This window comes from Paraburkholderia sp., from assembly GCF_024281035.1.
In the GTDB taxonomy this organism is placed as follows: Bacteria; Pseudomonadota; Gammaproteobacteria; order Burkholderiales; family Burkholderiaceae; genus Paraburkholderia.
In genome coordinates this window covers 1-55,972 of sequence record NZ_JAMXLH010000012.1, presented here as the reverse complement: position 1 = coordinate 55,972, position 55,972 = coordinate 1, and the positions used below count along the sequence as shown (strand labels likewise).

Below are 55,972 nucleotides of genomic sequence, written 5' to 3'. Positions count from 1 at the left end.
GGCATCGGGCGCTTCCACCGAATTGGAAATCTTGTCGGTATCCACATCGAGCAGCGCCGTTCCAACTTCGATGCGCTCGCCTTCCCGGACCAGCCAGTCCTGCACCGTGCCTTCGCGCATCTCCAGCCCCCACTTGGGCATTACGATCGGGGTAATCGGGCCCATCAGTTCTTCCCTCCTTTCATCGTGCGGCGCGCCGCTTCCGCGATCTGCGCGGCGCTCGGGATATACAGGTCTTCGAGCGCGGGCGAGAACGGCACCGGCGTATGCGGCGGGCAAACCATCTCGATCCCGGCTTTAAGCGCGCCGAAGGCGCGTTGGGCGACCTGTGCCGATATATCGGTGGCGATGTTGCAGCGCGGGCTCGCCTCGTCCACCACCACCAGGCGGCCGGTGTTCTCGACCGTTTCCAGCACGGTGTCGATATCCAGCGGCGACAGCGAGCGCAAATCCACGATCTCGGCCTCGATGCCCTCCTTCGCGAGCACAGCGGCGGCCTCCAGCGCGCGATGAACCATCAGGCCGTACGTGACGATCGATACATGTTTGCCGTCGCGCACGATATTGGCCTCGCCGAACGGGACCGTGTACGAGCTTTCCGGCACCTCGCCTTCGAGGCCGTACAGGTTCTTGTGCTCGCAGAAGATCACCGGATCGTTATCGCGGATCGCCTGGATCAGCATCCCCTTCGTGTCATAAGGCGTGGATGGGCACACCACCTTGAGGCCGGGTATGTGCGTGAACAACGGTGTCAGCATCTGGCTGTGCTGGGCGGCGGCCCTGAAGCCCGCGCCGACCATCGCGCGGATCACCACCGGCGTTTCGGCCTTGCCGCCGAACATGTAGCGAAACTTCGCCGCCTGGTTGTAGATCTGGTCGAAGCACACACCCATGAAGTCGATGAACATCAGCTCGGCAATCGGCCGCATGCCGCACGCGGCCGCGCCGATGGCGGCCCCCACGTAGGCGGACTCGGAAAGCGGCGTGTCAAGCAGGCGGTCGCCGTGTTTGGCGTAGAGGCCCTTGGTCACGCCGAGCACGCCGCCCCACGCATCCATTTCGCCGCTCGCGCCCGCGCCGCCGACGATGTCCTCGCCCAGCATGATGACGCTCGGGTCGCGGGTCATTTCCTGGTCGATCGCTTCATTGATCGCCAGCTTCATGCTCAATTTTCTGGCCATGATTTCGTCTCCTGATTGAATGATTGAATCGGTCGTCGCACGATGATTTCAGTAGCTCACGTAGACGTCCGAGAGCAGATCCTCGGGCCCCGGCAGCGGCGCGGCCTTGGCCTCCACGACCGAATGCTCGATCAGCGCCGCGACCTCGCGATCGATCGCCTCCAGCGCGTCGCGCGAAATCACTTCCGCCCGCGTCACCACTTGCGCGAACTTCTTGATGCAATCCTTGTTGCTGCGAATGTCGTCGAGTTCGCCGGGCCCGCGATAAGTCTGCGCATCGCCCTCGAAATGGCCGTAGAAACGCACCGTCTTGCATTCGAGCAACGACGGGCCGCCACCCTCGCGCGCGCGCCGGATGACTTCGCCCGCGGCCTCGTGCACGGCGAAGAAGTCGGTGCCGTCCACCGTCACGCCAGGGATGCCGAAGCCTGCTGCGCGATCGACATAGCTGTCCACGGCGGTGCCGTAATCGCGCGCGGTCGATTCGGCATAGCCGTTGTTCTCGATCACGAAGATCACCGGCAAATTCCAGACTGCCGCGAGATTCAGGCTTTCAAGAACGGTGCCCTGATTCGACGCGCCATCGCCGCAGAAGGTGATGCCAACCTCGCCCTTGCCGCGGAATTTGGCGGCCAGCGCCGCGCCGCAGATCAACGGCGCACCGGCGCCGAGAATGCCGTTGGCGCCCATCATTCCCTTCGACAGGTCCGCGATATGCATCGAGCCGCCCTTGCCGTTGCACGAGCCTCCCTTGCGGCCATAGATCTCCTTCATCATCGCGACCGGGTCCACGCCTTTGGCGATGCAATGGCCGTGACCGCGGTGCGTGCTCGCAATACGGTCGCCGTCACCGAGGTGATGCAGGATGCCGACCCCGGTCGCCTCCTCGCCCGCATAGAGGTGCACAAAGCCGGGGATGTCACCGCGGCCGAAGTCGACGTGCAGCCGCTCTTCGAATTCGCGGATCGTGCGCATCTTGCGATAGACCGCGAGCAGCGTCTCCTTGTCGAGCGGCAGCTGAACCGGCCCTGCAGCGATGTCTGCTTCCATGTCTGTCTCCTTGTTTCAGGTTTGGGGGGTGAAAGTGCGGAACTCGGGAACGGGCAGGCCCGCGCCTGGGCCTGTACCGCTGCGCATCAGGTGCGCGCCGGCGGCGTAGCTCATGCAGGCCGCCACGTCGATGCTGGAAAAGGCGTTCTCGTGCAAGGTCACGAATACTTCGTCATGCTTGCCGAATGCCATCTCGCGCTCGCCGTCGAGCGCGACGATGCCCGCGTGCTGTTGCACGCGCTGCGGCACGGCATGCTCGAGGCGATGCCAGTACGCGATCGGCACCGGCTGCATGAGGCCGGGCGCGATCGGCGCCATCAACTCGAATGCGCAATGGCCCCGCTTGCCCAGCTCGATGGCGAGGCCGCCGCGTTCGTCGCGGCCGACCGGTTCGAGCAGGCCCGCGATGGCGGACAGACCGATTGCCTGCGGACTGGCGAATGACACATAGACCGCCGTCAACGTTTCGGTCTTCCACACGGCGCGTGCGCCGATGTATTGCTCGCGGGAGATGACCGCGTCCACCAGCGCGATGTCGCGCCGCACGGCTCCATTCGGCTCGCGAATCGTCACTTCCAGCCGCTTGTTGCTCGCGAGCGCGCACGATGCCGGGATGCGCCCGCTGGCGAACAGGCCCGTCGCCAGTCCGGTGATGGTGGGTTCGCGCATTTCGGGGAAGGCATTGTTGGTGCCCGTGGAAAGCCCGACGATCGGCACGTCGCCGCACTCGCGGACCACCGCGCGATGCGTCCCGTCACCGCCGAGCACCACGATGGCCGCGACGCCTGCCTCGCGCATCATTTGCGCGGCGCGCAGCGTGTCGTCCACGCTGCCGGTAACCGGCATGTCCAGATACTCGACCGCCGCGAGCGTGGCGTCAGGTCCTTGCGCGCGCATCAGATGCCGCTGCAGCATGACCCGCAGCCCCTCGCGGTCCGGCATCATCAGCACGCGGCCAACGCCGCCTGCGGCCAGCGCAGCGAGTAGCCGCAGCACGATATTCACGCGATCAGCGAGCTGCAGACTGTTCGCATTGGCGATGACCCGACGGATATCGCGCGCCGAAATGGGATTGGCGATGATGCCAACCAGCGGCGGACGAACCGGAGAAGGTTCGCGCATGCCTGTCTCCTGATGTATTTGTTTGGACAGGCGTATGTATTGCAACTGCTGTGCCAGCGGCGCGGCGCTCAAAATGGGCAGAAAGCCCAGGTGAATACCCCGAGAAAATGAGCCTGAAATGCAGCGTCGCAGCGTGCTGCCGTGACAGGTGTCACAGCAGCAGTTGCATCATGGTGGACAGGCGTATCGGCCGAACGTGAAGGACGTGAAGGACGTGAGGGACGCGATGGACGTGCGTTCAAGGCGGAAGATCGACAGGCGTATCGGCCGAGAACGCAACCGCCGCAAAGGACGCGACCGCCGCGCGATCAACGCGGCAGATCGCCTGTTCCCTCGCCTGTTCCGGTATCGCTGCGGTTTGGCGACTGAATGCCGTAGCGCGCCATGCGGCGGTACAGCGTCATGCGGCTAATGCCGATCTGGCGCGCGACGGCGCTCAGATTCCAGCCCGAGGCGCGCAGATACTGCATGAGCAGCATGCCCTCGGGCGGCAGCGTGTGCGGCTCCGGTGCATCGGCCGGATGCACCGCCTGGTCGGACGCTGTGGACGCCGTGAACGCTGCGGACGCAACTTCCTCGGCGGTCTCGCCCAGGCCTTCGGGCAGGTCGTCTGCTTCGATGTGGCCGTGGCTGCACACCGCGCGCGCATATTCGAGCGCATTGCGAAGCTCACGAAGATTGCCCGGCCAGCGATGCCGATGCAGCCGCTCCCGCGCCGCCTCCGAAATCGTGAAGCCTGGCCCGCCCTCCGGCACGGCGAGCAGCTTCTGCACGAGCCAGTCCAGATCGTCGCGCTCGCGCAGCGGCGGCAACACGAAACGCGCACCGTTGAGACGGTAATAGAGGTCCTCGCGAAACCGCCCGTTGCTGATCAGTTGATCGAGCGGATGGTGGGTGGCCGAAATCACGCGCACATCGACGCGCACCGGACGCGAAGCGCCAATCGCCAGCACCTCGCCTTCGGACAGCACCCGGAGCAGACGCGACTGCAACTCGCGCGGCATGTCGCCAATCTCGTCGAGAAACAGCGTGCCGCCGTTGGCCTCCTCAATCAGGCCGCGCCTCGGCCTCGAACCGGCACCCGAGAAACTGTTGGGAAGATGCCCGAACAACTCGCTCTCGATCAGCGTTTCGGGAATCGCCGCGCAATTGACCGCGACGAACGGGCCATTGCGGCGCGAACTGGCTCGATGCAGCGCCTTGGCCAGAAATTCCTTGCCGCTTCCTGTCTCGCCGTTGATGAGCAGATTGATCGGCGAATCGATCAGCCTCGCGGCACGCTGCAATTGCTGCTGCAATGCCGCATCGCCGCCGCATAGCGCCGCCAGTTCCGCCGGCAGCGGCGGCGTCGACACGCTGTCCTGCATCCGGGGGTGCAAGCGCAGCACGGGCGGCATCACGCTCAGATAGAGCTGTTTTCCGCTATGGGTCAAGCGCACGACGCGCTGCTCGCTGGGCCGCGAGTAGACGAAGCGGCCCAGGTCCTCCGGGCGCGCATCGAAAAACGCCTCGAACCGCATATCGAGCAGCGACTGCGCCGTCGCCTCGCCCCCGTACTCGGCCATCAGCATTTGCTGGGCGCGGCGGTTATGGCCGGAGATCCGGCCGTCGGCGTCGAGTGCGATCAGATACTCCGGATTGACGTCGAGGAACTCGGGTGCCGGACTCAGCTTGAGCATCCAGTCCTGCCGGTGCCGACGCAGAAAATAGGCGTCCTCGATCTGGTTGGCGTACATACGGACCAGTTGCAGCGCAAGCATCTGACTGTACTTGGCCTGCGGCGAACTCAGTGCGGAGATATCGAGAATCGCGTTGAGCCGGCCATACGAATCGAATAGCGGCGCCGCGGTGCAGGTCAACGGAATATGCGTCGCATCGAAATGATCGGACTGATGCACCGTCAACGCCTGACCGGTCGCGAGCGCAGTACCGACCGCACACGTGCCCGCACCGTTCTCGCTCCATTCGGCGCCCAGATAGAGGCCGGCGCGGCGCAGGGCTGCGTCCGAGTTGGCATCGCCGAGGTAGTCGACGGTGACGCCGTCCGCATCCGTCAACAGGACCACGTAGCCCATGCCCCCCACCTGGCCGTAGAGGGTTTCGAGGCCATGGCGGGCGATCCGCGTGAAATCGTCGATGCGCTGCTGGTGCTCGCGCAACCGAATCTGGGGCAGGATGCGCGCTTCCTGCATTCGGGCCGGATCAAGACCGTACTGGTGCACGCAACGCCGCCACGAACTCTCGATGATCGCATCGTGCGCGCGTGCGGCCGCCGCCGCCGACTCACTGGTGGTCGTCAGGACGACGGTTTCGATGTGCTCGCGTTGCCACTGGTCCATCGCTGTCTCCTGTGTTCCGGGCGCCTCGTGCCGCATGCGACGGTGCTGGCCGGCGAGCGAATTCGGCTCAGCGTATCGGGCAGCGCCTCTCGGAACATCATCCGCTATCGCGGTTGGGCTGTTTTAGTGCCAGCATCATCGTTTGTGAAACTGCTGCGCCGGGGTGCCGCTGGTTGCGCCTTTGCGCCACTGGTTGCGCCTTTCGTTGCGCCTTTCGTTGCGCCAGCCAGCGGGGCCGGTTGAATTCGCGGTTGAATTCAAATTCACCCATGCCGGCTTGATAATGTATCTGACACCTGCGGGATTGTGCAAACCGTGCCGAATTAAAGAAAATCGCGTCGCCGATGCCCGGCTTGCGACACACCGCTGCCGATACCGGATTCTGCCAACTCCGGCTGACCCGGAATGCCCTGGCTCAAAACCGGACGAGTCGAGCGGCACGCTTCAGGGATGCAACGCAACAAAGCTTACGGTTCTTGCAGATGGCAGGCGCTGTAATAAGCGCTATCAGGCCGTCGCCGAAAATTGCCTGCCGCGCGCTTCGGCGTCAGCACGGCGCGCCGCACAGGCAGTTCATTCCCCCGATTACTGCTTCCTGTCCGCAGGCCGACTGCCGCCAGCGAAAAAGGACTGCAATTCTTGTTTTGAATCAGACCACGAATCTGACAGGCTATTAAACTCGACTCGGCGATATTCTTTTGTTCGACGACATGAAGCTCCAGCACCGCAAACACCTGACCGCATGGCTTGGCCTGATCGCCATGTGGCTCGTCGTGTTTGCGCCGCTCGTCAGTCAGCTCCTCGTGTCCGGCGTTGCGCACGAACACCATACCTCCGTGCACCAGCAGATGGCCGCCGATTGCCCGATGCAGCAGCATGCCGGGGCCGGACATGACACGATGGCTGACCCGCTCAGCGCGTGTGGATACTGCGATTTGCTGGGCGCACACCCCGCCATGCCATCGATACCGCCGGTGGTACTGTCGCTACTGGTGCTCGCCGTGCTCGCAGCGGCGCCTGTTCTGTCTACCCGCTTCACGCCGCTCGGCGCGTTCCCATCCGGGCGCCCCAGAGCTCCTCCAGCCATTTCCTGATCGTCATTTTCCAGGCCGACCGTTCCGCCAGACACGCCGATTGAAGGCGTGCGGCTGTCGTTCGTCTATCGATTTCAGGAAACACGATAGTTACCTTCGTACTGCGAAGCGTATCCGTGCACTCATGGCGTTGATAACGCCACCTGGCTGTTAAAAAGGAGAATTCAAATGGTGACTCGAAGACACTTCGTCACTGTGCTCTGCGGACGTATATCGTCGGCTGCGAACGCGTACAGCGACGGCAAGGACATGCCGGGCGCCCACGGCACGTCGAAATCGCCAAACGCATCGCCCGCAACCAACGCCGCTTTTGATGCCTGGAAAGACTACGCGCGTGAGCTCGAGAAAAAATTGGCGGACGCGCGGGCCGACCTGACTGGCATGCGCGTGCTGAGGGACGCGGCGATACACGAGCTTGGTAAGGTTGATCCGAACAACCGCCTCATGATCCAGGCAAATCGCCAGAAGATCCTCGACGAGGGATACGCCAAGGCTTGATTTCGCTTTACTTGTAACCGGCTCACCAGTAAGGCCGCTCCTCGCGCGCCTTACTGGAAGGCTGGACGACATGATCCGGTCGAGGTTCACCGCGCAGTGGACGCAGGGTTGTCGCGGGTCGAGGCGCACGACATCTCGCTGACTGTGCAGCGCGAGCTAGTCGAAAACATCGGGAACCGAATATCACGACGCGTATAGATCAGGTGCACGAACCGGCGCTTATCGCGAGGGTAGCGAGATTCATGCTCGTGACCGGAATACGGCAGCGTCTCCGGTCAGCTCCGCAACGAGGTGCGCCCCGAGCCGCGGCCGCCCGTTCTAACGTCATCTTCCCGACGACGTTCAGTGCGACTCGACGAACTGAACGATCTCGCCGTTGTCCCGCTTGAGGTATAGATCATCGCCCTTGATGCGAACCTCGTTGCAGGAGTAAGGCATCTTGCTGCCTTTACTGCAGATCTTGCCGTCCTCGGCCTTCCAGTCGCCGTGATCGGCAAATCCCTTGCTCGACTTGAAGTCGTACCCACCACTATTGTCGTACTGGACATGCCATGTGCTGCTGTCGGCGAGCTTTATGTCGAATGTCTTGCCGGAGATGTGTTGCTGAACGTCGCCTGCGGCAGGTGTTGTCGCCCCGTCGGGGAACGCCATTCCCTGCGCAAAAGCAGTGGAAGCAGGGAGCAGGAGCAAGGTGATTAGCAGCTTGTTCATTTAACGCCTCCAGAGTGTTAAGGATGCGATATGCGGTGGGTAGTTTGACCCGCGCATCCTGTACTCAGGAATTTAGTCGCCCGGCCCAGGCGGCGTCATGCCTCAATTGGGGTATAACGCGTGCGTAGTCATCAGCATTCTTTCGATTTCCATTCATCGTTCAACCTGGAAACGAGAATGAAAGGCTCGCGTTCACAATCGAATGGCCTTGTAGTCGCTGCCGTGTAGCACAGCGCCGGTCGAGCGTGCAAACGAGGATTTTCGGCTGGATGCCGAACTGGCATCGTAAACAGGAAGCGCGCACTATCCAGATGACGCGGCGACCTATTCGCAGGGGTGGACCATGAGCCGAATCGATGCGGATACGCTTTCGACGTTGATCCATCTGATTTATGCGGCGTCGACGGATCCGGCGAAATGGCAACAATTCCTTGACCGGTTCGCAACCGTTGTCGATGCGGCTGGCACCGTGCTGTTCATGCACGACTTCGATGATTCGACAGTCGTTCGACAGGAGGGCGACATCGCACTGATGGAATACGTGCGCTTCGATCCCGCTTTTATCGAGTCATATTCGGCACATTACTCGCAGTGCAATGTCTGGGCACAGGCGGAGAACCGGATGCCGGCCGGTTGCGCGATCACGTCCGAGATGCTGGTGCCGTATTCATCGTTGCTACGCAGCGAATTCTATGGCGACTGGCTGCGGCCGCAGGACCTCGCGCACGCGCTCGGCGGCGTCGTATTGAAGACAGGCAACAAGGCGATCAAGTTCTCGGCGATCCGTTCCGCGCATGGCGGCGCGTTCGACGGCGCCGCGCTGCAGCTCTATGCGGCGCTGCTGCCGCACCTCCGCCAGGCATTCGAGATTCACAAGCAATTTGTCGCGCTACGCTCGACGAACGCGGGGCAGACGCACGCGCTTGATGCGATGCCGATTGCCGTGTGGATGTGTGGCGCCAATTGCAAGGTGCTGTCGGCCAACCGCGCGGCGCAAGGGATGACGAATACGCAACGCGGCCTGCGAATCGACAGCCTTGGCCGACTACGCGCGCAAATGCCCGAAGACGACGCGAAGCTCCAGATCGCCCTTGCGCGCGCAACCGGCTTGCACGGACGCGAGCGGCGCTCCGGCACGGCGCTTGGGCTGGGACGACTGAGTTCGGTCACGCGGATTTCGGCAATGGTCACGCCAGTGCACGAAGCGACAACCGGCATCGACGAGGAAACGGCGGCGATCGTGTTTGCGTCGGATCCGGACGACGGCCTGTGCACGCCCGAGGAATTGCTCTGCAAGATCTACGGCCTGACGCGCCATCAGGCTCGGCTTGCAGGCTGGCTGATGCGCGGCGAGGACCTGAAGGGATACGCACAAGCACACGAAGTCGCGTACGACACCGCCCGCTCGCACCTCAAGCAGGTGTTCGCAAAAACTGGCGTCAGGCGGCAGTCAGACCTGATCAGGATCCTGCTGTCGAGCGCGGCGCTGATCATCCAAACCGGTTTGCATGCATAGCGCGCCGTCACGGGTGAACTGATCGCGGGCGTGTGCTTACGGCTCAACCTAATGCTCTGTCGCACCGGCCGCCCGTGGTCAACACGCGGCGCCAAGCTATTGCCCCGGCGTCACAGCCGCAATCCGCCCGAACACGCCTTAAAAGTGGACCTGGTCCGCAAACCCCGCATCGAGTTAGAGTTAATGCAAAGACCGTTTCCAGCATCAAGCATTCGTTCCCATGCCTGTCTGCAGTTGCACTGGCTACCGCCGAACGCAATCGAAAACCTTTTCGGCGAGCGCAAGCGTAAGCGGCCATTAGCGGGCCGACTCTTCACCAGGCGCGTTGCCAGGACCATCAAAGGCTTCACGGCCCTTTGCGTCGACGGTGTGCGTTCCATGCTGGGTTGACGCGTCAAGCAACGAAATCGAAAAGAAGCTGCCCATGACCGCCGAAAGAATGATGAAGATAGATGCCGCATCAACCAGAAAACCGAAATACTTGAACACCATGAAGCAGATGGAGAGCGTCACCAGATTCAGGGTAAGGCCGATGATGGCAGAAGCCTTCGGCACGGTATACATAAAGACGGCGAATCGGGTTTCGCCGCGCGGTACGTACCAGATAATCAGCAATCCGAACGCCACGATGAAACCCATCTCGACCCAGATCAGCCAGGGTGGGCGCTGCAGAAAACGTCCCTCGAAAATCGCCTCGATGACCTGTGCCTGAATCTCGATGCCGGGCACCAGTTCGCCCAGCGCGGTCGTGCGCATGTCGGTCAGGCCAGTTCCCGTGAGGCCGACCAGGATCAGTTTGTTGTGGATACGATCCGCGTCGACCGTGCCTCGCAGGACGTCGCTCGCCGACACGTAGCGTTGTTCGGTGGACCGAATCGATGCGAAATGCAGCCAGATGTCGCCGTCGGGCTGTGTGGGAACCTGCACATCCGCGACGCCCACCGCCCGCACGCCCAACGCGTCGGCGTACACCTCGACGGCCGGGGAGCCGGTCGCCACGCGCAGGACCTCGATCGGCAGGCTCGGCACCAGCTTGTCGCCCAGGGCCATGACGAGCGGAATGCGCCTTACGGTGCCCTGCTCTTGCGCCACGTTGAGCATGGCCTGGCCGCGCGCCGCGCCCTGCAATTCCGGCAGGCTGGCCAGCACGTAGTTGAAGCTGTGCATGCTGGGCAGTGGATCGGCGCCGTGCACGAGGACCGGCGCGCTCAGCATGTCCGTGCTGGTCGTCGAGGTAGCGTGATCGAACGCCGCCGCGCCGAGGATGGACGGCGACGCGCGCAACGAGGTCGCGAGAATGCGCTCGTGACTCGGCAGCGCACGCAACTGCGTGGCGAGCGCCGCAGCCGAGGGCGGCAGATCGTCGGCCACCTTGCCGGGCGACGTTTGATCGGGTTCCGGCATATAGACGTCGATACCGATCGCGAGCGGCTTTTTCGCGTCAATCGCGTCGATGAGCGCTGCCAGCCGGTTGCGCGGCCAAGGCCATTGGCCGAACGATTCGAGGGTCTTGTCGTCGATCTCGACGATCGTCACCGGCTGCATCGTGGGAATGCGCGGAAAGCGACGCTGATAGTGGTCGAACAAAAGTTGGCGAGCCGAACCGAAGGTGTCCGGCAACGCGTCAGTGAGCGTATTAAGAAATAACGGGCGCGGTACGTTGCTGGGCCATTCGCTGCACAGGTCGAGCAGGACGAAGGTGAGCAGTACCGCGAGCGCCCAGGGGCGTCCCTTGCGTGCCCTCATCATGTTTTTGATGAAGGTGAATAACGAATCGCGGTAGCGTTTCATTTCGATCGACCAAGGCGGCAGGCGGGCGTGCAGTCGCGCATCGGCCGACTCACTGAATGGTAATGACTACGCGTCGGTTCAATTGATTCGGCACGCCGTCCGGCGTGTGCACGAGCGGTTCGCGCTTGCCTCGTCCCGCGACTTCTATCTGCCGGGCGGGAATGCCTTGCTTGACCAGAAACGACGCCACGCTCTGTGCGCGCCGCATCGAGAGCCTGTCGTTGAATTCCTGCGAGCCCGCCATATCGGTATGCCCGACGACCATGAGGCGCGGCGCTGGCCACGTCGCAAGCACCGCTTTCAGCGTTGCGACCACCGTCGCGGAATCGGGCGCCAACTGCGTGGCGGAGTCGAACACGAAGTTGATTGTGAACGTCCGCGGTCGCGGAGGCTGAGCGGCCAGCAGATTGCCATAATGAGCCTGCACATTGGACTTGTTGTCGGCCGTTTTCTCGATGGTGCCGTTTTTAGCGACCTCGGCACGCGCATAGGCCTCGTCGATCACCTGCGTATGCTTGCCGCTCGTGACGATCACCCCGCCAACGCTGCCATCCGGGTCCGGCAACAAAATAATCTTGTCGGGCGCCGCGCTGCATCCTGCGAGGATCGCGAGCATGGCAAACGCCGTGGCGCCGTTCAGGCGATGTCCTCCGTTTATCGTCTTCAACGATCGCGCTCCGTGCCTCCACCTACTTCAATGATGAATTCCGTGCCACGCACGCCCAGTGTGGTGGTGGGCGTGCTGTAACGCGCCGATTCCGGATTGGCCTTCGCCAGCTTGCCGTCGACTACCGCGAGCGAGCCGCGCTTGATCGAGATATCGAGTGCGCCCCCGTCGGTCGTCGTGTTGAAGGTGAATTTGTTGAGGTCGAGAAGGGAATTGGCGCCCTCCGTCAACAGTGTGTTGTCGCGCAGCGTGATTCCGACCGCCGATGCTGGACCGGTCACGACACGATCGTTGTTGTAAACCTCGCTGCCGATGGCGACGTTCTGCAGTTGTCCGGAACGTTCGACGTGCACGCTGCCTTTCAGGGTTTTAATCATGCCGATTGCATCGGCCGCATGCGCATCCGCATATGCGTCGATAACGGGCGGGCACCCGCAGGCGAGAAGCAAGACGCAACGGATGACGTGGCTACGCACTGGCGATACCGTGTAGTGGATTAAACATGACGTATTGACCGCAATCACGACTTCGTACTTTGGCGGAAGAGTTGTAACCCGATCTGTTACCTCGCTAACACAACGGCGAACCGGCCACGCGTTTTCCGCTTTGTTCCATTCAATGTGAATAGATTTCGGCAGATCTCGATGCCGGGATAGCGGGCCGCGCTTTCAGGTTTCGCGTGACGAACAACCATCGGACGGCCCGGAGGAGTAATCCCTCCGGTTCTAATTCCGCGCGCAACCGGCGACCGATAATCGATCGCCAAAGTTCGTTAAATGCGGAACGACGACATCGGCAAGCCGGGAAATATCGAATTTTATTTTTGGTCCCCGGCGTGCGGCTCGACTCAATAAGCGATGCTAAAACGCTTGCGCACGTTCGCAGGCTTTTCGATCTCGTCGAGCATCGCAATGGCGTAGTCCTCGTACGAGATCACACTGTTGCCCTTGTCGTCGGTGAAAAAGGCATCCCCGCCCAGGCGAAACTTGCCGGTGCGCAGGCCCGGGACGAAATGCGCGGCCGGGGTGAGGAAGGTCCAGTCCACGTCATGTACTGTGCGCAAGTCATCGAGGAACCGGGCGCCTGGAACGGCTTCGCTCTTGTAGGCTTCGGGAAAATCGGGCGTATCCACGAGACGCAGTCCCGGCTTGATTTCCAGCGAACCGGCGCCGCCCACCACAAGCACACGCCCGATGCCTGCGCCGCGCGCGACTTCCAGAACATTCGCCGCCGTGACACTGGCGAATTTCGCCGCGCTGACCAGCACGTCGTGGCCTTTGAGCTTTTCGCCCAGTGCCGCCGCGCCCGTCACGGCGTCACCCGCGACGAAGTTCGCGCCGAACGGAATGGCCGCGCTCGGCTTGCGTGCAACGACGGTAACCTGATGGCCGCGCGACTGTGCTTCGACCGCGATGCGTTGGCCGACGTTTCCGGTGCCGCCGATAATGGCAATGCGTGACATAGTGTTTTCCTCTCTGCGGGTATAACTGCGGCCGCTCTGTTCAAACTGATTGATAGACGGAAATTCTCTCGCAAGGGCAATGTTTGTCAAGGCAGGACGCGTTGGCGTGCACAGCGGCGCGGGCTTCTACAACCGCGACGAAGCGCACATATCAAACGTCGATACCCAGCGCAACGATGCGCCGATAAAGCGTCGCGCGCGCCATGCCGATCTGCGCGGCGGCTTTCGCCACGTGACCGTCCGCCGTACGCAACGCGTCGATCAGAAAGCGACGTTCGAAATCGCGCATCGCGTGTTCATACTGCTGCACGCCGCCGCATTCCGGCGACGCGCCACGCTGTGTATCGTGCGGTTCCGCCGCAACACCGCGCGTCCCGTCTTCGGCCCGATTACCGCGCCCGTCGCCAATGAAGCGCGCGAGCGAACGTGCGTCGATCCGCGCGTTCTCCGATAGCAGTACTGCGCGCTCGAGCGTATTGCGCAGCTCGCGCACGTTACCGGGCCAGCCATACGCGCACAGCACCGCGAGCGCATCGCGGTCGAGTTCGAGATGCACGGCTCCGCTTTCCACGGAAAGCTTGTCGAGGATCGCCCACGCGATCGCCTCGACGTCGGCAAGGCGCTCGCGCAGCGGCGGCACGCGAATCGTCAGTACGTTGATCCGATAGTAGAGATCCGCGCGAAATTTTCCTTGCGCCACCAGCGCGGGCAAATCCGCCGATGTCGCCGCGATAATGCGCACGTCGGTGCGCACGATGCGATTCGACCCGAGCGGCTCGAATTCCTGCTCCTGCAAGACGCGCAGCAATTTGCCCTGTAAAGCAAGAGGCATGTCGCCAATTTCGTCGAGAAACAGCGTACCGCCCTGCGCCAGCTCGAACTTGCCGATGCGCCCCTTGCGGTCCGCACCCGTGTACGCGCCGGCTTCAGCGCCGAAGAATTCCAGTTCCAGCAGCGTGTCGGGAATCGCGGCCACGTTCACCGTGACGAGCGGGCCATCCGCGCGTCCGGACGCGCCGTGAATGGCGTGGGCGAGCAGTTCCTTGCCCGTGCCCGTTTCCCCAAGCAGGAGCACCGGCGACGCAAGACGCGCGGCCCGGCGCGCCTGGCGCTTGACTTCGAGACTGGCGGCGCTGGTGCCGATCAGATTGGAAAAGCTGTATTTCGCACGACGCACCTGCGCGAGCGACTGGCGCGTGCTGATCAGTTCGGCACGCAGCCGCGCATATTGGCTAAAGAGCGGCGACAGCCCCTTGAGTTCGTTGAACAGCACGAAGCCAACCGCGCCGATCGTTTCACCGTTGTCGTCCTTGATCGGCAGGCGCGTGACAACGATCGGATCGCGATTGGTTTCGAGTATGTCGAGGAGAATCGGCTCGCCGCCCTTCACGACGTCTCGCATCAAGGTGTTCGGAATCACGCTTTCGCAATCGAGGCCAATCACTGCCTCCGGGTCGTCGAATCCGAATCGCGCCGCGTAGTCCTTGTTGATCCACACCACGCGCGCATCGCGGTCGACGATAACGGTGCCTTCGCTGAACTTGTCGAGCGATCGAAAGAGCGATTGCATCGCCAGTTTGCGCACGTGGTCGTAGTCGGCCAGCAGCGCGGTCGTTTTTATTTCCATTTGGTTCTTTTCAGCTGTCGTCGCTCACGGGTATGGCGCATTCAGGCGCATGGATTCTCGTTTTCGGGACCGATTATCCCAGAAGTGAGATTGCTCAGCAGCCTTGATCGTGCTGGTTTTTATGCGCCGGCTTGCGGAAAACGGCATGTTTTATCTCCTGGACCGTCCCAGTTCCGAGACGTGTGTTGACACAACCATCCTGGCATCGGGCACGCACGCCGACGCCGGCTTCCTCCGCGCCTTTTCCCGCAAGGCTCACAGGCCGCTGGCACATATCGTGCGTAATGGTGCGTTCGCGCCGGCTTCGGTGCGCAGTACAAGCAACACACGTGCACGAATAACTAAACGGAGACAAGATGTCCTTTGTGATCGTGATCGCCGCTTTGGCGTTCCTGATGCTCGTGGCCTATCGCGGCTACAGCGTCATTCTTTTCGCCCCCATTGCCGCACTCGGCGCTGTCCTGCTGATCGATCCCGCCGCCGTTGCGCCGGTTTTCTCCGGCATTTTCATGGACAGGATGGTGGGCTTCGTGAAGCTCTACTTTCCGGTGTTCCTGCTCGGCGCGGTATTCGGCAAGGTGATCGAGCTTTCCGGCTTCTCCGAAGCCATCGTGGCCGCCGCGATCCGCTACATCGGCCGTTCGCGTGCAAACGCCGTGATCGTCGCCGTGTGCGCGCTGCTCACGTATGGCGGCGTGTCGCTCTTCGTCGTGGTGTTCGCCGTCTATCCGTTTGCCGCCGAACTCTATCGCCAGAGCAACATCCCGAAGCGTCTGATGCCCGGCGCAATCGCGCTCGGCGCGTTTACGTTCACGATGGACTCGCTGCCCGGCACGCCGCAAATCCAGAACATCATTCCCACCACGTTCTTCAAGACCACCGCGTGGGCCGCACCCTGGCTCGGCGTGATCGGCTCGGTCTTCATCATCGTGGTGGGTCTTTCGTACCTCGAATGGCGCCGCCGCAGCGCAATGGCGAAGGGTGAAGGCTACGGCACATCGCTCGTGAACGAGCCGGATCGCGTGGAAACCGGCAATCTGCCGCATCCCGCGTTGGCAATCGCACCGCTCGTACTCGTCGGCGTCGCCAACTTCCTGCTCACGAAGTGGATTCCGCAGTGGTATGGCGACAGCTTCACCGTCGCGCCCGAAGTGCTGCCCGGCATGCATGCGCCCGTGACGGTAAGCGTGAAAAGCGTCGTTGCAATCTGGGCGGTGCAAGGCGCGCTGCTGCTCGGCATTCTCCTCGTCATCGTGACGGCGTTTCAGCGCGTGAGAACGCGCTTCGCGCTCGGCACGAAAGCCGCCGTGGGCGGTGCGCTGCTCGCAACGCTCAACACGGCATCCGAGTATGGCTTCGGCGGTGTGATCTCGGCGCTGCCGGGTTTCATCGTCATCGGCAACGCGCTCAAGGCCATTCCGAATCCCCTCGTGAACGCAGCCGTGTCGGTTTCGGCGCTCGCGGGTATCACCGGCTCTGCGTCGGGCGGCATGAGCATCGCACTCGCCGCCATGTCGGACACGTTCATCAAGACGGCTCAGGTCATGCACATCCCGATGGAAGTTCTCCACCGCGTCGTCGCCATGGCGAGCGGCGGCATGGATACGCTGCCGCACAACGGCGCGGTCATCACGCTGCTCGCCGTCACGGGCCTCACGCACCGGGAGTCGTATCGCGACATTTTCGCGGTGACCATCATCAAGACGCTCGCCGTCTTTGTCGTCATCACCGTGTTCTACCTGACCGGTATCGTCTAACCCGCATTCGCACAGGCTGACTCATGCAACTTCCCCACGCGCTCGCCCTCGCCGGAAAAACGGCCGTCGTCACCGGATCGACCAGCGGCATCGGACTCGGCATCGCGACGGCGCTCGCACGCGCGGGCGCCAATATCGTGCTGAACGGTTTCGGCGACCCGGCGGCTGCACTCGCGCAGATCGAAGCCACCGGCGTGCGCGTCGCGCATCACAATGCGGACATGAGCCGCCCAGAGGATATCGAAGCGCTTGTGATCTTCGCGGTAACCACGTTCGGCAGTCTCGACATCCTCGTCAACAATGCAGGCATTCAATATGTCGAAACGATCGAGCATTTTCCGGTCGAGCGATGGGATCAAATCATCGCGATCAATCTGAGCGCGACATTTCACGCGACGCGCACAGCGCTCCCCCTCATGCGCGACGCAGGCTGGGGACGCGTGATCAATATCGCATCGGTGCATGGACTCGTCGGCTCGGTTGGCAAGTCCGCGTATGTCGCGGCCAAACATGGCGTGATCGGGCTCACCAAGGTCGCCGCGCTGGAGACGGCACGTAGCGGCGTGACGGTCAATGCGATCTGTCCGGGCTGGGTGCTTACGCCGCTGGTTCAGAAACAGATCGACGATCTTGCCCATCGAGAGACGATTTCCACCGAAGACGCCACGCTTAAGCTGCTCGGCGAAAAGCAACCTTCGGCGCGCTTTGCCAGCGTCGAGCAGATTGGCGGCGTGGCGGTATTTCTGTGCTCGGAGGCGGCCAGCGAAATGCGTGGGGCGGAGATCAAGGTGGACGGAGGCTGGTCCGCGCAATAAGTCTCTAACGCTGAGTTCACGCCAGCAACGACTTAACGCGTCAACGTGACAACGCCTCCCGGAGTCGCTTCACCCGTAAGCTCTGGGACGGATACAGTCCTGAGGCAAGCACGGCCTCGATCGTATCGATGCGACTGCGCCAGTACGAAAGCGGAAACGGCGTTCGACCCAATTGCAGTATTCGCGCGATGACGTGTTCGAGGTGTTGAAGGTCTTTTTCGATTTGATGGTAATTCACTTTTTCCCCGGCTTTCTTTGTGCTCGTTATATTTCCCGGCGCATGGAAACGAACAGTGAAGGCGTGTTCTGCGGAACGACTGTGCATATGCAGTAGTTGCCGCACAGGGCTGCTGGCGTGGCAGCACATTCCCCCGTTTGCCTGGATCCGGGAGGCACAGGCATCTTTGCAGGCGATGGCGCACGCGGCAATGAATGGGGCGGTGGCGGAGGTGAAATCTGTCCGTACGTCTCAAATACTTGTTGTGCTGTCTCGTGTTGTCTCGTGCTGTCTCGCGCGCACTTCACACGCGTGCGCGCGAACGATGCTCAACGCATCAGCGCCATCCAGTAACGCCAGTCAGCCGAAACGCCGCTTTCCGTTTGCGCCGATTCGCCGCGCAGCGCCAGCATGCGTACCGCACGTGGCGAAAGGCCGATTGCGCGACGGAATGCGCGCGTGAAGTTTGCGGCGTCGGAAAACCCGTGCGCGGCCGCAATATCCGCAATCGACAGGCCGCGATTCGACGGATCGACCAGTATCTCGCGGCAACGCCGCAAACGCCGTTCGCGCAAGTATGTCGCGAAGCCGCCTTCCTGCTCGAAGAGCCGGTATAGCGTGGCGCGCGACATGCCGAACGCGTTGGCGACCTGCTCGGCACTCAAGTGCGGATCGGTCAGGCGTTTCTCCACGTAACGGCAAATCGACACGAATGCACACTGCTGAACGGCAGGCATGTTTTCCGGACTGATGCTCGAATTGAGCACGGACGCTGCGAGCTGCAACGTTGCCGGCAGGACCGCCCGGGCGTTCGCCGGTGTCATCTCGGGGGCATGCCGGTAAAGCCCGCCCAGATGCTCGCGCAGCAGCGCCACTGTGGGAGAGGCGCCGCGTATCACCCGCATGCTCTGCTGGTCGGGCGCGTTGAGCAACGGTGCGAGCAGACGCCGAGGCACCGCCAGATTGATGAATTCGCCTCGCGTGACTTCGGTGGCAAGCGGCTGGGCGGCATCCACGATGAACATGTCACCCGGCTGCGTGCAGGCCTCCGAGCCCCCGTCACGCGCGCGGCACGCGCCGCCCAGATAGAACTGCAGGACGTATTGGTCGTGACCATCGCGCCCGATCTTCGCGTTCGAGCGATCGTAGCGCTGCGCACCTGTGCGGATCGACCCCAGCACCACCTCGCCAAACAAATAGCCGCTTACCCTGGTGCCGAAACCGGCATCGCTCGACTCGGCGGTTTGCGTGTCGAAAATCACATTGATCGCCTCGCGCCACGCAGAAAACTGCTGGGAACGCGGCAAACCGCTGGTATCGAATTCGGAATGAGGCAGGGCGTTGGGTGTCTGGTTCATGTGTGAGCCTTGTTATTGACATGCATCCCTACGTGCAAACAGGAAACTAACAAAATTTCTGCATTGCGTGAATTCGAGGCGTGGTTATTGTTCGAGCGGTTGTGTTTCCAGACTGTTCATGGACCGGTTGTGAGCGTCCACCGCACGCTATACGTGACGGCTCCGGATGCAGAAGAACCTGCACCTTCGTATCTGGCTCAGCGTGGCAACACGCTTGCTAGGCGACACCCGGAAACCGCAACTGCATTCTGCAGCCAGGCTTGTTGTCCCGGATCTCGATGGCGGCATCGTGGAGCCGCGCAATGGCAGCGACGAGACTGAGACCGAGGCCGTGGCCTGGGACGGAACATTCGTCCGTCCGTCCGCGGTAGAACGTTCGCAGCACCGCGCCGCGTTCGGCCGGTGCGATGCCGGGTCCGGTGTCCGCGACCACGAGTAACGGCTGCCCGGCGTCGATCCGTACGCCCAACGTAACCGCACCACCTTCCGGCGTAAATTTCAGCGCATTATCGACGAGGTTTTCGATCGCACCGAACAGTAGATCGAAGTCCCCGTTCACCTCGACTGACGCGTGAGCATCCAGTGTCAGCGAAAGCTGGCGATGCTCCGCAAGAGGCTCATAGAGTTCGACGACATCGCGCATCACGGCATCGAGAGAAATTTTCCGGAAGCTGGCACGACGACTGCCCGATTCGATTTCCGCAATGCGTAGCAACGCAGTGAAGCGCTGGAGCACGTTGTCCGCCTGCGCCATCGCCTCGTCGATGGCGCGCACATAGGCTTCGGGCGTTTCCGCGCGCCGGCGGGCGCGTTCCAGACCTGCGCGCAGTGAGGTCATCGGCGTGCGCAGATCATGCGCCACGCCCGCGCATACGCCGCGGACTTCCTCGACGAGCCGTTCGATCTCGTCGAGCATCGTGTTGACGATCGCCGCAAGACGGTCGAGATCGTCGTTGGTGCCGCGCTGCGGCAGCCGCCGGTTGAGCTTCCCGGCCATGATTTCACGCGCGGTCTCTCCGATCGCGGCAATCCTGCGGTTAGCGAGGTGGTTGAGCACGGCGCCGCACACAAGTGCCAGCAGGCTTGCCAGCGCCACTCCGGCGCACAGCGTCTTGAGCAGCGTGTGATCGAAGCGGAGCACTTCGTCGATCGAATGCCCGACGACGATACGCAACCCGCTCGTCGTCCGGATGATGATGCCGCGGTAATACGCGGTCTCCATGCGGTTGCCGTCGCGGATCGTCTCCGTGTAGTTGAACGGCTTGCGGTCCTCTTCCGGCGGCAGCGCGGGCACATTGCCCGCGAGCCGCGTGCCGTCCGCCTCGAACACGCCATAGGGGCGCCGGCTGGCGATGTCGCGGTGGCTGAGCGCATCGATGGTGGTGATCGCCTGATCGCGGTCGATCGCATGAAACTCGGCGAACTCGCCGCGCAGGCGCTCGTCGACTTCGTGCAGCAGATAGCTGGCCGTCAGCCAATAGAGGAGCCCGAACAGCACGGCCGCCGAACCGACGAACACCGCCAGCACCCAGCCGACGCTGCCGAACCACGTGCGCACGCGCCCCTTACCCAGTTGCATGGATGATATAGCCCGCGTTGCGCACCGTGACGACCATCGCCGACATCTGCCCGGCAAAGCTGAGCTTGCGGCGCAGATTGCTGATATGCATGTCGATCACGTTCGTCTGCGTGTTGAAGTGATAATTCCAGACCGACTCGAGCAGCATCGCGCGCGTCACCACCTCGCCCGCGTGACGCATCAGGTATTCGAGGAGGCCGTATTCACGCGGCTTCAGTTCGACGACCTGTCCTGCGCGCCGCACGACGCGCGTATGCGTGTCGAGCGTCAGATCGTCGACCCGGAGCACCGACACAGCCGACGTGCCGTTCGCCGTCGCGTACCGGCGCCGCAGGAGCGCGTTCAGCCGCGCCGTGAGCTCGAGCCCGTCGAACGGCTTGACGAGATAATCGTCGCCGCCCGCCCGCAATCCGCGGATACGCTCGTCCACCGCGTCGAGCGCACTGAGGATCAGCACGGGCATCTCTTTGCCGATATTGCGCAGCGTCGCGAGAATCGACAGGCCGTCGATATCGGGCAGCATCCGGTCCAGCACGACGGCATCGAATTCGCCGTTGGTCGCGCGCAGCAGTCCGCGATGCCCGGTCGGAACACATTCGACCTCGAACCCGTAGTCCTCGAGGGCGGCGGTGACTTCCAGCCCGGCACCGGGGTCGTCTTCGACGACCAGCACTTTCGGGCGGCCTGTGGATGGACTGCTCATCGTCGGATTATTGGCGGATTATCAGGCGGATCATTGGCGGATTATTGGCCGTTGCGCGGCGTGAGCGCTGCTGTCGTCCCGGGCGACTGGTCCTGCGCGGTCCACGCCGTATCGGGCAGCACCGGCGTGCCTTCGAGCCTGACTGCCTGCAGCGCATCCGGCGGCAGGCCGAGCGCGGCAAGAATCGACGGCGCGACCTGGGTCGTCGAGACGGGCCACGTGACGCTGCGCCCCGCGTCGGCGAGCCGTGCGTTCGACACGAGCAGCGCGACGTGGGTGTCGTCCTCGTGGAATCCCCCGTGCTCGGCGAGCTTACCGTCGTGCTGCGGCGTAAATATGACGCCGTTGCGCGACACGATCACGATGTCCGGCGTGCGGCTGTCGGCGGTGGGCGCCGGAAACCGCAGCGCCAGTCGCTCGCCGCTGATGATGTCCGCGATGCCAAGCTCGCGGGCGTGCTTGCGCAGCGCGGCGGCGATGGGCCGTGCGGCGGACGGATCGCGCAGCCATACAAGCGCGCCGTGATCGGTCGTCAACTGCGCGAGCGCGCCGGGCGCCGCCGTATCGATCACACGGGCGAGCCTCGCCTCGTCTACCTTGTCGAGTCGCGCACGGTCGATCGGCCCGTTGCCGTGCTTTGCCGTCACGATCACGAGCGTGTCGTCGCTCAGGTGCCGCCGTTCAAGCTCATTCACGAATGTGCGCAGTTGCGTGTCGACATGCGCGATCGCACCTTCGAGACCGGGTGTGAGCGCACCGTTGTCGTCGCGATAGCCGTAGATCTTCTGCGCGACATTGACCGACTGCAGGTTCAGGCCGAACACGTTCGGCACGGTTGCCGATGCTTTGCCGTCGTGGCTCAGACCATCGATTTCGTTGACGATCGCGCGCGCCTTCATGTCGTCGTAAGCCTCGGTGCGCGCGAGCGAACCGGTGATCTCACTGACCTTTGTGTCGATGAGCCCCTCGTAGTTCGCACCGATCTCCGGCAGGAACAGATCGTCGACGCCGTGCCCGGATGGACCTGCGACCAGTTCGTAGGTCGGATGCTTGTCGATCCACGCGGTGTAACCGCCTGCGTCGCGCACGGCCTCGAACACGGTGTTCACGCGCAGGAACGCGTGCGGGTAGACGGGCGCGCAAGCGTGCCGCGGATCACGCGGAAGCCTGGCCGGATCGATCATCTCGTGGCCGTGGCCGTCGTCCTTGTCCAGCGATTCGTCGTAGCGCACGCGTGTGCCCGTGTGGCTGCAGTCGCTGCCCGGAGGCGAAAGCGCGCGGTCATACGAATCGTCGTAGTACACGCCGGTGGCCGCGGGCGTGCCGCCGGTCACGAGTGCAAGCAGCCCTGGGAACGAGTCGGCCGGTACGACGGCGCTCGCGTTCGTGTAGTTGACGCCATGCGCCGCGAGCTGTGCCAGCGCGCTGTCCGGATGCGCGGAGACGAAGTGTGCAAGGTCGCTCGCATGCAGTCCGTCGACGCTCACCAGCAGCACGTGGTGAACGTTCGCCCCGGCAGGCAGCGATGCAGCCGCTTCGGCGTGGCCCGCTACGAGGGCGCCAAGCGTGGCGAGGATCGGTAGAAAACGGCTCATTCTTGTTCGGAAAGACTGAAGTTGACCCATAGTTGTTCGGTGAGTGTTTTGCCTGCGAAGCCGGCTTCCGGCTTCGGATAGTTAGCGTCGTGCACGGCGGCGAGTGCTGCGCGATCGAGCATCGCAACACCGCTGGACACGACGACCCTGGCGCCGGACACGGCGCCATCGCGATACTGGAACTCGACACGCGTGCGCCCTGCCATGCCTGCCATGCGGGCCGATTCCGGGTAATGCAGTGCGGCCTGGATCGCGTCGCGTAGCGCGCTTTCGAAGGTCGGACTGGCCCGCGAAGGTGCCGGTGGCGCCGGCGGCGCGACGGGCGCGCGCGGCTGCGCCGCTTCGGGCGGCACGGCTGCGGCCACCGGCGCGGGTGCCGGCGACGGTGCGGGCTGCGGGACAGGGACGGCGCGCGGCGGCACGGCATGCTCGACGTGATGCACCGGCCGAACCGCATGAGGCCGCGGCGGCTGCACCACCGGACGGGGCGGTTGCGGCCTGGGCACCGGCGGTGCGGGCTTCGGTGCGGGCGTGCTCGTCAGAGACAGCATGGTCGGCGGACGTTCGCGCGGCGGCTCGGCACTCTTGTGCCTGAGGATCGACCAGGCGAGCGCGAGTATCGCCATTTCGACGACCAGCGCGACAGCCGCCGATGCGGGCAGACGATGCTTCCCGGGCGCGACGCGTGCGATGGGCATGGTAGTCATGTCACTTCGCCGCGGGCTGGGCAGCGAGGGCGACCTGAGTGACACCGGCGGCACGACACGCATCCATCGTGCTGACGAGGTACTGCAGGCGCGCCGCACCCGCACCGGCGATCGTCACCGCGGTATGCGCCGGATCGCCCTGCCCAGCGAGCAGGGCCGTGAGCTGTGCGGGCGCGAGCGTGCGGCCGTCGACCGACAGCGTGCCGTCGTCCGCGAGCGTCACCGTGACTTTCGTCGGCGGCAGCGTCTGCGCGGTCGAGCTCGATGGCAATCGGGTCGCGAGGCCCGCGTTCGGAATCATGTGCAGCGTGATCATGATGAAGAACACCAGCAGAAAAAACATGATGTCGATCATCGGGATGATCTCGATGCGAGCCTTGCGCGCTTCGAAATACTTCATCGTCACGCCCCCTGCGCGGCAAGCTTCGCCGCGACTTCACGCAGATGCTCGCGCGTCTCGGCACGCGCTTCGGGGACGACGCCGACCATGCGGTTGACGAGCGACACCTTCAGCGTTTCGAGCTGGTGCACCACGATCCGGACGCGGTTGTGCAGGCCGTTGAAGAACACGAGGCCGAGCATCGCGACGAAGAGACCCGATGCGGTCGCAACGAGCGCTTCGGCGACGCCGCCCGTCACCTGCGTGGGCGCATTGCCGGGATTGGACAACACCTGGAACGCGTGGAACATGCCGACGATCGTGCCGAACAGACCGAGCAGCGGCGCGAGCGTCACGATGGTGTCGAGCACCCACAAGAAACGGTCGACGCGCGGCGCTTCGCGCATGATCGTCTCGTCGAGCGAGGCCGAAAGCGTGTCGCGGCCTCGCTCACCGCCGATCCGTGCTGCTACCGACAGGATCCGGGCTACCGGCAGATCGCGGTAGCGGCCCGCCAGTTCCGAAAGCCCTGCCGGATCGACATGACCGAGCCTGTCGACGTGGTGGAGAACCGCATGACAGCTCGCAGCGACACGCTGCAAAAACCAGGTGCGCTCGACGATCAGCGTCAGCGCGACGAACAGCATGGCCGCGATGACGTACAACACGCCGCCCGAATCGCTCGCGAGTTGCAACAGAGTGTCGGTAGTCATTAAAGAAAGCTCCAGTCGAAAGTTAGAAGTCGGTGGACAGGGTCGCGATAACCGCACGGCCAGGAATGGTCCAGTAGAGCGGCGTGTTGTCCTGCGCCGTATAGCCCGCGAGGCCGTTGATGCTGTTGCGGTTGAAGAGGTTGTCGATTTCGAGTCCGATGCGCGTATTGCGCATCCAGGTCGTCGGCGACTTGATCGTGTACGCGGCGGCGAGGTTCGTGACCATGTAACCGCCGATCGGCTGCGAGTCGCCGGTATCGCCGAACTGATGGCCGACGTACTTGCCGATCAGCGAGCCATGCAGCGGTCCGCGGTCGTAGATCACGCCGAGCGCGGCGGTCTGTTGCGGCGCGTTCGGCATCCAGTCGCCGGTGCTCTTCTGCCTGGCCGAGTTGAACGTCAGGTTGCCGTACAGGCTGAAGCCGTAGCCCGCATAGAACGTCGCCTCGGTTTCGATACCCTTGTAGACGGCACCACCCGCGTTCGCGAAGAACACATTGCCGCCGATCGTCGTGCTCGTCACGGCGTTGTGGAAGTTGATGTAGTAGAGATCGAGGGCCAGCGTCAGGCGGTTCGTCTTGTAGGTCGTGCCGATCTGGTAGTTGTCCGTCTGCTCGGGCGCGGGCTGGCCGGACTGTGCCGGATTCGGGACGTAGAAAACGTTCAGGTTCGGCGCAAGGAAGCCCTGCGCGTATTGCGCGTAGGCGCTCCAGTTTCCATTGATCTGCTTATGCAGCGTCACCGACGGCAACGCCTTTGTCCACGTATGGCTGAAATTCAGCGGCAAGCCCGATTTCTGATTCTCCGGCGTATTCAGATTGCGGGTGAACGACACGAACTTGATGCCCGGTGTCAGCGTTAATCCATACGGCAGCTTCCACGCGTACTGAATATACGGCTGGGCCGTGAGCAGCGTGTCGTGCATCGTGAAGTTCAGCTGCTGGAGCGCGAAATTCAACGTTGCATCGACGTTCATGTTGTCGCGGAAATTCGTCTGGTATCCCACCCAGGCGCCGAGCTGCAACCTGCCCGGACCGAGTTCCCGCTGCGCGTCGAATATGTCGCCCACCGCGCGATAGTTGTTGGCCATCTGCGTGGCGGGCACGTTGTTCGCGCCGAACACGGTCCCGTTGGGCGTCTCGCCGTTGGGGTCCATGCCGTTGAAGCCGTCGTGGTAGTAACCGTACGTGTACAGCTTGTTGTCGAGCTTCCAGCCGCCCAGCACGGTTTGCAACCCGATGTATTCGAAGTCGGTGTTGATGCGGTCGAAGTTGTAGCCCGAGAAAGCCTGGCTCGCCGGATCGTTGTTCAGCGCGAAGTTCGGGCCGAACTGGCGGATCTGGGCCGCTGTCGCGCCGAGCGACGTATTCTGGAAAATACGGTTGTAGTTGGCGTACAGCGTGAGTACGGTGTTGTCGCCGATCGGCTTGTCGAGCTTGAAGTAGAAGTTGTCGCGCCGCTGGCTGACGTCGTTCAGATAGCCGTCGCTGCTCGAATGGTCGTAGCCGACCACGGCGCGCGCGTCGCCCCATTGCTGCAGGTCGCCGGTATTGAATTGCGCGCCTGTGAGCCAGGTGTTCCAGCTGCCATACGAACCGAGCACGGTGAACGCAGGCGTGAGCGACGGTTCGATCGACGTGAGCGCCACGGTGCCGCCGAACGTCGCAAAGCCGATTTGCGAAGCGTCGCCGGGACCGCGATCGACGGCGATGCTGCCGAGATTGCGCGAGGTGAAGAACGACGTCGAGTGATGCGTGAAGTCGTTCGAATCGCCGAACGGAATACCGTCGAACGTCACGTTGTACTGGCCGTCCTGGAACCCGCGGATCGACAGGCTCTGCGTTTCCATGAGGCCGGGACCGTTCGGCGTGACACCCGAAACGCTCGGCGCGATCTGCAGGATGTCACTGTAGTTTGCCGTCGGCGCCGTGCTGTTCTGGATGTAATTCCGGTTGATGATCGACTTCGGCTCGGATGCACTGAGCGAACCTTGCGTAGGTGCCTGTGCCGGTGCGGACTGGGGATTGGACGATACGCCGGTGTCGCTCACGGTCGAAGCGGACGTGGCCGTACTCTGAACGGAACCGAGATCGCCGGTCGATTGTGCGAATGCAAGAGGCGCGCTCGTCGTGCAAAGCGAAGCCAGAATGAGTTGTACAAGCGGCTTTCTGCGGAGCCGCGTCTGAACTTGTGCCATCCGTACGTATCCTTTATTTCGATTGATTTAATGCTGGAGAAACGGCGCAATCGTACGCATACGGAGTTAATCGGACGTGATGGGCATCTTACGAATTTAAAGTGCAGGAACGGGTATGTGACGTGTGGCCGGGCAGGTGAAAGGCGGGCTTCGAGCCACGGCGCTCGTTGCGTGCGCACAAAAGGAAGGGATTGTGACGAGGATGTGTTTCAGTTCGAAGAAACACCCCCTGTTCCCCCGCGCCTATTGCCCCCATAGCCGCCAGTGCCATGTCCATATCGCACAATTACGATATATACTTCGCACAGTTACGATGCAAAACCGTATGAAGAAACCCGCTACTGCTCTCGCCGAAGTCGATATCGACGCCATCCACAAAGCGCTCGCCAACCCCGTGCGGCGCGAAATCCTTGCATGGCTGCGAGAACCCGAAACGTACTTCGCCGATCAGGAACTGATGCTCGAACACGGCGTGTGCGCAGGCAGGATCGACGCGCGCTGCGGCCTGTCGCAATCGACCGTTTCCGCTCATCTGGCCGCGCTGCAGAAAGCCGGCCTCGTGACGACGAAGCGCGTCGGTCAGTGGGTTTTCTTCAAACGCAACGAGCCGGTCATCGAGGCGTTCCTCGCCCATATGAACGCGCAGTTGTAATGGTTCGCGTCGTCCGTTCATCGCTTTTACAGCTTCAACGCAGCGGACACGGCCCGCAAAAGGTGACCACCCCATGACAACACTGTTCGACCCCATCCAGATCGGCGATCTCACGCTGCCCAACCGCATCGTCATGGCGCCGCTCACGCGTCAGCGCGCGGGCGAGGCACGCGTACCCAACGCGCTGATGGCGAAGTACTACGCCGAGCGCGCCTCCGCAGGCCTCATCATCAGCGAGGCGACCTCGGTGACGCCCCGCGGCGTCGGCTATGCCGAAACGCCTGGCATCTGGTCGCAGGAGCAGGTTGAAGGCTGGAAGCTCGTGACCGAAGCCGTGCACGCCGCCGGCGGCCTTATCTTCATGCAGCTCTGGCACGTGGGCCGCATTTCCGACCCCGTCTTCCTCGACGGCGAACTGCCGGTTGCGCCGAGCGCCATCGCCGCGAAGGGCCATGTGAGCCACCTGCGTCCGCAGCGCGAATACGTCACGCCCCGCGCGCTCGCAACCGATGAAATTCCGGGCATCGTCGCCGCGTACCATCAGGGCGCGGTTTACGCGAAGGCTGCGGGCTTCGACGGCGTCGAAGTGCACGCCGCCAACGGCTATCTGATCGACCAGTTCCTGCAGGACAGCACGAACCATCGCACCGACGCGTACGGCGGTCCGATCGAAAACCGCGCGCGTCTGCTGCTCGAAGTCACCGATGCGTGCATCGACGTCTGGGGCGCCAATCGCGTGGGCGTGCACCTCGCGCCGCGCGGCGACGCGCACACGATGGGCGACTCGAACCCGGCCGCGACTTTCGGCTATGTCGCGCGCGAACTCGGCAAGCGCAAGATTGCATTCATCTTCGCGCGCGAATCGGTTGGCGATAACCGCCTCGGCCCGCAACTGAAGGCCGAATTCGGCGGCCCGTTCATCGCAAACGAGAAGCTCACGCTCGAATCGGCGCAAGCGGTGCTCGCGAACGGCGAAGCCGACGCAGTGGCATGGGGCCAGCTCTTCATTGCGAACCCGGATCTGCCGCGCCGCTTCGCGCTGAACGCGTCGCTCAACGAACCGAACCCGTCCACCTACTACGCGCGCGGCGAGACCGGCTACACCGACTATCCGGCGCTCGACAAGGTCGCCTGATTTAAAGGGCGCACTACCGGGTGCGCGCGCGCCCCGTGTAAACCGAGGGCGGCCGCTGCGATGACATCGTGCATCGCAGCGGCCGCCCTTTTTGCTTTTCCCGTTTCTGTTTCCGTGGTTTTCTTCAGCTTGATTCGTAATTCGAATATTGCAATGCCGCAGCCGAATGTCTTACCAAAGCGTTTTGCCGAATCAACTGCGCACACCTCAAAGCAAGCGTCGAGCGTGCCCTTGGTACGGTCTCCGATAGGTTGATTCAATTGGCATCTATCGCGAGTCTGCTCTCTAATTCGAAGTTCGTTGGTCCGTATCAATCCGTTTCCTGGCTCGCTGACTGGAGACCTCTCATGCGTCATGCCGACGTTGCGCAGATCGTGCACACCATTGCAGCCGAGACCAACACACCCGAGGAAACTGTCGCGCGCATGTACGCGGACACCCTCGACAGTTATCGCGCCGATGCGCGCATCGAGGACTACCTGCCGCTCTTCGCCGAACGCAAAGTGAGAGCGACGCTACGCGACAGTAAATCCAGCCGGCACTAAAGCCCGGCTTTCTTTCGCTGCCGCAGATGTCTTCACGCGGGCCGAAACGCCCGCGCGGGCGGGCGCATGCCGCGCCGTTATCTTCACTGTTATCGTGCAGCCGAAATCAATCTTTACTTAAATCCCGTGCTCTTAAGGTTCGTTTAATTCTTTGCTGCAACCATACGTGGACTTACCCCTGTTCGGCCGCCGGAGCATCGGCGGCGTTTTTTTGGGTACCGCGCCACGAGGCAGTCTGCCGGCGCCCTACGCCAGGCGACGAAAAGAACCAAGGAGCCACGACATGGTTGAAGACGACGTGCTGATGCACCTGCAAACCCTGTTGGACGACGGTGCGCCCTCGAATGTCGCAACCTGCCGCGTCTCGGCTCCGCTCCAGCAGCCGTGGGGCCGCCCGTGCGTGCTGGTCGAATGGACGACGCCGCTGGACGACGGGGCACGCCGCCAGGTCGTCCCGGCCGAAACCACCGCACTCGACATCGCCCGCCTCGTCGCCGCGCACGTGCCCGGCCGACGCATCATGCTCAACGGCGAGCCCATCGAGGCCGAGCGCGGGCGCGCTCGCAGCCGCAATCGCACCACGCGCGCTACGGCGGGTGCACGCGCGGCGCGCTAAAGCCGCAATCCCGCATCCGCACGCGAGTCTCGCACCCTGTTTTGCACCTTGTCGTGCACCCTGCTCGCACCTTGTAGTGCGCCCTGTCTCGCCCCCTCCAAGGCAAGCCGCCGCTATTTCTCTCGACGATGAACGCTGCTGCTCCGTGCGTGCGCCGAGCAGCAGCAATGCGCAGCCGCGTACATCAAGCGTTAGTCGATGTCTCCGGGGCCGGCAGTTGCGGCCCGGCATCGGCGGCCCGGGCGTCGATCAGCCGTTCCTGCGCCGCGTTCGCTTCACGTTTCGTCAGTGTGCCTTCCACCGTCGCGCCGCTTTCCATCTGCAATTGCAGATACTGGATATTGCCGGTCACGCGCGCATTCGCTTTTAGCTCGATGAAGTGATCGGCAATCACGTCCCCGACGATTCGTCCGTTCACCACAATGTCGTAACCGTGCACGTTGCCCTCGATGGTGCCGCAGTCGCTCAGCACGAGCAGCGTCTTCACGCCCTGCTTGCCGACGACGTCGCCGTGAACCTGCCCGTCGAGCCGCAGCCCGTCGGCAAATTCGACATCGCCCGTGATGCGCACGTCCTGCGCGATCAGCGTCGCGAGTTGGGTCTGCTCGATGCCCGCCTGAAGCCTTTTCTTGCCGAACATGGGTAACACCTCGTTGATGTCAATCGTCTGGATGAGTAGTCGTCGCGCAACCCATGTCAGCGCGCGGCGCGACTGTGGCTGCGCAGGAACATCAGGTCGGCCTGCAGCTTCGCGATATCGGCCTGCGCCGAATCCGCCGACTTTTGCAGCGCGGCACTGACTGCGCGCGCCTGTTCCAGCTTGAGTTGCATATCGGCCAGTTCGGCGTGCAGCGCGTCGGGCGACGCGCCCGGACTATGCTCGGGTGCGTCCTGCCCGAGCGCCCACACTGCCGCACCCGCACCCGCCGCCGCCGCAGCAACGGTCCACACCAGCGCCACGCTCCAGCACGCGAGCCGCGAGCGCACGGGCTGCAACGTGTAGGCGCGCGTCGTGCGCGCACGGTCGCGCGGGAAGCCACGGCGCTTATTCACGGTGCTCATTTACGTCGCTCATTCACGGTGCTCATTTACGTTGATCAGCCACGCCAGTCCGCGTCGAGCCGCGCGAAATAGTCGGCCGGGTTGACCGGCTCGCCGCCCACGAGCACCTCGTAGTGAAGATGCGGCCCGGTCGATCGCCCAGTCGAGCCCACATTCGCGATGTGATCGAGCGGCATCACGAGTTGCCCGGCCCGGACCGCGATCTTCGACGCGTGCCCATAGCGCGTCACGAATCCGTTGCCGTGATCGATCTCGACCGTGTTGCCGTAGCCCGGCTTGCGCCCCGCGTGGACGACGCGGCCACCGGCCGCGGCAAGGATCCGCGTGCCGGGGGGCGCTACCAGGTCGACGCCGGAATGAAAGCTGAATCGCCGGGTGAATGGGTCGATCCGGTTGCCGAAGCTCGAGCTGAGGCGCCCGCTTTCGACCGGCGCGCGGCTCGGGAACGCGCTGCGCGCCGCCTCGTACTGCGCAACCGTATGTTCGAGCGCCGAAAGCGTCTGAATCATGCAGTCGATCTCGCTCTGCGTCCCGCGCTCACCCGGCTGCGTCGCAGGCGCCTTGATGCAGGGCCGCGGCGGGAGCGCCGGACCGCCCTCGTCACCCTCGCCGCCGCGGGCCCGGCGCGCGGACACCATCACCGGCGCTTTGCGGCGCGCAGGCTGCGCGCGCAGCCGCTGGTCGAACTGGCGCAGTTCTGCAATCTGGGCCGCGAGCCGTTCGATGCGCGGATCGAGCAACGCAAGCGATGCATGCATCTGCCCCAGTTCCCGTACGACGTGGCGCTGGTGGTGTTCAAGCGGCGCGGTGCTGCCGATGTCGTCTGCCGCCACCGCCTCCGCGCCGCCGAAGTAATGCCCGATCGCAATACCGCCCGCCAGCGCGATGCCTCCCGCCGCAAGCGACCACGCGACGACTGCGCGGCGAGCAGTCCGATGCGGGATGAGTCGCGTACCGCTGCTCGCCAGATCGGCAGCGGAATCCGCCCAGCGCGTTTTCATGGCCGGCTCCGGCGGCGTAGTGCCGCGCACGTCAGCAGGCAAAACGGGCGAGCCAGGCGCAATGGTGAGCGAGACTGGAAGCCAGGCGTGGAGCAAAGCGGGAAGCCAGGCGGGGAATGAAGGTCTGAGATCAACTTGGTGGCGGCGGGAAACGACTGGCCGTAGGGAGCATGAAATGCGCATTATCGGTGCCGTTTCCAAACGTCCATCCCAATAACCGTGACGACCTCCTCGTCGTGCGGCATTCCGCCATCTAGATCGATTTCGCCACGCCGGGCGAAAACCGCTTGACTTCTACTGTCGCCAGACTAATATACGCACCGCGTACATTAACCCCCTACTCACAGGTGCCTGCATGAGCGTTCCGCAACAAGCCTTCCTCCGCGACGCCATGCGGCGTCTGAACATGACGCGCGACGCTTTCGCGAGCCGCATCGGCGTGTCGCGCCGGGCGCTCGACACATGGCTCCTGCCGGAAGAGTCGCAGGAATCGCGCGCGATGCCCGAGATCGTCGAGCGCTTTGTCTCCGAGATCGTCGGCAGTCCCGAGCCGCGCGAAGGCTATACGCAAAGCGTAGACACCCAGTCGCTCGCCAGCCAGTTCCATGTCGAAGGCAAGCCGCAACTGCTGTCCGTCGACCAGTTCTCGCGCGATTCCGTCGAAGCGCTCTTTCGCGTGGCGGACATCATGCAGCCCATCGCGCGCCGCCGGAAAATCTCGCGCGTGCTGGAAGGCGCGGTGCTCGGCAACCTCTTTTTCGAAGCCAGCACGCGTACGCGCGTGAGCTTCGGCGCCGCATTCTGCCGCCTCGGCGGTTCGGTGTGCGATACGACCGGCTTCACGTTCTCGTCGATGGCGAAGGGCGAATCGATCTACGACACGAGCCGCGTCATGGCGGGCTATGTCGACGCGATGGTGATCCGCCACCCGGAGCAAGGCTCCGTGGCCGAATTCGCGCGCGCCGTGAATATCCCCGTGATCAACGGCGGCGACGGTCCCGGCGAGCATCCGAGCCAGGCGCTCCTCGACCTCTACACGATCCAGCGTGAATTCTCGCGCCTCGGCAAGATCGTTGACGGCGCACACATCGCGCTCGTCGGCGACCTCAAGTACGGCCGCACGGTGCACTCGCTCGTGAAGCTGCTCGCGCTCTATCGCGGCATCAAATTCACGCTCGTCTCGCCGCCGATGCTCGAAATGCCCGCGTACATCCTCGACAAGATTTCGCGCAACGGCCACGTCATCGAGCAGACCAACGACCTCACGTCCGGCCTGCGCGGCGCGGATGTCGTGTACGCGACGCGCATCCAGAAGGAGCGCTTCACCGACGAGTCGTTCGAAGGCTACACGCCCGACTTCCAGATCAACCAGGCGCTCGTGGATAGCGTCTGCGGCCCGGACACGCTGATCATGCACCCGCTGCCGCGCGACAGCCGCCCGGGCGCGAACGATCTGTCGACGGACCTGAACCACGACTCGCGCCTCGCGATCTTCCGCCAGACCGACAACGGCATTCCCGTGCGCATGGCGATCTTTGCGGTGCTGCTGGGTGTAGATACGCTCGTCCAGCACTCGATGCGCGACGCCGCATGGCACCCGCCCGTCTATCTCGGTCCGGACGACGCCGTATTCCACGGCATCGACTGAAATCCGAAACTGGATGACTTCACAACAAAACCGGGAAGCACGATGCTTCCCGGTTTTGTTTTTTCGGTCTGCTTTGGCCGAACGAATAAATCTGTTGTCCTGATGTTTTGCGGCGGTATGAGCCTGAACGGCATCCGCCGCAATCTGCCGGCCGCAGTCCGCCGGTCGCGGTCGGCCAGGCGGTGCCGTCGCTGCGCACGACGGCCTGACCCGCCGCGCAGGCCGCTCGCAGGGCTTGCCACGCGCGCGGTTGCGCCGCAAAATCGACGCTTCCTCCTCTCACGCGCGGTACGCTCCATGGGCTATGCATCGCTTGCCACCGGCGTGCTGCTCGCCGCCGGCACCGGATCGCGCTTCGATCCCGAAGGTCTGCGCAACAAACTCCTCGCCCCGCTTCCCGAAGGCCGGTGCGTCGCACACGTTGCCGCGCACCGGCTGCTGCGCGTCGTCCCGAAGGTGATCGCCGTCGTGCGGCCCGGCGCGGAAGCGCTCGCGCACGTGCTCAACGATGCGGGCTGCGATGTGGTGTTTGCCGCGAATGCGGCGAGCGGGATGGGCGCGAGCCTGGCAGCGGGCGTTGGCGCCGCGCGAGAGGCCGAAAGCTGGATCGTCGCGCTTGCCGACATGCCGCGCATCGCCGTAGCGAGCATCGCAGCCGTGGCGCGCGCCATCGACGAAGGCGCGTCGCTCGCCGCGCCGTTCTACAAGGGGCAGCGTGGGCACCCGGTGGGTTTCGGCTTCGAGCATCGCGACGCGCTGCTCGCGCTGGATGGCGATACCGGCGCACGCGCGCTGCTGGCTGCGCACGCGCTCACGCGCATCGACGTCGACGACCCTGGCATCCTGCGCGATATCGACACGCCGGCCGACCTGAGCGGCATGTAATCACGGCCGCTGCGCCGCTTACGGCCGGTCGAGCGCCGCGCTATCGGCGGGCGCGCTATCGGCGGATGCGCTATCGGCGGATGCGCTATCGGCTGATGCGGGTGGCTGCGCCGATGCGACCTGTTCCTGCTGCACGTGCGCTGCCTGCTGTACGTGCGCTGCAGGCGAATCGGTGTGGTTGAACATCGTCGGCACGCCGATCAATCCTGCTACGAAAACCACCGCAATCACCGCCACACCCATCACCGCACTCCAAGCCGACAAGCCGGGACGCCGCTGCGGCATCCCCATTCCGGGAAAGGTTGAAGTGTACGGTCGGGCCCGGCATTCTGAAACGCCGGTAACACACAAACAGCTTTGCCGCGACTGAAACAATCGCCGCCATGCGCACCTGGAAACACAGGAATTGCGCTCGAACGACAGATAATCGACGCGCAATCAACACACCATCGGCGCATATTCGGCAGTGCTCCAAAAGCGCCATCGAAACTCCGCACGGCGCGCGGCTTTCGCCTACGCTATAGATTGAACGTCCGCTCCGCCGCCCCGTGCGGACAATGCCACAGCGCAAAAGGTACCCGCGATGATCTGCTCGCATACGAATCCGCTGCCCGAACCGATCGCCGATCCAACGCGCGATCCCGAGCGCGACCCGCTCACGCCGCCGCCGCATGGCCATCACGGCGAGGAGCCGCAACGTCCCGATGGGCCGCCGAGCAAGGATCCGGTTTAAGCCACCCCGTCCGACACGCGCGGTCAGCCAACGCGTGACGCACGCTTGCGTCGAAAGCCGCCCGGAAACGCCCGTTGCCGGGCGCGCGCATGTCACCCTTTGTCGAAATGCGGAATCGTTCCGCAGAAAGCGCGCGTGACGGCAGAAGGAACGCCCGCAGCACGACCGCAAATTCGACCTTACCCGGCAAACTCGCCCTGCCGCGCAAAGACTTTGTTTAATCGGAATGAGCGGAGCAATCTGTCGATTGCGCAGGATTGCAGATTTAATTCAGCCTCGGAATGAAGCGGCAAGATCAAGCCGCAAACCATGGCGGAAGCGATGCCCGCCCGCCGTGGAGCGCGTGAATCGGGGCGCGACAGGGCGCCGCAGTTTAACCCGGCACTGTCAATGGGTGAACATCAATGACTTATGCGCTTTAACGTTTGACCAAGGGTTTTCACCAGGTCAGAAGCGCCCCTCACGCGCCGTTAATCTGAAAAGCCGTATGGCCATACCGGCTGCGCAGCCACGCAGCCACAAGCGCACCTGGAACGACCACGCAAACGATGACCCTCAACCGAAAACTTCGCTCGATGATCGCGATCCTCTGGATCGGGCTGTTCCTGATCGTCGCATTTGGAACATGGCAAACCCGCGACTCGATGATCCGCGAGCGTAAAGCGCAGTTACAAACGCTCGTCGACGAAGCGATGAGCGTCGCCAACTATTACTACGGGCTCTCGCAACAGAACCAGATGCCTGAAGCCGATGCGCAAAAACAGGCGCTCAAGGTGATCGGCTCGATCCGCTATGGCGCAGACGGCTATCTGAGCATCAACAATTCGCAGTCCGTGATGTTGATGCATCCGATCAAGCCCGAACTGGACGGCAAGAATCTCACCGACTTCGCCGACCCGGCCGGCAAGCACCTGTTCGTCGCGCTATCGACGGCGGCCAATCAGTCCGGCGGCGGATTCGTCGATTATCTTTGGGCGAAGCCCGGCCATTCGGAACCCGTGCCGAAGACGAGCTACAGCAACCGGTTTGCACCGTGGGACTGGTGCATCGTCACCGGCATGTACATGGATGACGTGCGCGCCGCGTTCCTCGCGAGCCTCGGCATCTGGCTCGCGGTCACGTTCGTGCTGGGCGGGATATCGACCGCGGTGATGGTGCTCGTCGTGCGTAGCGTGCGTTCGAGCATTGGCGGCGAACTCGAAGTGGCCGTCGATGCGGCGAACCGGATCGCCCACAGGGATCTCACGGGCCGCCTGGAACCGCAGGGCCACAACTCGAACAGCCTGATGAACGCGCTCGCGAAGATGCAGACGGAACTCGTGCAGACCGTCTCGCGCGTGCACGGCGGCGCGGAGAACATCAACGTCGGCGCGAACGAGATTGCAGCGGGCAACACCGATCTCTCGCAGCGCACCGAGCAACAGGCTGCGGCGCTCGTTGAGACCGCATCGAGCATGGACCAGATGACGAGCAACGTGCGGCAGAACGCGGATAGCGCCGAGCATGCGGCACAACTCGCCAGCCAGGCTGCGAGCGTCGCGACGCGCGGCAGCGAAGTGGTCGAGAACGTGGTTCGCACGATGGGCGAAATCACGACCAGCTCGCGCCAGATCGGCGACATCATCGGCGTGATCGACGGCATCGCGTTCCAGACCAATATCCTTGCGCTCAACGCGGCTGTCGAGGCGGCGCGCGCGGGCGAACAGGGCCGCGGCTTCGCGGTCGTGGCCGCGGAAGTGCGCAGTCTCGCGCAGCGCTCGGCGACGGCGGCCAAGGAGATCAAACTCCTGATCGAGAAGTCGACCGGCACTGTCGCGGAAGGCGCGCAGCTCGTCTCGGATGCGGGCACAACGATGGCCGAGATCGTGCAATCGGTACGGCGCGTCCACGATATCCTCTCGGAAATCAGCCACGCCTCGCGCGAGCAGAGCGCGGGCATCGAGCAGGTGAACCGCGCCGTGGGCGAGATGGATCAGGTGACGCAGCAGAACGCCGCGCTCGTCGAAGAGGCCGCTGCGGCTGCGCACTCGCTCAAGGATCAGGTCACGATGATGCGTGAAGCAATTTCGAGCTTCCGGTTGCCCGTAGTTGCATAACAGTCGCGTAACGTGCGCGAGCGGGAGATGAACCTCTAACGGCGCGCGTACGCCGGATCATCTCCCGCCAGCAGCAATTTGTCTGAACTGCGCCGCGCTGCGCACATTTTCACGGTGTATCCTTGGCGTTCATCCATTACGACGCGTTGCGCGCGCATCGATTCTCATGAACTTCCTGCCTCAACTTGCTGCCATCGCCGGTGTCATGCTGCTCGCCTGCGCGAGCCCCGGCCCCGATATGCTCGCCGTCACGTCGCACGCGTTCGCACGCCGCCGTGCGGGTCTGTTCGCCGCTGCGGGCATCGCGACATCGCACGCGCTCTGGGCAACGCTCGCGGTTTTCGGCCTCGGGCTGATTCTCACGCAACTCGCCTGGCTTTATGAAGGCATCCGCATCGCGGGCGCGGTCTATCTACTGTATCTGGGCGCGAAGACGCTGATGAGCCTGCGCAAATCGTCGGGTGCCGTGGCGACGCCCGACGCCGCGAAATCGACGGGCAGCGCGCATTCGTATCGCCGCGGGCTGCTGGTGGGTCTCACGAACCCGAAGGCCGCCGCATTCTTCGGCAGCCTGTTCGTGACGCTGCTGCCTGCCCATGCACCGGCGTGGGTGCATGGCGCGACGATTGCGACCGTCGCTTCCGTGTCGATCTGCTGGTTCACCGCGATGGCGCTGCTCTTTTCGACCCGCAGCGTGCAACGCGGTTACCAGAAGCTGCGCCGCCCGGTCGATGCCGTGATGGGCAGCGTGCTCATCTCACTCGGCGCGCGGCTCGCTCTCGATCATTGAGTGCACGCGGCTCATCGTTGCGGTGAGCCGCCCGGATTGAATCGCGGCGCGCGCTCTGTGCGCCCGCGACGCGCTACGCGGTGGCATCCCCGCATTGGGCGTATCCTCGCTCTTGTCTCTGCCGGACCTGCAACGGGCGCTTTGAGACAATTCCGGCCGCTCCACGGCAAGTAGCGCCTGATCTTTTGTAGCGGTGATCGACATGATAAGGAACGCGTCTGTCGTGCTCTACAGTCTGGTGCTGATAGCCGTTATCGTCAGCGTGGATTTTCTGTTCCTCAGGCATCTGTTCTGGCTTCGGCTGATCGTGAACATCGGCATCGTCGTGGCGTTTGCCGTCTTCTATATTCTCGTCGTCAAGCGCATTTAATGCCGAAATTTCGATTACTCGCGTTGGCAGCAGCGATGGTGTCCGCCAGTGCATCGGTGCATGCACGCACTGTCTGCACGGTCGTCGCCGATGCGGCAAGCGAGCGGATCGTGCTCCAGCAAGGCGACTGCGCCACGCGCACGACACCCGCATCGACCTTCAAGATCGCCATCAGCCTGATGGGATTCGATTCGGGTTATCTAAACGACGCTCACACGCCGACGCTTCAGTTTCACGCGGGTTATCCGGACTGGGGCGGAAAAGCATGGGAGCAACCCACCGATCCCAGCCGATGGATTCAATATTCGGTCGTGTGGTATTCCCAGCAAGTCACGCGATCATTGGGCATGACGCGGTTTGCCAATTACACCCGGGCATTCGGTTATGGCAACGCCGACGTTCGCGGCGACAGCCGTCACGATGGCCTGACCCATGCCTGGATCGACTCGTCGCTGCAGATTTCTCCGCTGGAGCAGGTGGGTTTTTTATCGAAAGTGGTGAATCGCAGGTTACCGGTGAGCGCGCATGCATTTGCCATGACCAGTCAAATCACCGAAGTTGCGACGCTTTCAGACGGTTGGGATATTCATGGCAAGACCGGCACGGGATTCCCGCAGAATGCCGACGGGTCCGACGATGAAGCACATGGTTGGGGATGGTTCGTCGGCTGGGCGTCGCGAAACGGGAAGACCCTCGTTTTTGCGCGCCTCATGCAGGACGACGGCGCAAGAGCGGAGAAAAAATCAATTGGCATGCGCGCACGCGATACGTTCCTCGCCGATTTTCCCGGCTCGATCGCGACGCTCGCGCCGAATGGCGAATAGCGAACAGCGCCGTTCACTGCCCGCCGTTAATTTCCATCACCCGCTGCGATCGCCGTGAATGAACCAACGCAAACGCGACATCAAATCTGATCGCGTCCGAAGGATCGCAACCCCGCGAGATCGCGCACATCGATGCGGTTATACGAAAGCGTGACAAGCCCCAGGCGCTCGAGCGTCTGCAGCGCCTGATTGATCCGTTGCCGCGAAGCCCCCGCCAGCATGCCGAGTTCTTCCTGCGAGATTTCAAGCGCGAGCCCGGTCTCCGGATAGAGATCGGGATTGAACAGTTGTGCGAGCGACTGCGCGACGCGCGCGTCGATATCCAGGAGGCGGCTGTTCTGGATCAGCGCAATAAACTCGCCCATGCGGTTATTGAGCTGATGGATCACGAAGCGGTTGAACGGCAGGCTGCTGTCCATGAGCCGGTGGAACGTATCGGCCGGCACGGCCATCACGAGCGAAGGCTGTAATGCGATCACGTCGTATTTACGCGGCTCGCGCTTGATCACACTGCCCTCGCCGAACCAGCCGCCATGCGGCACGCCGGAAAACGTGCAGCCGCGTCCGGACGCATTGAAAATCGCAAGCTTGACCAGTCCCGAACTGACGCCGAGCCAGTAGGCCGACGGCGCCTCGCGCGCGGCGACAATTGCCCCGGCGGGATAGCGCTGCGCATGAGATTCGGCGAGCACCCAGGCGCGGTGCGCAGGTTCCAGCGTGCGAAACCACGAGCAGCGCTCGAACAGCGCGGCAAGCGTGGGCGCATCGACGCGACCCCCGGCACGGCTGCTGGAATCCGGATCGGCGGCCTGCGCCGGACCATCGGGCGCATCGCCGCCCGCGGGCATATTGCACTGCATCATCGCGCTTGACTTGAGATGGGTCATTCGGTGGAACCGCGGGGGCGCGTCTGTCGTTCGCGTGACAGACACGTACCCGCGGTCCTGATACGGTAGCGAGAATCATACCCATAAAATCGCAATCGTCCCGGGCCCCGCGCCCGACAGGAGACACCGAATGTTGCATCCGTTCGAAGAAGGGCTCGCGCAATGCGAGGCCAATTACGTGCCGCTCACCCCGATCGACTTCATCGCCCGCGCGGCGGAAGTCTACGGCGAGCGTCTCGCGATGGTCCACGGCGACGTGCGCCGCAACTGGCGCGAAACCTACGCCCGCACGCGCCGGCTCGCGAGCGCGCTGGCGCAGGCCGGCATCGGCCGCGGCGACACGGTGGCGGCGCTCCTGCCCAACATCCCCGCGATGGTCGAGGCGCACTTCGGCGTGCCGATGCTCGGCGCGGTGCTCAATACGCTGAACACGCGGCTCGACGTCGCCACGATGCTGTTCATGCTGCGGCATGGCGAGGCGAAGGCGCTGATCGTCGATACGGAATACGCGGTACTCGCGCAACGCGCGGCCATTGCCTTTCCGGCGCTGAAGATCATTTCCGTGGCCGACGTCATGCCCGCCGACCCCGAACATTTCCCGCGCGCCGTCGACTACGAGGCGTTCCTCGAACAAGGCGACCCCGAGTTCGCGTGGGCGAACCCGAACAACGAATGGGACGCCATCGCGCTCAACTACACGTCGGGCACGACGGGCGATCCGAAGGGCGTGGTGTATCACCATCGCGGCGCGTACATGAACGCGGTGAGCAACATTCTCGAATGGGATATCCCGAAGCACCCGGTGTATCTGTGGACGCTGCCGCTCTTTCACTGCAATGGCTGGTGTTTCGCATGGACGATCGCGGCGCGCGCGGGCGTGAACGTCTGTCTGCGCAAGTTCGACGCAAAGCTCGTATTCGACCTGATCCGCCGCGAGCATGTCACGCATTACTGCGGCGCGCCGATCGTGCAGGGCGCGCTTGCCGACGCACCCGCCGAATATCGCGAAGGCATTACGCACACGGTCAACACGATGGTTGCGGGCGCACCGCCCGCGCCCGCCGTGATCGCGAAGATGAAGGCGATCGGCATTCAACTGACGCACGTCTACGGACTGACCGAAGTGTATGGACCCGCAGCGGTGTGCGCGGTGCAGGAAAGCTGGAAATCGCTCGACGACGCCGAACAGGCGCGGCTGGCCGCGCGCCAGGGCGTGCGCTATCACCTGCAAGCCGGCGTGACCGTGCTTAACCCGGCGACGATGGAGCCCGTGCCGAACGACGGCGAAACGCTCGGCGAGATCATGTTCCGCGGCAACATCTGCATGAAGGGTTATCTGAAGAACGAACGCGCGACCGAGGAGGCGTTCCGCGGCGGCTGGTTCCATACGGGCGATCTGGGCGTGATGACACCGGACGGCTACGTGCGCATCACGGACCGCAGCAAGGACATCATCATCTCGGGCGGCGAGAACATTTCGAGCATCGAAGTCGAGGACACGCTGTACCGGCACCCCGCTGTCTCGCTGGCGGCTGTCGTGGCGATGCCCGATCCGAAATGGGGTGAAGTGCCGTGTGCATTCATCGAACTGCGCCCGGGCGCTGCCGCCACGGCGGAAGAGATCATCGCGCATTGCAAGCTCTTCCTCGCACACTACAAGGTCCCGCGCGCCGTAAAGTTCGGCGAGTTGCCGCGCACCGCAACAGGCAAGATCCAGAAATACGAACTGCGCTCGCAGGTTGGCTCGCAAAGCGCCATCGATCTGAGCGGCGCACCCGCGGAGCAAAAGAAACAGTAAGTGCCTGTTCGCGCCTGCGGCGGCGGGGCATCGGCGCTTCACCTCCACGCCCGTCGCCGTTCCCGTCGCCGCTCTTATGTAACGCGAATTGACAACCCGGCCGCATCGTTTTCCAGCGTGGATTGCTTCGTTCCCCCGTTTTGCCGTTTCGCATCAAGGGCCAACCCAAACGTTGGCCCTTTTTATTGGCACGCCGGTTTGAAATGTGCGCTTACAAGTGCTCACGTATTCCCGGCATTCCGGCCGATAAGCTGAATCATGTGCGATACGGCATTGAACGCTTCGAAGCCGGGCCGTAGCGACGCACTCGACGAGGAGGAACCACATGAGCATGAATTTCTGGAAGACCCCTGCACGTGCACTCGTGACGGCCATGATCGCCGGCGGTGCACTGGTGGGCGCCACGAGCGCCTTCGCCCAGTCCGGTCCGTATATCCCGCGCGCCGATTCGCACCCGCAATACAGCGAAGCGCACATGATTCCGGTGGACGTACGGATGTCGATCGGCTGGCACGACAACCGCTACTGGGACGGACACCGCTATTGGGAACACGACGAATGGATGCACCATCATCCGCGCGACCCGGGTCCTCCGCATCGCCACGACGACCGCCGTATGCCGCCCCCGCAACGTTACTGATCGGGTGAGCGCGCAACGGTCGCCATACCGTGCGACCGCATGCACCGAGGCCGGTTTCCTTCGCGGGAAACCGGCCTCGATGTTTTCCACCGGCGATTCTGTCGATTACTCGGACATGCCGATTGAAATACGCGCCAGAATGCTTTTACCTCGCGCATGAGGCCAGGCATTAAATAGAAAGTAATCTGAAAGTAACGGCTTGTAATGTGCCCGCGTTGCTTCCCGGCGGGCGGACAGGTACCTTATCGGTGCGTTTCGTTCCCCGGAACGCACGGTGTATTCTCATTGCCCCGGCCGGTAACGCCCGGGGCTTTTTTTGTCGTGCGTCGAAAATTTTTCTTTTCACGTTGCGCATTATTTATGGCGCGCGTAACGTGGCAACGCCTCTTGAGAACAGGCGAGCCTTATTAGTCCCCGGTCGATGCTTTACGCGCCGTCCGGGGTTTTTTTTCGTCTGTTGTATGGCGTCTCGCCACCGCGTCTCACCACCATCGAGCGCGGCTGCCGCCGGAATAAAGTTGACGGATCACCGGAGGAGGAGGCCGGCATCGCCCCAGCCGGGGCTAGATCCGTCAAGGCGAGCATTATCGGTGCTCGTGCGCGATACATCATCAGCGCTTCCCGCAATGCTGAATAACAAAAATCGCAAAGATAGGGCCAGGGTATCTAAAAGGGCCGCAGCCGTATCGGTTAACATGGCGTTTTCACCTGTAACGCCCGTTCTGTTTTGCCCACCTTTACGCTAGCCTCAACCGTCAGCGCGGAACTCGAGATCCGCAAAAGCCGCTTCATCGCCCACGCGATTCCGGTCGCCGACCGCGAAGCGGCGATGGCCGAACTGAGCCGTCTGCGCAACGACCACCCGAGCGCCACGCACGTCTGCTGGGCGCTGCTCGCGGGCGGCCAATCGGGCATGTCCGACGACGGCGAACCCTCCGGCACCGCCGGACGGCCGATCCTCGAAGTCCTGCGCCATCACGATCTGGACGGCGTGCTGGCCGCCGTGGTGCGTTACTACGGCGGCGTAAAACTCGGCGCGGGCGGGCTCGTGCGCGCCTACACCGATGCGATCGCCAGCGCACTGCAAGGCGCATCACGCGTCGAACGCATTGCGCAGGCCCAGCTGACCATCGAGGTCGGCTATCCCGATGAGACGCGCGTACGGCACTGGATCGAACAGACGCAAACGACGCTTGTCGACAGCCGTTACACCATGACCGTGCGGCTCACGATCCAGATGCCGGCCACCGCCATCGAAGGTGCACGCGACGCCCTGCGCGATCTGACCCAGGGCCGCGCAGGTTTTCCCGAGTACGATTAAAACAACCGGCGAGCCTCGCATTGCGTTGCGTCGCGCGCGACTGCCCAATACCACGCTGCACACGGCACACGGCAGCGCGTGCACATCGCCTGCATGTGCGCGCGCCGCACGATGAGCCTGGGCCGAACAGCTTCAGACAGCGGAAATAATGACCTTCAGCGCCTGCGTTCGCGCCGCTTCGCCGAACGTTGCGTAGGCATCCATGATCTGGTCGAGCGTGAAGCGGTGCGTGACGAGCTTGCCCGGTTCGAGCCGCTTCGAGACGACGGTCGCAAGCAGCATGGGTGTCGTATAGGTATCGACGAGGCCCGTGGTGAGCGTGATGTTATGCGCCCACAGTCTTTCCAGGTGCAGATCGACCTTCGTTCCATGCACGCCCACGTTCGCAATCGTGCCGCCCGCGCCGATGATCGATTCGCAGATGGTAAAGGTTGCCGGCACGCCGACTGCCTCGATCGCCACATCCACGCCGCGATTGCCCGTGAGCGCCATCACGCGCTCGACGGCGTCGCCGCCCTTGCTGTTGACCACGTCGGTCGCGCCAAACTTCTTCGCGACTTCGAGCCGGTTATCGTCGAGGTCGATCATGATGATGCGCCCCGGCGCGTAGAACTGCGCGGTCATCAATGCTGCAAGCCCGATCGGCCCGGCTCCGACGATCGCCACCGACTGCCCCGGCTTCACCTTGCCGTTGAGCACGCCGCATTCGAAACCGGTCGGCAGGATGTCGCTCAGCATGACGAGCGCTTCTTCGTCGACGCCCTTGGGCAAGTGATAAAGGCTCGTATCCGCATGCGGAATGCGGACCTTTTCGGCCTGCGTGCCGTCGATCAGATGGCCGAGAATCCAGCCGCCCGTCGTGCAGTGCGAGTACATCTGGCGCCGGCAATATTCGCACTTGCCGCACGAGCTGATGCACGAAATCAGCACGGGATCGCCGACCTTGAAGTTGGACACGCCGTCGCCCACCGCTTCGACAATGCCGACGCCCTCGTGACCGAGCGTCGTGCCGGGCTTCACTTCGGGCACGTCGCCTTTGAGAATGTGCAGATCGGTGCCGCAGATCGTGGTTTTCGTGATGCGCACGATCGCATCGGATGGTTTATCGATCTTCGGCTCGGGTTTGTCTTCCAGTGACTTCTGCTGAGGCCCCTTGAACACCAGTGCTTTCATGACGACTCTCCTGGTTGCGACATGACGGGATGCAGCCGCGTATGCGGCTAAACAGTGCGTGGCGCCGGGCGTGCAGGTAAAGAGGAGAAACGTGACGGAGATTCGAGCCGCCGGGGGCAGACATGCCGTATGGCGACTACGCGACGCCTACGCAAGCTCAATCGAGAATAGCACGCTGATTCAGCACGACATTATCCGTGCGCAGATAACGTGCAATCACAGGCGTCGCCATGATCATCGTAACGACGGCTGTCCACGTCACAATCGTTGCGCGCGCCCCTCGCTGCAAAGCGCGTTCGCGCCAGCGTCGGTGCACGCGCGCGGCGCCAGCGAGTGCCGGTAATGGTCGTAGACACGCTCGCGTTCTTCGCGCGCAAGCGCGCGCTTTTCGACGAGCCGCAGCATGCGATGCCGATCGGCGCCGAGCGTCGCGTAATAGCGTTCGGTATGCAAACGCTTGAAGCGCACGTAAAACTCCGGGCCCGGCAGACCCGAATCGGTCGCGAGCAGTGACGCGTAATCGGCCATGCGCGGCTCGCACAGTGCCGCAGCGGCGGCTTCGAGCAACGCATAGCGTTCGCGAAGCGGCACGTCCTGCGCAAAAAGCGCATGAAAGGCGCCGTACGACACGACGCCGCGCCGGCTCGCCGCGCGCCGTAACAACCGCTCCACCTTCAAGTCGAGTTCCGTGTTCATTCCGTGGGCCAAAAAAACGGGGCGCACGCAAAGCGCACGGCCTGCATCGCCGTGCGTTCATCGCGCGCGCCCCGACAAGATCGAAGGAACCGGTCCGCTTCACGACAAGCGGTTTGCGAAACCGATATTCCGTTTCATTCCATTTGAATAAAAACTGCTCCGGAATCAGTATTCTGCCTGGAAATGCCGGGTCATTCGCTGTAAGTGTTCATGCAAACCAGGCGCAATGATCTGTCACATATTTTCCGCATCGTGCCCGACGTTGCTCAAACGCAAATGCGGCGTGCCCTGCATCGTGACAGACAAATTAATCAGACAAAAAGCGAGCCGTCTTGCATGAACGGCCATGCGCATCATGCTGGCCCGGTAAATAAAAGAAAGCGAAACATAGAGGGCCATTACCGATAATTCGTGCCGTTTCACTTTTTCCGTTAGTGCACGATAATCTACAAGTCAAGCAGACTATTTTTTCTCAGGCTATACACATTCTCTACAAAAACAATTATTAATATTCGCTGAAGCACGCAATCGCGTGCCACAAGCGCCCGCCAGGGGCGCGCACTTCGCCGTCCGCCATCGCTTGGCACCATATGTTTCACGAATTGCCGGTGCAACGCCGTGGCAAGCAACAAGGCCCGCATGCAGGAACCCGGGTTTGAGGAGCGGCGTATCTGCACTGCCGCATGATCGAATCTTTCGTCGACGAGTGATCCCATGCTTACCCGAACCGAGGACTTGCCCAGCGTCACGAGAAGAATGACTGCTGGCCAGATGCTGATCGATGGTGCGACGGTGAACGCTGTCGCAGATTCCCTGCATCTTTCAGCCCAGACCGTGCGCCGGTACAAGGTGATCGTCGAGGACGGCGGACTCGCCGCGCTCAAGCAGATGAGCGTGGGCGGACGCCCCTCGGTGCTCGACCACGCCGCACTGTTCTGGATTGCGAGCGCACTGCACGGTTCCGCGCGCGAGCACGGTTTTCCGAGCGACACGTGGACCAACAGCCGCGTGCGCGAGCTGATCAGCCGCCAGTTCGGCGTGCATTATTCACGCGTCTATACGTGGCAGATCGTCTCGAACCTCGGCCTCGGCCATCGCCTGTCGAAATCGGCGCGCTGAAGTTGGCGCGCTGAAGTTCGACTCCTGACGTTCGCGACACACACGCCGCCGCGCTTCAGGTCGCGGCCTGCGGGCCCGTTTGCGCCGGTTCGACGCCGTCGCTCTCGCACTGTTGCGCGCGCACCTGGTTGCAGCCGCCTTCCTTTGGGCGTCATCTACACGCACGGGCTTTCGCCGAATCACGCGGCGATCTGGCCGGGTGCGTGGAATTTCCCGGGCGTGTTCGCATCGACGAACGCCGCTGCCTTCGCACTACTGAGCGCCGCGAATAACCGGTTTCGCGGCTACAAACACAAACGCCGCGCCCAATACGGGGCGCGGCGCGCGGGTGCAACGTTCAAGCGGGTGCCGACTCAGTTCAATAGACTTCCGGCACGAGCATGGTCTGCTCGACAGGCTGCCGGATGTAGTCGGGATGGTGGACGCGGGCAGGCAGCGTGACCTGCGGATGCTCGATCTCCTGATACGGCACCTGGCTCAACAAATGGCTGATGCAGTTCAGGCGCGCGCGCTTCTTGTCGACGCCCTGCACGACCCACCACGGCGCCTCGGGAATGTGCGAGCGCTGAAGCATCACTTCCTTCACATGCGTGTACTGTTCCCAGCGGCTGCGGCTTTCGAGATCCATCGGGCTCAGCTTCCATTGCTTGAGCGGATCTTCGATGCGGCTCTGGAAGCGGATTTCCTGCTCTTCGTCGGTAATGGAGAACCAGTACTTGATGATCTGGATACCGCTTCGCACGAGCATCTTTTCGAACTCGGGCACCGAACGGAAGAACTCCTCGTACTCTTCGTCGGTGCAGAAGTTCATCACGCGCTCCACGCCCGCGCGGTTGTACCAGCTACGGTCGAACAGCACCATCTCGCCGCCTGCGGGCAAATGCTGGACGTAGCGCTGGAAATACCACTGCGTGCGCTCGCGGTTGTTCGGCGCGGGCAGCGCGGCGACGCGGCACATGCGCGGATTCAGACGCTGCGTGATGCGCTTGATGACGCCGCCCTTGCCCGCCGCATCGCGTCCTTCGAAGATCACGACGAGCCGGTAGCCCGTATTGACGATCCAGTCCTGCAGCTTCACGAGCTCGCCCTGCAGGCGGATCAGCTCGTGGAAATAGACGCGGCGCAGCTCGCGCGCCGCGTCGGTGATATGCAAACCCCGCTCCTGGAGACGATCGTCGACTTCCATTTCGAGCTCTTCGTCGAAGGCGTCGATCAGCTCCTCGTCAAGGCGGCGACGGCGATACAGCGCGGCGGCCTCCTGATCGTGTTCGAGTTCTTTCATGGCAATTCTCCTGTTGCGATCGAATGGCAATCCAATCCTTTTTGTCACCGCGATCACTGCGGTCGCGGCGATCGCGGCGGCGACGGCGTCGCGCCACTATCCGCGTAATGGGTGTCATTCGTATGTATTACAGGCGCGGCAGGCGCATGGAAGGGACGCACACATGCGCGTTGCGCAGCGTCATCCGAGCGGTTTGGCGAAGCTCAGTTCGTGCCCGTCCGGGTCGCGCAGATGGAAGTAGCGCTCGCCCCACGGCGCGTCCTGCGGCTCAAATTCGGGCGTCGCGCCCGCGGCCAGCGCCTGGCGGTAGAACGCATCCACGTCGGAGACGTAGACGATCACGCGTCCCCAGCCTTCCACGGCGCCGGGCTGGCCTTCCAGCAGGTTCAGGTAGCTCGTCGCGCCGCCGCCCAGCACGAACGACGCGAAACCCGCGACGGTGTGCCCAGGCCGCTGCCGGAAGCCGAGCGATTCGTAAAAGCGCACCGAGCGCCCGATTTCGCTGACGGTCAGCGTCACGGCGCTCAACGTTTCGATTCGCGCGGCCACCTCGTCCATTCCGGGTTCTCCCTGATCGCTTCGCCCCGAGGGGCGTTGGTGTTCATCGCGCCGACTTTAGCAGCCTTTGGCGGCTCGCCGCCCTGGCGCCGCCTCGCGCAAGGCTCGGACGTTCGGCGCGTGGTTCAGCGGGTGGCTCGGCGCGTGCCTCAGCTATCGCTCGAAGCGGCGCCGGGCGCCCTGGCCGTGCGGCGGCGGCCACTGCGGGCACGCGGGGCAGCCGCGGTGCCATCGCCCGCCGCCTTTGCCACAGCAGCCTTCTCCCCGGCAGCGTTTACCCCGACCGTCTTCGCCCCGACCGTCTTTGCCCCTTCAGCCTTCGTCACGGTCGCCGGCACCGACGGGCTCCAGGGCACCGTGGTCCAACCACCTCCGGGTGCGTCGGGGTCCTCTCCAACACGTGCGCGCACGAAGTCGATATGCGTCTGCATCGCCGTGCGCGCCTCCTCGGGACGCCGCGAGAGAATCGCGTCGCACACCGTACGGTGTTGCTCCAGCAGCAGAACGGCTGCCCCCTCGGCCAGCTCGCGCAGCCCCGTCCCGTTCATCGTGATGTGCTCGCGCAGCATGCCCACCACGCTCGTGTGCAGATGCAGGAACATCGCATTGTGCGAGGCCTGCGCGATCACCTCGTGCAGTTTCGCGTCCGCGTCGGCTTCTCCGATCTTGTCGCCTACCAGGTGCGCGTGCTCAAGGGCGTCCATCAGCGAGCGGATACGCGCGAGATCCTCGTCGCTCGCGCGCAGCGCCGCGAAATAGGCCGTCGCGCCTTCCAGCACGCGGCGAAATTCGAGGATGTCGTCGCGCAGCGCCGGATGGTCGGCCACCAGTTGCCCCCACGGCGACGCAAAGCCCGTGCGCAACTGGTCGGTCACGAACACGCCCGCGCCGGGCCGGCTCTGCACGAGGCCGCGCGCCGCGAGCCGCTGGATCGCCTCGCGCACCGTGTTGCGCGCGACGTCGTAGCGCTCGGCCAGCACCCGCTCGGCAGGCAGCTTCGTGCCCGCGCGCCAGCTGCCGTCGAGCAGCGCCGTCTCCATCTGCCGCATCACGGCCTCGACGCGCCCGCGCGCCCTGCCTCTGTCCCCCATTGCCTCGTCCCCGGTCTCGTCGTGGCTTCGCCATCCGCCTTCGCCAACATCGTGCGGCAGCTGGTCCAACCAATTTGTGCCAAACGCTCAAATCGGGAATTATGCGCCCAAAGACGGCTTCGCCCTCGCTCGCGACGCCAATAACGGATGGAATCGGAGACATGAAGCCTCGGCAATATCCCACGGGCAAGCGCCCCACCGACGTATATCTGTTCGCAACCTGCCTCGTCGATCTGTTCGTTCCGCAGGCCGGCCTCGACGCAGTCAAGCTGCTCGAACGCGAAGGCATTACCGTCCACTTCCCGCGCAGCCAGAGCTGCTGCGGCCAGCCCGCCTGGTCGAGCGGCAACCCGCGCCAGGCGCAAGAGGTGGCACGCGCGCAGCTCGGCCTGTTCGACCAGCCCTGGCCCGTCGTCGTGCCTTCCGGTTCGTGCGCGGGCATGATGCGGCACCACTGGCCGGCGCTGTTCGAAGAAGACCCCGAAGCCGCCGCGAAGGCCGCCGAACTGTCCGAACGCATCTACGAACTCACCGAGTTTCTCGTGCGCGTCCTGAAGATCGATCTCGGCGCAATGGGCGCCGCCACGGCAAGCACCGGGGAGAGCATCGTCCTGCACACCTCGTGCGGCGCACGGCGCGAGATGGGCACGCGCGAGCACGGCGTCGAAGCCGTCGACGCGCTGCCCGGCATCACGCGCGTCGAGCACGAACGCGAGTCCGAATGCTGCGGCTTCGGCGGCACATTCTCGCTGAAGCACCCCGATATCTCCGGCGCGATGGTCGCCGACAAGCTCGCCTCCGCGGTCGCGACCGGGTGCGACCGCCTCGTGACCGCCGACTGCGGCTGCATGCTGAACATCGGCCACGCCGCCGAGCACCAGGGCGCGCCGCTCGCCGTCGAGCACATGGCGTCGTTCCTGTGGCGCCGCACGGGTGGAGACAAGGCATGAACGAGCATTCCCAGGGCGCCCGCGCGCGCATCTTCGAGCGGCTGCGCACCTGCGCACCCGCCGCTGCGAACGTCGGGGCAGTCGATGCGCTCGACGAACACATCGACGCACATTACACGCAGCGCCGCGTGCACGCATCGCTCGCGCAAAACGTGCAGCAATTCAAGAGCATGCTCGAAGCGGTGCACGCCGACGTGTTCTGCTTCAGCGCCGACGCATGGCCCGCCGAAATGGCGCGCCGTCTCGCCGAAGCGGGCGTGCGCCGCCTCGTGCTCGACACGTCCTGCGCCGAAGGCGCCGCGCTCGCCGGCGCGCTGCCCGAAGCCGTCGAGGCGCTGACGTATGCGCAGCCCATCGAAGCGTGGAAAACCGAACTCTTCGAGACGATCGACGCGGGCTTCACCGTCGCGCGCTCCGGGCTCGCGGCGACCGGCACGCTGATCGTCGTCCCCGACGCGAATGCGCCGCGCACCGTCTCGCTCGTGCCGCCGCTGCACATCGCGCTGATTCACGCGAATACGCTGCACGCGGACCTGCACGCGGCGGTGGCCGCCGAGCGCTGGCGCGACGGCATGCCGACCAACCTCGTGATGATCTCGGGGCCGTCGAAGACTTCCGATATTCAGCAGACCACCGCTTACGGCGCCCACGGGCCGCGCGCGCTGTGGGTCGTCGTCGTGACCGATGACGAGGCTGTCAACCCGCAAAACAAGCACGAGAACGGAGCCGCCCGGTGAGCACGCAAACGCACGCACAAGGCGGCACGGACGAGCAGAAGACGCTGCATTTCGTTCCCACGGCTGAATTTCGCGAGCGCGCCCGCGCGGCGCTCGACGATCCGCAGCTGCGCAAGAGCTTCCGCGGCGCGATGGACTTCCTGCAAGGCAAGCGCGCCGCGCAGTTTCCCGATTCCGACGAACTCGAAGCGCTGCGCGACATCGGCGAAGCGGTGCGCCAGCACGCGCTCAAGCGCCTGCCCGAGCTGCTCGAACAACTCGAAACGAACCTGCGCAAGAACGGCATCCAGGTGCATTGGGCCGAGACCGCCGACGAAGCGAACAGCATCGTCCACAGCATTGCGCAAAAGCACGCCGCGACGCGCGTCATCAAGGGCAAGTCGATGGCGAGCGAAGAGATCGAGCTCAATCACTACCTCGGCGAACGCGGCATCGCGTGCATCGAGTCGGACATGGGCGAGTACATCGTCCAGCTCGCGGGCGAGAAGCCCTCGCATATCGTCATGCCCGCGATCCACAAGACGAAGGGCGACATCGGGCATCTGTTCGAGGAGCACATCCCCAACACGGCCTACACCGAGGATGTGGACGAACTGATCCAGACGGGTCGCCGCGCGCTGCGCCGCGCCTTCGCCTATGCGGACATCGGCATGTCCGGCGTGAACTTCGCCGCCGCCGATACGGGCACGCTCTGGCTCGTCGAGAACGAGGGCAATGGCCGTCTCTCGACCACCGTGCCCGACGTGCACATCGCGATCATGGGCATGGAGAAGGTCGTCGCGAAGCTGGAGCACATCGTGCCGCTGTCGAGCCTGCTCACGCGCTCGGCAACGGGCCAGCCGATCACGACGTACTTCAACCTGATCAGCAGCCCGCGCCGCGAAGGCGAGAAGGACGGTCCGCGCGAAGTGCACCTGGTGCTGCTCGACAACGGCCGCAGCCAGGCCTATGCCGACGAGCAGTTGCGCGCGACGCTGCAGTGCATTCGCTGCGGCGCCTGCATGAATCACTGCCCGGTCTACACGCGCATCGGCGGGCACGCGTACGGCACCACCTATCCGGGGCCGATCGGCAAGATCATCTCGCCGCACCTGCTCGGCCTCGAGGCCACGGCGGATCTGCCGAGCGCGTCGAGCCTGTGCGGCGCATGCGGCGAAGTCTGCCCGGTGCGCATTCCGATTCCCGACCTGCTCGTGCGCCTGCGCACCGAAGCGAATCGCGCGCCCGACGAAGTCGTCGAGCATCCGCTGCGCGGCCAGGGCGCAAAACACAACAAGCGCGAGCAGTTCGTCTGGCGCTTCTGGAGCGGCGCGTTCGCGCATCCGCGCGCCTACCGCGCGCTGCGCTGGGCCGCGACGCGACTGCGTGCATTCACCCCGACGCAGCAAATGGGCTGGACGCAGCACCGCACACCGCTCACCCCCGCACCGCGCAGCCTGCACGACATGCTGCGCGATCGCAAACAGCCGGAATAACGGCAAAAAAGAGACCACGTGGCGCGCGGGCGATCCGGCTCGCGCGGCCAACGTGTCGGCAGAGAAGGCAGAGAATTTCGACCCGCATCCTCGGAGGAGACCGAAGTGCAACCCTGGTACCAGACCTACACCCCGCTCGGCAGTCTGTGGCTGTCCACGCTCGTGGCCGCCATCCCGATCCTGTTCTTCTTCCTCGCGCTTGCGGTATTGCGCCTGAAGGGCCACGTCGCCGCCGCGATCACGCTCGTGCTCGCATTGTGCGTCGCCATCTTCGCGTACGGCATGCCCGTGCAACAGGCGCTCGCCGCCGCGGGCTTCGGCTTCGCGTACGGCCTGTGGCCGATCGCGTGGATCATCATCACCGCGGTGTTCCTCTACAAGATCGTCGTGAAGACCGGGCAGTTCGAGATCATCCGTGCATCGGTGCTCTCGATCACCGACGACCAGCGTCTGCAGATGCTGCTGATCGGCTTCTCGTTCGGCGCGTTCCTCGAAGGCGCAGCGGGCTTCGGCGCGCCGGTCGCGATCACCTCGGCGCTGCTCGTCGGCCTCGGTTTCGAGCCGCTCTACGCCGCCGGCCTGTGCCTCATCGCGAACACCGCTCCGGTGGCGTTCGGCGCAATGGGCATTCCCATCATCGTCGCGGGCCAGGTCACGGGCATCGATCCGTTCCTCATCGGCGCGATGGCGGGCCGCCAGCTGCCGCTGCTCTCGATGTTCGTGCCGTTCTGGCTCGTGTTCATCATGGACGGCAAGCGCGGCCTCAAGGAAACGTGGCCCGCAGCGCTCGTCGCAGGCGGCAGCTTCGCCGTGACGCAGTACTTCACGTCGAATCACATCGGACCCGAGCTGCCGGACATCACCTCGGCGCTCGTGAGCCTCGTTGCGCTCGCATCGTTCCTCAAGGTGTGGCAGCCGAAGCGCGCAGCGCAGACTTCGGGCGTGAACGTCAGCGGCGGCGCCGCTGCGCTCGGCGGCTTCGGCGGCGGCAATGGCGCCCCGGCTGCGTCGAGCCGCAAGGCTTCGCCGTACAACGGCGCGCAAACCCTGCGCGCATGGTCGCCGTTCCTGCTGCTGACGGCCGTCGTCACCGTCTGGAGCCTGAAGCCGTTCAAGGCGCTGTTCGCCGCGAAGGGCGCGCTCGCCGGCACCGTGCTGAGCATCCACGTCCCCGGCCTCGACAAGCTCGTCATGCGCACCGCGCCGATCGTCGCGAAGCCGACCGCCTATGCCGCCGTGTTCAACTTCGACTGGCTCTCCGCCGTGGGCACCGCGATCCTGCTGACCGCGATCATCTCCACGATCGTGCTGCGCATGAAGCCGGGCGCCGCCATCGCAGCGTTCGTCGAAACGCTCGGCGAACTGCGCCGCCCTGTGCTCTCGATCGGTCTCGTGCTGTCGTTCGCGTTCATCGCGAACTACTCGGGCATGTCGTCGACGCTCGCGCTCGCGCTCGCCGGAACCGGCGCCGCGTTCCCGTTCTTCTCGCCGTTCCTCGGCTGGATGGGCGTGTTCCTGACCGGTTCGGACACGTCGTCGAACGCGCTGTTCTGCTCGCTGCAGAACACCACCGCGCACCAGATCGGCGTGTCGAACACGCTGCTCGTCGCGGCGAACACCTCGGGCGGCGTGAGCGGCAAGATGATCTCGCCGCAGTCGATCGCCGTCGCCTGCGCGGCGACCGGCCTCGTCGGCAAGGAATCGTCGCTGTTCCGCTTCACCTTGCGCCACAGCCTGTTCTTCGCAACGATCGTCGGCATCGTCACGATGATTCAGGCGTATGTGCTGACCGGCATGATTCCGCAGTAATACCGCGTAACAGAAAAACCGGCGGGAGCGCAGTCGCGCTTTCGCCGTGGTTTTACCCTGCTTTCACCGCGCAATTGCCTATCAGGCATTAGGCCGCCGCCCGCTCACCGCGGGCGGCGGCCTTTTTCTTTGCGCGCAAACAGGGCCTGTTTTAAGGGACTTTTAAGTCACCCGCCCTACGCTCGATTCGTCCGGCCCGCCTCGCCCGCACACGGCGGCGGCAGGGGCCGCTCGTGCCCGGCGACACATGTCGCGCGTCGCGTATGCGTCATTCAAGCGCCGGGATTCGACGGACCAGTCAATGGAGGTGAATATGAAAGCACGCTCGACCCCGTGGATCGGCGCGGCACTCGCGCTCGCAGCCGTGGTCGCGGTCGTTGCCGGTACGCCTGCAGCGTGGGGCGCGAACGGCGGCGCTGCGCACACGGCGCAGGCAACAGATGCAGCCTCGGTGCTGCCGCCCGTGCAGCACGCGGGCGATGTCGCGTATCTGTCCGGCGGCATCGGCAGCGACCAGTCGGCGGCGTTCAAGGACGCCATGCCGCGCTACCCGCTCTCGCTCGAATTCGCGCGCCACACCGCTTCGAACGGCAACGAATACCTCGCCAACGTACCCGTGACGATCGCCGATACACATGGCAATGCGCTCGTGACCACGACGACGCGCGGCCCGTTCATGCTCGTCTCGATCCCTCATGGCCGCTATGTCGTGACCGCCAGCCACGACGGCAAGACGGAACGGCGCACCGTCGAGATCGGTGCGGCGGCGCACATCCACGAAGCGTTTATCTGGTCGATGTAAAGCCTTTGGCATCTGCGACGCGAGCGAAATCCCGATGTCCATGCCCTCGATCTGGAAGTGCGGAATCCGGGCTTCATTCCACCTCCGGCACCGCACCGTGCGGCAACTCGATAGCCGCGCGCTTCGCGGCAGCGAGCGCTGCGGGCGGCAATGGCGGAGGACTGCTGCCCGCAACCTTCGGACCCGCATTCGCGCTGCC

General features: G+C 63.7%; 56 protein-coding genes and 2 pseudogenes (1 of these 58 cut by a window edge). 25 read left to right on the top strand and 33 right to left on the bottom strand.

Annotation, left to right across the window (positions count from 1 at the left end):
* The 7 genes from Q0L30_RS02660 to Q0L30_RS25720 all read right to left on the bottom strand — a co-directional run.
* Positions 1–165 carry the 5' end (the start) of an acetoin dehydrogenase dihydrolipoyllysine-residue acetyltransferase subunit gene (locus Q0L30_RS02660; protein ID WP_296650797.1) on the bottom strand. The gene continues 948 nt to the left of window position 1, outside the view, so only the first 165 of its 1,113 coding nucleotides appear in the window; it begins with the start codon at positions 163–165; its stop codon lies beyond the left edge, outside the window.
* Positions 165–1,181 carry an alpha-ketoacid dehydrogenase subunit beta gene (locus Q0L30_RS02655; RefSeq protein WP_296650794.1) on the bottom strand — a complete coding sequence of 339 codons (1,017 nt, stop codon included), beginning with the start codon at positions 1,179–1,181 and terminating at the stop codon, positions 165–167. The genes Q0L30_RS02660 and Q0L30_RS02655 overlap by 1 nt, the downstream gene beginning before the upstream one ends.
* Before the next feature lie 48 nt (positions 1,182–1,229).
* A complete protein-coding gene (locus tag Q0L30_RS02650; RefSeq protein ID WP_296650791.1) occupies positions 1,230–2,231 on the bottom strand; it encodes a thiamine pyrophosphate-dependent dehydrogenase E1 component subunit alpha in 1,002 nt (333 codons plus the stop codon).
* Positions 2,232–2,246: 15 nt separating this feature from the next.
* On the bottom strand, positions 2,247–3,353 hold the full coding sequence (locus Q0L30_RS02645; RefSeq protein WP_296650788.1) for an NAD(+)/NADH kinase: 1,107 nt from the start codon (positions 3,351–3,353) through the stop codon (positions 2,247–2,249).
* A gap of 308 nt (positions 3,354–3,661) precedes the next feature.
* Positions 3,662–5,692, bottom strand: coding sequence for a sigma-54-dependent Fis family transcriptional regulator (locus tag Q0L30_RS02640; protein ID WP_296650785.1), 2,031 nt, complete (start codon positions 5,690–5,692; stop codon positions 3,662–3,664).
* A 97-nt stretch (positions 5,693–5,789) separates the two neighbouring features.
* Positions 5,790–5,963, bottom strand: a complete 174-nt coding sequence (locus Q0L30_RS02635; protein ID WP_296650782.1) for a hypothetical protein — start codon at positions 5,961–5,963, stop codon at positions 5,790–5,792.
* A 196-nt stretch (positions 5,964–6,159) separates the two neighbouring features.
* Positions 6,160–6,585, bottom strand: coding sequence for a hypothetical protein (locus tag Q0L30_RS25720; RefSeq protein ID WP_367277759.1), 426 nt, complete (start codon positions 6,583–6,585; stop codon positions 6,160–6,162).
* Between Q0L30_RS25720 and Q0L30_RS02630 the strand changes: the two genes are divergently transcribed.
* Together Q0L30_RS02630 and Q0L30_RS02625 are read left to right on the top strand one after the other, a co-directional pair.
* Positions 6,466–6,786: a DUF2946 domain-containing protein gene (locus Q0L30_RS02630; protein WP_367277758.1), complete on the top strand. Its 321-nt coding sequence runs from the start codon at positions 6,466–6,468 to the stop codon at positions 6,784–6,786. The two genes, Q0L30_RS25720 and Q0L30_RS02630, sit on opposite strands and share 120 nt — an antisense overlap.
* A 168-nt stretch (positions 6,787–6,954) precedes the next feature.
* Positions 6,955–7,284 (top strand): hypothetical protein, encoded by a 330-nt coding sequence (locus tag Q0L30_RS02625; RefSeq protein WP_296650779.1) that lies wholly within the window; start codon positions 6,955–6,957, stop codon positions 7,282–7,284.
* 342 nt (positions 7,285–7,626) lie between these two features.
* Here the strand turns inward: Q0L30_RS02625 and Q0L30_RS02620 are convergent, their stop codons facing one another.
* The gene (locus Q0L30_RS02620; protein WP_296650777.1) at positions 7,627–7,995 is read right to left on the bottom strand and encodes a hypothetical protein; all 369 of its coding nucleotides are present in this window, start codon (positions 7,993–7,995) and stop codon (positions 7,627–7,629) included.
* A gap of 343 nt (positions 7,996–8,338) precedes the next feature.
* Between Q0L30_RS02620 and Q0L30_RS02615 the strand changes: the two genes are divergently transcribed.
* Positions 8,339–9,511 carry a helix-turn-helix transcriptional regulator gene (locus tag Q0L30_RS02615; protein WP_296650774.1) on the top strand — a complete coding sequence of 391 codons (1,173 nt, stop codon included), beginning with the start codon at positions 8,339–8,341 and terminating at the stop codon, positions 9,509–9,511.
* Positions 9,512–9,808: 297 nt separating this feature from the next.
* Here the strand turns inward: Q0L30_RS02615 and Q0L30_RS02610 are convergent, their stop codons facing one another.
* The 5 genes from Q0L30_RS02610 to Q0L30_RS02590 form a co-directional block, all read right to left on the bottom strand.
* Positions 9,809–11,302, bottom strand: coding sequence for a CHASE2 domain-containing protein (locus tag Q0L30_RS02610; protein WP_296650771.1), 1,494 nt, complete (start codon positions 11,300–11,302; stop codon positions 9,809–9,811).
* A 49-nt stretch (positions 11,303–11,351) separates the two neighbouring features.
* Positions 11,352–11,918 (bottom strand): OmpA family protein, encoded by a 567-nt coding sequence (locus Q0L30_RS02605; protein WP_296650768.1) that lies wholly within the window; start codon positions 11,916–11,918, stop codon positions 11,352–11,354.
* Positions 11,919–11,965: 47 nt separating this feature from the next.
* Complete coding sequence (locus Q0L30_RS02600; protein WP_296650766.1) at positions 11,966–12,493, bottom strand: FecR family protein; 528 nt, start codon at positions 12,491–12,493, stop codon at positions 11,966–11,968.
* 323 nt (positions 12,494–12,816) lie between these two features.
* Entirely contained in the window at positions 12,817–13,431 is a 615-nt protein-coding gene (locus Q0L30_RS02595; RefSeq protein WP_296650875.1) for an NAD(P)-dependent oxidoreductase, read from the bottom strand.
* 151 nt (positions 13,432–13,582) lie between these two features.
* The gene (locus Q0L30_RS02590; protein WP_296650764.1) at positions 13,583–15,058 is read right to left on the bottom strand and encodes a sigma 54-interacting transcriptional regulator; all 1,476 of its coding nucleotides are present in this window, start codon (positions 15,056–15,058) and stop codon (positions 13,583–13,585) included.
* A 356-nt stretch (positions 15,059–15,414) separates the two neighbouring features.
* On the opposite strand from Q0L30_RS02590, the gene Q0L30_RS02585 reads away from it, so the two are divergent.
* Positions 15,415–16,815, top strand: coding sequence for a GntP family permease (locus Q0L30_RS02585; protein WP_296650762.1), 1,401 nt, complete (start codon positions 15,415–15,417; stop codon positions 16,813–16,815).
* A gap of 23 nt (positions 16,816–16,838) precedes the next feature.
* Positions 16,839–17,630: a 3-hydroxybutyrate dehydrogenase gene (locus Q0L30_RS02580; protein WP_296650760.1), complete on the top strand. Its 792-nt coding sequence runs from the start codon at positions 16,839–16,841 to the stop codon at positions 17,628–17,630.
* A 546-nt stretch (positions 17,631–18,176) separates the two neighbouring features.
* Here the strand turns inward: Q0L30_RS02580 and Q0L30_RS02570 are convergent.
* The 8 genes from Q0L30_RS02570 to Q0L30_RS02535 all read right to left on the bottom strand — a co-directional run bounded on the left by Q0L30_RS02570 (position 18,177) and on the right by Q0L30_RS02535 (position 27,078).
* Positions 18,177–19,205 carry a helix-turn-helix domain-containing protein gene (locus tag Q0L30_RS02570; protein WP_296650759.1) on the bottom strand — a complete coding sequence of 343 codons (1,029 nt, stop codon included), beginning with the start codon at positions 19,203–19,205 and terminating at the stop codon, positions 18,177–18,179.
* Positions 19,206–19,422: 217 nt separating this feature from the next.
* Positions 19,423–20,784, bottom strand: a complete 1,362-nt coding sequence (locus tag Q0L30_RS02565; RefSeq protein WP_296650757.1) for a HAMP domain-containing sensor histidine kinase — start codon at positions 20,782–20,784, stop codon at positions 19,423–19,425.
* The gene (locus Q0L30_RS02560; RefSeq protein ID WP_296650755.1) at positions 20,771–21,487 is read right to left on the bottom strand and encodes a response regulator transcription factor; all 717 of its coding nucleotides are present in this window, start codon (positions 21,485–21,487) and stop codon (positions 20,771–20,773) included. The genes Q0L30_RS02565 and Q0L30_RS02560 overlap by 14 nt, the downstream gene beginning before the upstream one ends.
* Before the next feature lie 41 nt (positions 21,488–21,528).
* The gene (locus Q0L30_RS02555) at positions 21,529–23,082 is read right to left on the bottom strand and encodes an alkaline phosphatase family protein (protein ID WP_296650753.1); all 1,554 of its coding nucleotides are present in this window, start codon (positions 23,080–23,082) and stop codon (positions 21,529–21,531) included.
* Entirely contained in the window at positions 23,079–23,789 is a 711-nt protein-coding gene (locus tag Q0L30_RS02550; protein WP_296650752.1) for an energy transducer TonB, read from the bottom strand. Before Q0L30_RS02550 ends, Q0L30_RS02555 begins: the two co-directional genes overlap by 4 nt.
* A gap of 1 nt (position 23,790) precedes the next feature.
* Entirely contained in the window at positions 23,791–24,189 is a 399-nt protein-coding gene (locus Q0L30_RS02545) for a biopolymer transporter ExbD (RefSeq protein WP_296650750.1), read from the bottom strand.
* Positions 24,190–24,191: 2 nt separating this feature from the next.
* Entirely contained in the window at positions 24,192–24,881 is a 690-nt protein-coding gene (locus tag Q0L30_RS02540; RefSeq protein ID WP_296650748.1) for a MotA/TolQ/ExbB proton channel family protein, read from the bottom strand.
* 22 nt (positions 24,882–24,903) lie between these two features.
* Positions 24,904–27,078 (bottom strand): TonB-dependent receptor, encoded by a 2,175-nt coding sequence (locus tag Q0L30_RS02535; protein WP_296650746.1) that lies wholly within the window; start codon positions 27,076–27,078, stop codon positions 24,904–24,906.
* A 325-nt stretch (positions 27,079–27,403) separates the two neighbouring features.
* On the opposite strand from Q0L30_RS02535, the gene Q0L30_RS02530 reads away from it, so the two are divergent.
* Together Q0L30_RS02530 and Q0L30_RS02525 are read left to right on the top strand one after the other, a co-directional pair.
* Positions 27,404–27,730 (top strand): helix-turn-helix transcriptional regulator, encoded by a 327-nt coding sequence (locus Q0L30_RS02530; protein ID WP_296650743.1) that lies wholly within the window; start codon positions 27,404–27,406, stop codon positions 27,728–27,730.
* Positions 27,731–27,803: 73 nt separating this feature from the next.
* Positions 27,804–28,865, top strand: coding sequence for an alkene reductase (locus Q0L30_RS02525; protein WP_293038499.1), 1,062 nt, complete (start codon positions 27,804–27,806; stop codon positions 28,863–28,865).
* Here Q0L30_RS02525 and Q0L30_RS02520 read toward each other — a convergent pair.
* The gene (locus Q0L30_RS02520; protein ID WP_296650737.1) at positions 28,838–29,125 is read right to left on the bottom strand and encodes a hypothetical protein; all 288 of its coding nucleotides are present in this window, start codon (positions 29,123–29,125) and stop codon (positions 28,838–28,840) included. The two genes, Q0L30_RS02525 and Q0L30_RS02520, sit on opposite strands and share 28 nt — an antisense overlap.
* Before the next feature lie 87 nt (positions 29,126–29,212).
* Between Q0L30_RS02520 and Q0L30_RS02515 the strand changes: the two genes are divergently transcribed.
* On the top strand, positions 29,213–29,410 hold the full coding sequence (locus Q0L30_RS02515) for a DUF3562 domain-containing protein (protein WP_296650735.1): 198 nt from the start codon (positions 29,213–29,215) through the stop codon (positions 29,408–29,410).
* A 283-nt stretch (positions 29,411–29,693) separates the two neighbouring features.
* A pseudogene (locus Q0L30_RS02510) lies at positions 29,694–29,924 on the top strand (DUF2866 domain-containing protein); the annotation flags it as partial.
* A gap of 286 nt (positions 29,925–30,210) precedes the next feature.
* Here the strand turns inward: Q0L30_RS02510 and Q0L30_RS02505 are convergent.
* The 3 genes from Q0L30_RS02505 to Q0L30_RS02495 are packed head-to-tail and all read right to left on the bottom strand — an operon-like array spanning position 30,211 to position 32,089.
* Positions 30,211–30,666 carry a polymer-forming cytoskeletal protein gene (locus Q0L30_RS02505; RefSeq protein WP_296650732.1) on the bottom strand — a complete coding sequence of 152 codons (456 nt, stop codon included), beginning with the start codon at positions 30,664–30,666 and terminating at the stop codon, positions 30,211–30,213.
* A gap of 56 nt (positions 30,667–30,722) precedes the next feature.
* On the bottom strand, positions 30,723–31,088 hold the full coding sequence (locus tag Q0L30_RS02500; RefSeq protein ID WP_296650730.1) for a hypothetical protein: 366 nt from the start codon (positions 31,086–31,088) through the stop codon (positions 30,723–30,725).
* A gap of 35 nt (positions 31,089–31,123) precedes the next feature.
* Positions 31,124–32,089, bottom strand: a complete 966-nt coding sequence (locus tag Q0L30_RS02495; protein ID WP_296650728.1) for a M23 family metallopeptidase — start codon at positions 32,087–32,089, stop codon at positions 31,124–31,126.
* 355 nt (positions 32,090–32,444) lie between these two features.
* Here Q0L30_RS02495 and Q0L30_RS02490 point away from each other — a divergent pair, with 355 nt between their 5' ends.
* The gene (locus Q0L30_RS02490) at positions 32,445–33,737 is read left to right on the top strand and encodes an aspartate carbamoyltransferase (RefSeq protein WP_296650726.1); all 1,293 of its coding nucleotides are present in this window, start codon (positions 32,445–32,447) and stop codon (positions 33,735–33,737) included.
* Positions 33,738–34,034: 297 nt separating this feature from the next.
* Positions 34,035–34,622 (top strand): nucleotidyltransferase family protein, encoded by a 588-nt coding sequence (locus tag Q0L30_RS02485; protein ID WP_296650723.1) that lies wholly within the window; start codon positions 34,035–34,037, stop codon positions 34,620–34,622.
* 18 nt (positions 34,623–34,640) lie between these two features.
* On the opposite strand, the gene Q0L30_RS02480 is transcribed toward Q0L30_RS02485, so the two are convergent.
* The gene (locus Q0L30_RS02480) at positions 34,641–35,060 is read right to left on the bottom strand and encodes a hypothetical protein (RefSeq protein WP_296650719.1); all 420 of its coding nucleotides are present in this window, start codon (positions 35,058–35,060) and stop codon (positions 34,641–34,643) included.
* Between the two features lie 145 nt (positions 35,061–35,205).
* Between Q0L30_RS02480 and Q0L30_RS02475 the strand changes: the two genes are divergently transcribed.
* The 5 genes from Q0L30_RS02475 to blaOXA all read left to right on the top strand — a co-directional run bounded on the left by Q0L30_RS02475 (position 35,206) and on the right by blaOXA (position 39,435).
* Complete coding sequence (locus Q0L30_RS02475; RefSeq protein WP_293033878.1) at positions 35,206–35,355, top strand: hypothetical protein; 150 nt, start codon at positions 35,206–35,208, stop codon at positions 35,353–35,355.
* 548 nt (positions 35,356–35,903) lie between these two features.
* Entirely contained in the window at positions 35,904–37,451 is a 1,548-nt protein-coding gene (locus Q0L30_RS02470) for a methyl-accepting chemotaxis protein (protein ID WP_296650716.1), read from the top strand.
* Positions 37,452–37,617: 166 nt separating this feature from the next.
* A complete protein-coding gene (locus tag Q0L30_RS02465; RefSeq protein ID WP_296650714.1) occupies positions 37,618–38,241 on the top strand; it encodes a LysE family transporter in 624 nt (207 codons plus the stop codon).
* Between the two features lie 223 nt (positions 38,242–38,464).
* Complete coding sequence (locus Q0L30_RS02460; protein ID WP_296650712.1) at positions 38,465–38,611, top strand: hypothetical protein; 147 nt, start codon at positions 38,465–38,467, stop codon at positions 38,609–38,611.
* Entirely contained in the window at positions 38,611–39,435 is an 825-nt protein-coding gene (blaOXA, locus tag Q0L30_RS02455) for a class D beta-lactamase (RefSeq protein WP_296650710.1), read from the top strand. The genes Q0L30_RS02460 and blaOXA overlap by 1 nt, the downstream gene beginning before the upstream one ends.
* Before the next feature lie 80 nt (positions 39,436–39,515).
* Here the strand turns inward: blaOXA and Q0L30_RS02450 are convergent, their stop codons facing one another.
* A complete protein-coding gene (locus Q0L30_RS02450) occupies positions 39,516–40,283 on the bottom strand; it encodes a Crp/Fnr family transcriptional regulator (RefSeq protein ID WP_296650872.1) in 768 nt (255 codons plus the stop codon).
* A 169-nt stretch (positions 40,284–40,452) separates the two neighbouring features.
* Here Q0L30_RS02450 and Q0L30_RS02445 point away from each other — a divergent pair, with 169 nt between their 5' ends.
* The 3 genes from Q0L30_RS02445 (at position 40,453) to Q0L30_RS02435 (ending at position 44,081) form a co-directional block, all read left to right on the top strand.
* On the top strand, positions 40,453–42,120 hold the full coding sequence (locus Q0L30_RS02445; protein WP_296650709.1) for an acyl-CoA synthetase: 1,668 nt from the start codon (positions 40,453–40,455) through the stop codon (positions 42,118–42,120).
* 325 nt (positions 42,121–42,445) lie between these two features.
* On the top strand, positions 42,446–42,760 hold the full coding sequence (locus tag Q0L30_RS02440) for a hypothetical protein (protein ID WP_367277756.1): 315 nt from the start codon (positions 42,446–42,448) through the stop codon (positions 42,758–42,760).
* 727 nt (positions 42,761–43,487) lie between these two features.
* A complete protein-coding gene (locus Q0L30_RS02435; RefSeq protein WP_296650706.1) occupies positions 43,488–44,081 on the top strand; it encodes a YigZ family protein in 594 nt (197 codons plus the stop codon).
* Between the two features lie 132 nt (positions 44,082–44,213).
* Here Q0L30_RS02435 and Q0L30_RS02430 read toward each other — a convergent pair whose 3' ends face one another.
* From Q0L30_RS02430 to Q0L30_RS02420, 3 genes are all read right to left on the bottom strand, one after another.
* Positions 44,214–45,254 carry a zinc-dependent alcohol dehydrogenase family protein gene (locus Q0L30_RS02430; RefSeq protein WP_296650703.1) on the bottom strand — a complete coding sequence of 347 codons (1,041 nt, stop codon included), beginning with the start codon at positions 45,252–45,254 and terminating at the stop codon, positions 44,214–44,216.
* Positions 45,255–45,512: 258 nt separating this feature from the next.
* Complete coding sequence (locus tag Q0L30_RS02425) at positions 45,513–45,950, bottom strand: hypothetical protein (RefSeq protein ID WP_296650701.1); 438 nt, start codon at positions 45,948–45,950, stop codon at positions 45,513–45,515.
* Between the two features lie 234 nt (positions 45,951–46,184).
* Complete coding sequence (locus Q0L30_RS02420) at positions 46,185–46,349, bottom strand: hypothetical protein (RefSeq protein ID WP_296650699.1); 165 nt, start codon at positions 46,347–46,349, stop codon at positions 46,185–46,187.
* 315 nt (positions 46,350–46,664) lie between these two features.
* Between Q0L30_RS02420 and Q0L30_RS02415 the strand changes: the two genes are divergently transcribed.
* The gene (locus tag Q0L30_RS02415; protein ID WP_296650696.1) at positions 46,665–47,069 is read left to right on the top strand and encodes a transposase; all 405 of its coding nucleotides are present in this window, start codon (positions 46,665–46,667) and stop codon (positions 47,067–47,069) included.
* Between the two features lie 358 nt (positions 47,070–47,427).
* On the opposite strand, the gene ppk2 is transcribed toward Q0L30_RS02415, so the two are convergent.
* The 3 genes and pseudogenes from ppk2 to Q0L30_RS02400 all read right to left on the bottom strand — a co-directional run.
* Positions 47,428–48,351, bottom strand: coding sequence for a polyphosphate kinase 2 (gene ppk2, locus Q0L30_RS02410; RefSeq protein ID WP_296650694.1), 924 nt, complete (start codon positions 48,349–48,351; stop codon positions 47,428–47,430).
* Between the two features lie 180 nt (positions 48,352–48,531).
* The gene (locus tag Q0L30_RS02405; RefSeq protein ID WP_293033868.1) at positions 48,532–48,909 is read right to left on the bottom strand and encodes a VOC family protein; all 378 of its coding nucleotides are present in this window, start codon (positions 48,907–48,909) and stop codon (positions 48,532–48,534) included.
* A gap of 386 nt (positions 48,910–49,295) precedes the next feature.
* Positions 49,296–50,000: pseudogene (locus Q0L30_RS02400) on the bottom strand (FadR/GntR family transcriptional regulator); the annotation flags it as partial.
* A gap of 161 nt (positions 50,001–50,161) precedes the next feature.
* Between Q0L30_RS02400 and Q0L30_RS02395 the strand changes: the two are divergent.
* From Q0L30_RS02395 to Q0L30_RS02375, 5 genes are all read left to right on the top strand, one after another.
* Positions 50,162–50,950 (top strand): (Fe-S)-binding protein, encoded by a 789-nt coding sequence (locus Q0L30_RS02395; RefSeq protein ID WP_296650688.1) that lies wholly within the window; start codon positions 50,162–50,164, stop codon positions 50,948–50,950.
* Positions 50,947–51,687, top strand: a complete 741-nt coding sequence (locus tag Q0L30_RS02390; RefSeq protein WP_296650685.1) for an LUD domain-containing protein — start codon at positions 50,947–50,949, stop codon at positions 51,685–51,687. The genes Q0L30_RS02395 and Q0L30_RS02390 overlap by 4 nt, the downstream gene beginning before the upstream one ends.
* 44 nt (positions 51,688–51,731) lie before the next feature.
* Positions 51,732–53,162 (top strand): LutB/LldF family L-lactate oxidation iron-sulfur protein, encoded by a 1,431-nt coding sequence (locus tag Q0L30_RS02385; protein ID WP_296650866.1) that lies wholly within the window; start codon positions 51,732–51,734, stop codon positions 53,160–53,162.
* 105 nt (positions 53,163–53,267) lie between these two features.
* Entirely contained in the window at positions 53,268–54,971 is a 1,704-nt protein-coding gene (locus tag Q0L30_RS02380) for a lactate permease LctP family transporter (protein WP_296650682.1), read from the top strand.
* A gap of 313 nt (positions 54,972–55,284) precedes the next feature.
* Positions 55,285–55,773: a carboxypeptidase-like regulatory domain-containing protein gene (locus tag Q0L30_RS02375; RefSeq protein ID WP_296650679.1), complete on the top strand. Its 489-nt coding sequence runs from the start codon at positions 55,285–55,287 to the stop codon at positions 55,771–55,773.
* Positions 55,774–55,972: the final 199 nt, after the last annotated feature.

Bases quoted from the DNA above. Each gene is read 5' to 3' on its own strand.
- Q0L30_RS02475 (WP_293033878.1), top strand. From the start codon at position 35,206: ATGATCTGCTCGCATACGAATCCGCTGCCCGAACCGATCGCCGATCCA.
- Q0L30_RS02595 (WP_296650875.1), bottom strand. From the start codon at position 13,431: ATGTCACGCATTGCCATTATCGGCGGCACCGGAAACGTCGGCCAACGC.
- Q0L30_RS02375 (WP_296650679.1), top strand. From the start codon at position 55,285: ATGAAAGCACGCTCGACCCCGTGGATCGGCGCGGCACTCGCGCTCGCA.
- Q0L30_RS25720 (WP_367277759.1), bottom strand. From the start codon at position 6,585: ATGTCCGGCCCCGGCATGCTGCTGCATCGGGCAATCGGCGGCCATCTG.
- Q0L30_RS02620 (WP_296650777.1), bottom strand. From the start codon at position 7,995: ATGAACAAGCTGCTAATCACCTTGCTCCTGCTCCCTGCTTCCACTGCT.
- Q0L30_RS02495 (WP_296650728.1), bottom strand. From the start codon at position 32,089: ATGAAAACGCGCTGGGCGGATTCCGCTGCCGATCTGGCGAGCAGCGGT.
- Q0L30_RS02395 (WP_296650688.1), top strand. From the start codon at position 50,162: ATGAAGCCTCGGCAATATCCCACGGGCAAGCGCCCCACCGACGTATAT.
- Q0L30_RS02505 (WP_296650732.1), bottom strand. From the start codon at position 30,666: ATGTTCGGCAAGAAAAGGCTTCAGGCGGGCATCGAGCAGACCCAACTC.
- Q0L30_RS02450 (WP_296650872.1), bottom strand. From the start codon at position 40,283: ATGCCCGCGGGCGGCGATGCGCCCGATGGTCCGGCGCAGGCCGCCGAT.
- Q0L30_RS02645 (WP_296650788.1), bottom strand. From the start codon at position 3,353: ATGCGCGAACCTTCTCCGGTTCGTCCGCCGCTGGTTGGCATCATCGCC.
- Q0L30_RS02650 (WP_296650791.1), bottom strand. From the start codon at position 2,231: ATGGAAGCAGACATCGCTGCAGGGCCGGTTCAGCTGCCGCTCGACAAG.
- Q0L30_RS02525 (WP_293038499.1), top strand. From the start codon at position 27,804: ATGACAACACTGTTCGACCCCATCCAGATCGGCGATCTCACGCTGCCC.
- Q0L30_RS02545 (WP_296650750.1), bottom strand. From the start codon at position 24,189: ATGAAGTATTTCGAAGCGCGCAAGGCTCGCATCGAGATCATCCCGATG.
- Q0L30_RS02425 (WP_296650701.1), bottom strand. From the start codon at position 45,950: ATGAACACGGAACTCGACTTGAAGGTGGAGCGGTTGTTACGGCGCGCG.
- Q0L30_RS02485 (WP_296650723.1), top strand. From the start codon at position 34,035: ATGGGCTATGCATCGCTTGCCACCGGCGTGCTGCTCGCCGCCGGCACC.
- Q0L30_RS02580 (WP_296650760.1), top strand. From the start codon at position 16,839: ATGCAACTTCCCCACGCGCTCGCCCTCGCCGGAAAAACGGCCGTCGTC.
- Q0L30_RS02440 (WP_367277756.1), top strand. From the start codon at position 42,446: ATGAGCATGAATTTCTGGAAGACCCCTGCACGTGCACTCGTGACGGCC.
- ppk2 (WP_296650694.1), bottom strand. From the start codon at position 48,351: ATGAAAGAACTCGAACACGATCAGGAGGCCGCCGCGCTGTATCGCCGT.
- Q0L30_RS02390 (WP_296650685.1), top strand. From the start codon at position 50,947: ATGAACGAGCATTCCCAGGGCGCCCGCGCGCGCATCTTCGAGCGGCTG.
- Q0L30_RS02585 (WP_296650762.1), top strand. From the start codon at position 15,415: ATGTCCTTTGTGATCGTGATCGCCGCTTTGGCGTTCCTGATGCTCGTG.
- Q0L30_RS02535 (WP_296650746.1), bottom strand. From the start codon at position 27,078: ATGGCACAAGTTCAGACGCGGCTCCGCAGAAAGCCGCTTGTACAACTC.
- Q0L30_RS02570 (WP_296650759.1), bottom strand. From the start codon at position 19,205: ATGAACCAGACACCCAACGCCCTGCCTCATTCCGAATTCGATACCAGC.
- Q0L30_RS02420 (WP_296650699.1), bottom strand. From the start codon at position 46,349: ATGGCCCTCTATGTTTCGCTTTCTTTTATTTACCGGGCCAGCATGATG.
- Q0L30_RS02640 (WP_296650785.1), bottom strand. From the start codon at position 5,692: ATGGACCAGTGGCAACGCGAGCACATCGAAACCGTCGTCCTGACGACC.
- Q0L30_RS02625 (WP_296650779.1), top strand. From the start codon at position 6,955: ATGGTGACTCGAAGACACTTCGTCACTGTGCTCTGCGGACGTATATCG.
- Q0L30_RS02555 (WP_296650753.1), bottom strand. From the start codon at position 23,082: ATGAGCCGTTTTCTACCGATCCTCGCCACGCTTGGCGCCCTCGTAGCG.
- Q0L30_RS02465 (WP_296650714.1), top strand. From the start codon at position 37,618: ATGAACTTCCTGCCTCAACTTGCTGCCATCGCCGGTGTCATGCTGCTC.
- Q0L30_RS02565 (WP_296650757.1), bottom strand. From the start codon at position 20,784: ATGCAACTGGGTAAGGGGCGCGTGCGCACGTGGTTCGGCAGCGTCGGC.
- Q0L30_RS02610 (WP_296650771.1), bottom strand. From the start codon at position 11,302: ATGAAACGCTACCGCGATTCGTTATTCACCTTCATCAAAAACATGATG.
- blaOXA (WP_296650710.1), top strand. From the start codon at position 38,611: ATGCCGAAATTTCGATTACTCGCGTTGGCAGCAGCGATGGTGTCCGCC.
- Q0L30_RS02590 (WP_296650764.1), bottom strand. From the start codon at position 15,058: ATGGAAATAAAAACGACCGCGCTGCTGGCCGACTACGACCACGTGCGC.
- Q0L30_RS02500 (WP_296650730.1), bottom strand. From the start codon at position 31,088: ATGAGCACCGTGAATAAGCGCCGTGGCTTCCCGCGCGACCGTGCGCGC.
- Q0L30_RS02615 (WP_296650774.1), top strand. From the start codon at position 8,339: ATGAGCCGAATCGATGCGGATACGCTTTCGACGTTGATCCATCTGATT.
- Q0L30_RS02470 (WP_296650716.1), top strand. From the start codon at position 35,904: ATGACCCTCAACCGAAAACTTCGCTCGATGATCGCGATCCTCTGGATC.
- Q0L30_RS02405 (WP_293033868.1), bottom strand. From the start codon at position 48,909: ATGGACGAGGTGGCCGCGCGAATCGAAACGTTGAGCGCCGTGACGCTG.
- Q0L30_RS02605 (WP_296650768.1), bottom strand. From the start codon at position 11,918: ATGCTCGCGATCCTCGCAGGATGCAGCGCGGCGCCCGACAAGATTATT.
- Q0L30_RS02655 (WP_296650794.1), bottom strand. From the start codon at position 1,181: ATGGCCAGAAAATTGAGCATGAAGCTGGCGATCAATGAAGCGATCGAC.
- Q0L30_RS02635 (WP_296650782.1), bottom strand. From the start codon at position 5,963: ATGGGTGAATTTGAATTCAACCGCGAATTCAACCGGCCCCGCTGGCTG.
- Q0L30_RS02445 (WP_296650709.1), top strand. From the start codon at position 40,453: ATGTTGCATCCGTTCGAAGAAGGGCTCGCGCAATGCGAGGCCAATTAC.
- Q0L30_RS02430 (WP_296650703.1), bottom strand. From the start codon at position 45,254: ATGAAAGCACTGGTGTTCAAGGGGCCTCAGCAGAAGTCACTGGAAGAC.
- Q0L30_RS02560 (WP_296650755.1), bottom strand. From the start codon at position 21,487: ATGAGCAGTCCATCCACAGGCCGCCCGAAAGTGCTGGTCGTCGAAGAC.
- Q0L30_RS02490 (WP_296650726.1), top strand. From the start codon at position 32,445: ATGAGCGTTCCGCAACAAGCCTTCCTCCGCGACGCCATGCGGCGTCTG.
- Q0L30_RS02540 (WP_296650748.1), bottom strand. From the start codon at position 24,881: ATGACTACCGACACTCTGTTGCAACTCGCGAGCGATTCGGGCGGCGTG.
- Q0L30_RS02550 (WP_296650752.1), bottom strand. From the start codon at position 23,789: ATGACTACCATGCCCATCGCACGCGTCGCGCCCGGGAAGCATCGTCTG.
- Q0L30_RS02415 (WP_296650696.1), top strand. From the start codon at position 46,665: ATGCTTACCCGAACCGAGGACTTGCCCAGCGTCACGAGAAGAATGACT.
- Q0L30_RS02515 (WP_296650735.1), top strand. From the start codon at position 29,213: ATGCGTCATGCCGACGTTGCGCAGATCGTGCACACCATTGCAGCCGAG.
- Q0L30_RS02530 (WP_296650743.1), top strand. From the start codon at position 27,404: ATGAAGAAACCCGCTACTGCTCTCGCCGAAGTCGATATCGACGCCATC.